Raw genomic sequence first — 52,538 nt, forward strand, 5'->3', positions numbered from 1 at the left:
GGTCGCCGCGCCGCGCCCGGCACCTGCCGCGCCCGCCCCGCGCGCGGGTGGCGGCAATCCATTTGACGCACTCAAGTAATTGTCCGATTTTTGAATTGGTTTTTAAACCAATGTATTAACGAATGGGCGTGCGATCTGGAAATGGGTCGTACAACTTTTTAATTCGTTTCTCAGTCCTATTGCGAAGGTATTGAAGCTTATGGCGACCAAAAGACAGAGCGTGCAGAAGCGTCTCCAAAAAGTGCGCCCGCCGCGCGTGCAACTCACGTACGACGTGGAACTCGGTGACGCCATCGAGAAAAAGGAATTGCCTTTCGTCGTCGGCGTGATCGCCGACCTGGCGGGCCAGTCCGAGGTCGAGCAGCCCAAGCTCAAGGACCGCAAGTTCGTCAACATCGACCGCGACAACATGGACGACGTCATGAAGGGCGTGGCCCCGCGTGCCGCCTTCCAGGTGCCGAACAAGCTGGACGGACGCGGCGGCAGCTTCGGTGTCGACCTCACCTTCAACTCGATGGACGCCTTCTCGCCCGAAGCCGTCGTCGAGCAGATCGAGCCGCTCAAGCGCCTGCTCGACGCGCGCACCAAGCTGGCCGACCTGCGCAACAAGATGGCCGGCAACAGCAAGCTCGAAGACCTGCTGGCCGACGTGCTGAACAACACCGAGCAACTCCAGCGCCTGGGACAAGGCGTTGGCAAGAAGGACGAAAGCTGAACATGACTGCGCAAGCACTATCGGCATCGAGCGGTGCCGCTTCGTCCGAGGCCTCGGTCGACCTGCTCGACCAGATCGTCGAGAAGAGCAAGGTCGCCAAGTCCGACGTGGAGCACACGCGCACCAAGGACCTCATCGGCGAACTCGTCAGCCAGGTCCTCGAAGGCTCGGTGATCGTCTCCGACAACGTGTCGGCCATGATCGACGCGCGCGTGGCCGACCTGGACGCGCTCATCTCCGCCCAGCTCAGCGCCGTGATGCACGCGCCCGAGTTCCAGAAGCTGGAGAGCACCTGGCGCGGCCTGGAGTACCTGGTCAAGGAAACGCCGACCGGCACGATGCTCAAGATCAAGGTCATCAACGCCACCAAGCGCGACCTGATCCGCGACTTCAAGGCCGCCGTCGAGTTCGACCAGAGCGCGATGTTCAAGAAGGTCTACGAAGAAGAGTTCGGCACCTTCGGCGGTGCGCCGTTCGGCGCGCTGGTGGGCGACTTCGACGTCACGCGCCAGCCCGAAGACATGTACTTCCTGGACCAGATGGCGCACGTGGCGGCCGCCGCGCACGCGCCCTTCATCGGCGCGGCCTCGCCCGAACTGCTGGGCCTGGAGAGCTTTGCCGACCTGGGCAAGCCGCGCGACATGGCCAAGGTGTTCGACACCGTCGAGTACGCCAAGTGGAAGTCGTTCCGCGATTCGGAAGACTCGCGCTACGTCGGCCTCACGTTGCCGCGCTTCCTCGGGCGCCTGCCCTACCACCCGCGCGAAGGCACGGTGGTCGACAGTTTCAACTTCGTCGAAGACGTCGACGGCACCGACCACGCCAAGTACCTCTGGTGCAACGCCGCCTGGGCCTTCGCCACGCGCCTGACGGCCGCGTTCGACGACTTCGGCTGGTGCGCGGCCATCCGCGGCGTGGAAGGTGGTGGCCTGGTCGAAGACCTGCCCACGCACACCTTCAAGACCGACGAAGGCGAGATCGCCCTGAAGTGCCCGACCGAGATCGCCATCACCGACCGGCGCGAAAAAGAGCTCAGCGACCTGGGCTTCATTCCGCTCGTGCACTGCAAGAACTCCGACTACGCGGCGTTCTTCGGCGCGCAGTCGCTGCAGAAGGCCAAGAAGTACAACACCGACAGCGCCAACGCCAACGCGGTGCTCTCGGCGCAGCTGCAGTACATCTTCTCGGTGTCCCGCATCGCGCACTACCTCAAGGCCATGATGCGCGACAAGATCGGCAGCTTTGCCTCGGCGCACAACGTCGAACAGTTCCTGAACCGCTGGATCGCGCAGTACGTGCTGCTCGACGACAACGCGACGCAGGAACAGAAAGCCCAGTTCCCGCTGCGCGAAGCCGCCATCCAGGTCGGCGAAGTGCCCGGGCGGCCCGGCGTGTACCGCGCGGTCGCGTTCCTGCGCCCGCACTTCCAGCTGGATGAACTGTCTATTTCACTGCGCTTGGTCGCCGATCTGCCGAAGTCAGTGAATAAGTAAGGAGGCAGATCGGGTGCGCGGCCGAGGGGCCGTGCTGCAACACGTTAACTGTCAGTAATCAATCAATCAAGAAGGGGAAGAAACATGAAAGATATCTACGTCAAGTTCGGCAGCCCGGCCATCAACGGCGAGTCGCAGGACAAGGACCACAAGGACTGGATCGAAGTCAGCTCGTGGCAGCACAGCATCGTGCAACCGCGCTCGGCCACCGCGTCGACCGCCGGCGGCCACACCGCCGAGCGCTGCGAGCACGGCGAGATGATCTTCACGAAGGACATGGACGTCGTCAGCCCGCTGCTGTACCAGCACGCGTCGGGCGGCACCACCTTCGACGAAGTCACGGTGCAGTTCTACCGTGCCGACGGCGAAGGCAAGCGTGTGCAGTACATGGAGATCAAGCTCAAGTACGTGCTGATCGCCAGCGTGAACCCGAAGGTCGTGAGCACCGACGTGGCCAGCGTGCCGAGCGAGACCTTCTCGCTGAAGTACGCCGCCGTGCAGTGGAAGTACACGCAGCAGAAGATCGGCGGCAACCAGGGCGGCAACTCGCAAGGCGCCTGGAGCCTCACGAAGAACGACAAGACCTACTCGGTCTGACGCCAGTCGGGCAATGACGACCGCGGCGCAGGCCGCGGTTTCTTTTTGGCGCCGCGCCCCTCGCGCGGCGCCCTGCCCGTTGTCCGACGCGAGAGACAGGGAGTGACCCATGACAGGATTCGAACCGGGCCTGCTCGACAAGCTGTTCGATGACGACTGGCGCGGGCCGGCCTCGCCGGTGCTGCGGCACTTGTCGCTTGACGAGGTCAAGAACGTGGTCGCACGCGACCTCGAATCCCTGCTCAACACGCGCATGGTCTTCGACGACGCCAAGCTCCAGGCCTACCCCGAGTGCCGGCGTTCCGTCATGACCTACGGCCTGAGCGATTTCTCGGGCCTGAGCCTGGCCAGCCACTACGACCGTTCGTTCATCTGCCGCTCGCTGGAGCAGGCCATCGCCCGCCACGAGTCGCGCCTGCGCGATGTCTCGGTGTCGCTCGAGGTCGACGGCCAGGCCAGCACCCACATGCTCTATTTCGGAATCACCGCGCTGCTCGTGCTGCCAGAGCTGGCCGAGCCGGTGAACTTCGACGCCATGCTGCAGCCCACGACGCTGCAGTACTCCATCACCCGCGGCACCGGCAAGAGCCGGTACGCCTAGCGCCACGCCGGAACCCGACGCCCACCATGGACGAGTTGCTGCCCTTCTACGAACGCGAGCTGGCCTTCCTGCGCGGCTACTCGCAGGAGTTCGCCAAGGGCTACCCGAAGATCGCCGCGCGCCTGGCCATCTCGGCCGACGCCAGCGAAGACCCGCACGTCGAACGCATGATCCAGTCGTTCGCGCTGCTCACGGCCCGCATCAGCAAGAAGCTCGACGACGACTACCCCGAGCTCACCGAAGCGCTGCTCGAGGTGATGTACCCGCACTACCTGCGGCCCTTTCCGTCGTGCTCCATCGCGCAGTTCGACGCCGGCGGCGCGGCGCTCGCCAAGCTCAGCAAGCCCGTCACCATCGCGCGCGGCACCGAGCTCACCTCTCAGCCGGTGCGCGGCGGCGCCTGCCGCTTTCGCAGCGTGTACGACGTCACGCTGGCGGCGGTGCAGGTGTCGAACGTGGTCTACCACTCGGTGGTCAACGCGCCTGCGCAGGCCTCGCTGCCGCGCAACGCCACGGGCTGCCTGTCGGTCACGCTCGAGGCTGCCGGCGAGCAGAAGTCGCTCGGCACCCTGGCGCTCACGCTGGCGCGCCTGCGCACCTTCATCGACGCCGAGCCTTCGCTGGCCACGGCGCTGGCCGATGCCATCTTTTTGAAGACGGCCGCCGTCTTCGTGGAGCCCGAGCGCAGCGGCAAGTGGACGCTGGTGCAGGGCGAGGCGCTGCACCCCGTCGGCTTCGACGAGGCCGATGCGCTCATCGAACTGCCGGCGCGCTCGCACCCGGCCTACCGCCTCTTGAGCGAGTACTTCGCATTCCCCGAGAAGTTCAACTTCGTCGACATCGACCTGGCGAACGCGCTGCGCCACATCGGCTCGTGCCGCTCGATCACGCTGCACCTGGTGATGACCGGCGTGCGCGCCGATTCGCCCACGGCGCGGCTGCTCGAGGGCGTGTCCAGCCGCAACCTGCGCCTGGGCTGCACGCCCGTCATCAACCTCTTCAAGCAGCGCAGCGACCCGATCCGGGTCACGCATGCCGCCGCCGCCTACCCGGTGGTGGCCGACGCGCGTCGCGCCTTCGGCTTCGAGGTCTACAGCATCGACTCGGTCAAGCTCGTGAAGCAGACCGCCGAGGGCGACGCCTACATCGAGTTCCGGCCCTTCTACTCGCTGCACCACGGCGAGCATCCGAAGGAGGCCGAGCACTACTGGTTTGCGCGGCGCAACGAACTCGTGGCGCAGCGCAGCCCGGGCTACGAGACCGAGCTTTCGATCGTCGACATCGACTTCCAGCCCTCGCTGCCGCAGACCGAAACGCTGAGCATCGACCTCACCTGCACCAACCGCGACCTGCCGCATTCGCTGGCCTTCGGCCTGCCCGGCGGCGACCTGTTCATCGAGGGCAACTCGGTGGCGCGCTCGATCCGCATGCTGCGCCGCCCGACGCAGACGCTGCGCATGCCGCGCGGCAAGGGTGTGCAGTGGCGGCTGGTGTCGCACCTGTCGCTCAACCACCTGTCGCTGGCCACCAGCGGGCTGCCGGCGTTGAAGGAAATGCTGCGGCTGTACGACCTGGGCCGCTCGGCCGTGTCGGCGCGGCAGATCGAGGCCATCACCGCGATCGAGCAGCAGGCCACCACCCAGTGGCTGCCGGGCAAGCCCTTCGCGACCTTCGTGCGCGGCATCGAGCTCAAGCTCACGGTCGACGAGACCGGCTTCGTGGGCAGCAGCCTGCAGGCCTTTGCCCGCGTGATGGACCATTTCTTCGGTCTCTATGTGCACCTGAACAGCTTCACCCAGCTGGTGATCGTTTCGGCGCGCGACAAGGAGGAGCTGGTGCGATGCAAGCCCCGCAGCGGCGAATCGATCCTCCTGTAGCCGAAAGGCTGCTGCGCGAACCCTACCGCTTCGAGTTTTTCCAGGCGGTGCGGCTGATCGAGCTCATGCTGCTCAAACGGCAGGAGCGCGACGTGCACCAGCGCCTGGTGCCCGGCGAGCGCATGGTGCCGCGCTGGGTGCGCTTTCGCAGCTCCACGAGCCTGAACTTTCCGCCCAGCGAGATCGAGGCGCTGGCGGTGCGCGACGCCGTGGGCGAGCTGATGTCGGGCGCGCAGCTGTGCGAGCCGCCGCTGCCGCATGAGGACGAGCACGGCCTGGGCCGCATCGAACTCACGCCCGCGTCTTTCGGCATGCTGGGCGTGTCGGGCGCCTTGCCCATCGTCTACACCGAGATGCTGATGCGCCGCGAGCAGCATCTGCGCGACAGCTCGGCGCGCGCCTTTCTGGACGTGTTCAGCAACCGCGCCGCCGCGCTCTTCTATGCGGCCTGGCGCAAGTACCGCCTGCCGCTGCACTACGAGCACGAGCGCAGCCGCGCCTACCTGCCGGTGCTGCTGTCGATGGCCGGGCTGGAGCACACGGCGCAGCGCGATCCGCTGACCGACGGCACGGGCACCGTGTTCGACGAGACCGTGGCCGGCTACGCCGCCGCGGTGCGCCACCGGCCGATGTCGGCGGCGTACCTGCAGCGCGTGCTGTCCGACTACTTCCGCAGCCACATCCGCATCGAGCAGTTCCTGGGCAAGTGGTACGACATGCCCGTGCAGCAGCGCTCCAGGCTGGGCGAGGGCAACGTGAGCCTGGGCCAGAACGCGATGGCGGGCGAGCGCATCTGGCAGCGCGACCTGCGCATTCGTCTGTGGATCGGCCCGCTCAAGCGCAGCGCGCTGCGCGAGTTCTTTCCGGGCCGCGCGCATGCGAAGGCGCTCGAAAAGATGCTGGCGCTGCTGGCCGGCGTGACCTGCGAATACGAAGTGCGCCTGATCCTGGCGCGCGAAGAAGTGGCCGCCGTGCAGCTCAGCGACAGCGGCGGCAGCCACCTCGGCTGGGACAGCTTCATCACCACCCGCGAGGCCGAGGGCGACCGCAGCGACACGCAGTACGAGCTTCAGCCCCTGCAATGACCCTTTCAACGAACACGACCGACAGAAGAACACCACCGCTCATGAGCACCTCGCTGAAGACACTGATCACCAAGCTCAACGCCAGCGCCCGCATGGCCACGCAGCGCGCCGCCAACCTGTGCCTGGCCCACGGCCACTACGAGGTCGACCTGGAGCACCTGTTCCTGGCGCTGCTGGAGCAGACCGACAACGACCTCGCCCGCGTGCTGCGCGCCAACCGCATCAGCGCCACCGCGATCCAGTCGGACCTGGAGCGCGAGATCCAGACCTTCAAGAACGGCAACACGCGCACGCCGGTGTTCTCGCAGCACCTGCAGCAGCTGTTCCAGCAGGCATGGCTGCTCGCCTCGCTCGATGCGCACGCGGCGCAGATCCGCTCGGGCCACCTGCTGCTTGCGCTGCTGACCCAGCCCGACCTCGCGCAGCTGGCGCAGCGCGGCTCGCCGTTGTTCGCGAAGATCCGCCTCGAAGACCTGAAGCACGACTTCGACAAGCTCACCGACGGGTCGAGCGAAGCGGCCGAGGCCGGCGCCTCGGGCGCGGCCACCGAAGGCGACGCGCAGCAAGCGCCGGCCGACCCGCTGGCCGCGGGCGTGCCCGGCAAGACACCCGCGCTCGACCAGTTCACCACCAACCTCACGCAGCGCGCGAAGGACGGCGCGCTCGACCCGGTCATCGGCCGCGACACCGAGATCCGCCAGGTCATCGACATCCTGATGCGCCGGCGCCAGAACAACCCCATCCTCACGGGCGAAGCCGGCGTCGGCAAGACGGCCGTGGTCGAAGGGCTGGCACTGCGCATCGCCGCGCAGGACGTGCCCGAATCGCTGCGCGCCGTGGCGCTGCACACGCTGGACATGGGCCTGCTGCAGGCCGGCGCGAGCGTGAAAGGCGAGTTCGAGAATCGCCTGAAGAACGTGATCGCCGAAGTCAAGAAGAGCCCGCACCCGATCGTGCTCTTCATCGACGAGGCCCACACCATGATCGGCGCGGGCGGCCAGGCCGGGCAGAGCGATGCGGCCAACCTGCTCAAGCCGGCGCTCGCGCGCGGCGAGCTGCGCACCATCGCCGCCACCACCTGGGGTGAGTACAAGAAATACTTCGAGAAGGACGCGGCGCTCGCGCGGCGCTTCCAGGTCGTGAAGGTCGAGGAGCCCAGCGAGACGCTGGCCGCCGCCATGCTGCGCGGCATGGTGCCGCTGATGGAGAAGCACTTCAACATCCGCGTGCTCGACGAAGCCATCACCGAGGCCGTGCGCCTGTCGCACCGCTACATCAGCGGACGCCAGCTGCCCGACAAGGCGGTGAGCGTGCTCGACACGGCCTGCGCGAAAGTGGCGCTGGGTCAAAGCGCGACGCCGGCGCTGATCGAAGAGGCGAACCGCGGCCTCGAACGCATCGAGGCCGAGAGCGCAGCGCTGGTGCGCGACACCGCGGCCGGCGGACGCCATGAAGCGCGCCTGGCCGAATTGGCGGAAAAGAAGAGCGCACTGCAGGCCGAGCTGGCCGCGAGCCAGCAGCGCCTGGCCGAAGAGAACGCGCTGGTCGAACGCATCCGCGCGCTGCGTGCGCAACGCGACGAGTCGGCCGCGCAGCCTGAGGCCGCACCCGCCGTGGCGGAGAAAGCACCGGCCCGCGCCGCCAGCCGCAAGAAGACGGCTGCCGCCGCAGACCCCGCGCGCGACGAACTCGACGCCCTGCTCGCCGAACTGCGCGCACTGCAAGGCACCACGCCGATGGTGCCGCTGCAGGTCGACGGCCACGTCGTCGCCGAGATCGTCTCCGCCTGGACCGGCGTGCCGCTGGGGCGCATGGTCAAGGACGAGATCAAGACCGTGCGCAGCCTCGACACCCTGCTGGCCGAGCGCGTCATCGGCCAGGACCACGCACTCGCCGCCGTGGCCCAGCGCGTGCGCACCGCGAGCGCGCGCCTGGAAGACCCCAACAAGCCGCGCGGTGTGTTCATGTTCGTCGGCCCTTCGGGCGTCGGCAAGACCGAGACCGCGCTGGCGCTGGCCGACATCCTGTACGGCGGCGAGAAGAAGCTCATCATCATCAACATGAGCGAGTACCAGGAGGCGCACAGCGTCTCGGGCCTGAAGGGTTCGCCGCCCGGCTACGTGGGCTATGGCGAAGGCGGCGTGCTCACCGAGGCCGTGCGCCGCCAGCCCTACAGCGTGGTGCTGCTCGACGAGGTCGAGAAGGCCCACCCCGACGTGCTCGAGATGTTCTTCCAGGTGTTCGACAAGGGCATGATGGACGACGCCGAGGGCCGCGAGATCGACTTCCGCAACACGCTGATCATCCTCACGTCGAACATCGGTTCGTCGCAGATCATGCAGGCCTGCCTCAACAAGGCCGATGAAGAACGCCCCGCGCCCGACGCCCTGGCCGACGCGCTGCGCCCCGTGCTCATGAAGGCCTTCAAGCCGGCCTTTCTCGGTCGCATGAAGGTGGCGCCGTTCTATCCGATCACCGATGCGGTGCTGGAGCAGATCATTGCGCTCAAGCTCGGGCGCATCCGCGACCGCATCGCGACCAACCACAAGGCCGTGTTCGAGTGGGACGACGCGCTGGTCGAGGCCGTGCTGGCGCGCTGCACCGAGGTCGACTCGGGCGCGCGCAACGTCGACCACATCCTCAACGGCACCTTGCTGCCCGAGATCGCCGAGGCCGTGCTCACGCGCATGGCCGACGAGACGCCGCTGGCCAAGATCAAGGCCAGCTGCGGAAAGGGCGGCGAGTTCCGCTACCGGATCACCTAGGCACAGCAGCCGCGCGTGCCCACGGGAGAACAAAAACAATGACGACGACCTTCACATCGGCCTCGCTCGGCGGGCTCATGCGCGCGGGCACCACGCAGCGCGATCGCCTGCTGGTGCTGCACACGCCGCTGGGCGAGGACAAGCTGCTGGCCGAGCGCCTGGACGGCGTGGAGTGCATCGACGGCGGCGGCTTTCGCTTCGAACTCACCGCGCTGAGCGACGACGCGCACATCGAACTCAAGACCCTCATCGGCCAGGGCGTGCGGCTCGATCTGCAGACTGCGCAAAGCCGCACCGAGCTGCGCCCCTTCCATGGCCATGTGAGCGAGGCCGAGTGCGTGTCGAGCAATGGCGGCATGGCGCGTTACCGGCTCGTCATCGAACCGTGGATAGCCTTCCTGCGGTATCGCCAGGACAGCTGCCTGTTCCAGCACCAGAACGTGTTCGACATCGTCGACGCCGTGTTCGGTCGCTACCAGAGCCAGGGCCAGCTCGCGCCCCAGTGGCGCTGGGAGATCGCCCAGCGCGACATCTATCCTGTGCGCGGCATCACCACCCAGTACCAGGAAAGCGACTTCGACTTCGTCGCGCGCCTGCTGGCTGAAGAGGGCCTGTGCTACTGGTTCGAACACGCCACGGGCAAGGACGGTGCGCTGGGCAATCACACGCTCGTCATCGCCGACCACAACGGCGCCTTCCGCGCCAATGCCCAGCCCACCATTCGTTTCCACCGCGCCGATGCGAGCGAGCGTGAGGACACCATCCAGCAGTGGCGCGGCCATCGCCAGCTGCAGACCAACAGCCTCGCGCAGCAAAGCTGGGACTACAAGAGCGTGAACGCACGCCCCGTGCAACAGCAAAGCCGCGCCGCGGGCCAGCGCACCCTGCACTGGAGCGACGACCCCGGCGCCTACGGCTGGGAGACCTCCGCGCAGGGCGAGCGCCTGCTCGCCAACGCCCTGCAGGCGCTGGAGCTGCGCAACAAGCGCTTCGAAGGCCGCAGCGCCGTGCGCACCCTCGCGCCCGCCACCACCTTCACCCTGAGCGGGCACGAGCAGCACGACAAGGACAGCGAGCAGGACCGCCGCTTCGCCGTGCTCGCCGTGCGCCACATCGCGCGCAACAACTTCGACGAAGACCTGAAGACCGGCATCGGCGAGCGGCTGGGCCTGCCCGACATCGCCACCGTGTTCGACAGCGGCAACGGCGACACGACCGCAGACGCCGTCACCCACTACCGCAACGAGTTCACCACCGTGCGTGCGGCCATTCCCTACCGGCCGCTGAGCCTGGACGGCCACGGCCAGCGCATCCACCCCAAGCCCAGCGTGCACGGCAGCCAGAGCGCCATCGTCATCGGCGTGGGCGGTGGTGATGCGCCGGTGCATACCGACCGCGACCACCGCATCAAGGTGCAGTTCCACTGGCAGCGCGGCAGCGCGTCGAGCGCGCGCCAGTCGCGCACTGACGGCCAGGACAACGCACCTGCCGCCGATCGCCTGGGCGCCTGGGTGCGCGTGGCCGCCAGCGCCGCCGGCGACAACTGGGGCCAGATGAGTTTGCCGCGCGTGGGGCAGGAAGTGCTGGTGGAGTTCCACCATGGCGACATCGACCGCCCCGTGGTCGTCGCCGCGCTGTACAACGGCGCCGGCCAGGTCGACGCGCAGCACAACCAGAAACCCGCGGGCGCCGCCCAGTCCACCGGCAACGCGCCGGCGTGGTTCGCCGGCGAAGGCAAGGGCGCCAAGGAGCACGCGCACAACGCCGTCTTCAGCGGCATCAAGACCCAGGAACTGAGCGCCAGCCAGAGCGGCGACGGGGGCTACAACCAGCTCGTCTTCGACGACACCCCCGGCCAGGGCAGCACCAGCCTGGCCACCACCCAGGCCAGCAGCCGCCTGCACCTGGGCCACCACAAGCAGCAGGACGACAACGCGCGCGGCAAGGGCCGCGGCCACGGCGCCGAACTGGCCACCACCGCGCAAGGCGCCATCCGCGCCGGCGCGGGCCTGCTCGTGAGCGCCTATGCCCAGCCGAACGCCAAAGGCGCGTTCATGGCCAGCCGCGAAGCACAGCAGCAGACGAAACAGGCCGAAGAACTTGCAACGTCACTCGCCCAGAGTGCGCAGACGCAGAAGGCGCAGATCAAGGGTGAAGGCGCTCCGGGCGAGCTGCCGGCGATTGCCGCGCTGAAGCATGTGGCTGAAGTGCTGGAGGCGAAGCAGGAGGGCGGCGCTGCGGCATCAAGCAACGGATCGGGCGGCGGCGACATCAAGGCCACAGAAGGCGGCCACGGCAGCGTCACCGCGTACAGCGAGCCGCACCTGCAGTTCAGCGCGCCCATGGGCATCGGCTTCGTCACGCCGAAGGAGGTGATCGCCGTGAGCGGGCAGCACACCGCGATCGTCGCGAGCCAGGATGTCGACCTGCCCGCGCAGGGGCAGATCGCCCTGAGCGTGGCCAAGGGGGTGAGCCTGTACACGGTGGGCGCGAAGGCCGGAGAAGGCGGCGAGCCGAACCAGGAGCGCGGCATCGCGCTGCATGCGGCCAGCGGCAAGGTGAGCCTGCAGAGCCAGACCGGCGCTACGAAGATCGCGGCGGACAAGAAGGTGACGATCGCCAGCACGGCGAAGGACGTGGCCGTGGAGGCGCCGAAACACGTGCTGCTGACCAGCGCGGGGGCGTACATCAGGCTGGAAGGATCGAGCATCAAGATCCATGCGCCGGGGAAGGTGACGTTCAGGGGGATGCACAACTTCGTGGGGCCGCAAGGGGACAGCAGCAGCAACTCGCTCTCCGGCAGTGACCTGCAACCCTGTCCCAAACAAGACGACGCCGCGGCCAGCGGCGCCGTCGCCTTGTGAGGCAGCCACCCATGTTTGAACGCCTTGCCAGGCAACTGGGTGAATCATTGCAGGAGGACGAGACGCTCTCGGCCTACGTGCTGATCGACCCGATGCTGCGCGAGCCCTTTCCCGCCGAGTGGCTGGAAGCGGAGTCGCGCCAGACATGGCCTGTCCCCGTTCACCATCCGCTGCTCAAGGACAGGCAACTTCCCCGCCTGATCCATCTGCATCCGCATGACACGCGGCTGCTCGAAGCCAGCTTGGCACAGGCAGCAGATGAACAGGCCGATCCAGACTCCGAGCGCATGCAGGGGTTCGCGATCGGCGGATGGCTGCTGACTGCCGCGCCAGTGGACGCGCTGGTTCGCCACCTTGCACGCGTCATGCAAGGTGGGTTCTGGGGGCAACGCAGTTCGCAGCTCATCCGCTGGGCCGATCGCAGGGTCATGCAGTGGATGTGGCCTGTGCTCACGCCGCCGCAGCAGGCGAGCCTTCTCGGCCCGGTGCAACGCTGGTACAGCCTCGACAGGTGCACGCAGCTGGTGCTTTTCCAGTCCGATGCCAGTCCAGACCCGGCGTCGGCCCGGTTCAGCACGGCGCAATGGAACCATGCGCTCAAGAGCGAAACGGTGCACGACCTCCTGCGGGGCTGGCAGCGCTTTGCCGGCGTGCTGCCGGCCGACCACCTGCAGCAGGCGTCGCGGGCCGCAGATGCGGTCATTGCCACAGGCGTGGTCAATCGACAGGACCGGGTCCTGCTGGGCGCCTACGTCCTGCAGATCCACCCCGAGCTGACGACGCACCCGATCGTGCGCACGGCCATCGCGCGTGCCATCGGAGGCGATGCATCGCTCGCCGAGGCGCTCGACGACATCCCTGACCCTCAAGGCTGGGACGCCATCCGGGCCGAGCTCGACCCGGCGTTCGCTCGGGCCTCCATCCAACAGACTGCACAGGGAGAACACCTTGGCTAGCACCATGGCCCTCAATTCCTACTCGGCGGCGGCGAACAAGGCGGCCGCCAACACGCCCGCCTGCGCGACAGGAGGTTGCCCGGCCTGCGAGAAAGCCGGCCTCCCGGTGCTTCTGGTGCGTCCTGGTGTGGCCGACAAGGCGTATGCCGAGAACGCGGCGCGCAGCGGAACGACCCGGGTGCTGATGGATTCCAAGATCCCGGTGCCGCAACTGCCAACGTCGGGGCATGTCGCCAGAACGCTGCGCCCCGGTTATGTCATTGCCTACTACGAGAAGTCGCACACCCCGACCCTGAAGAGCCAACGCGGCTGGGAAGCCTTCAAGGTGCATGAAGGTGGCTACCTCACCCCGCACCCTCTCGAAGGCTCGGCCTCGGGCAAGGACGAAGAGGCCTTTTCCTGCAGTCGCACCGCCGCGTACGCCAGCGCGATGCTGTTCGTGATCCAGGACGCCAAGAACGCCGGCAAGGTCTGGGTGGCCTACAGCGACCATCTCTGGAGCCCGGAGGTTCGGCATCTGTACGGGAACGACAAGACGCTGCGTCGCAAGCGAATGACCAAGATCGATGCGCCCGACGCATCGTGCAGTCAATCCCTGCCGTTGACCGACAAGCTGGTGCAGACTGCGGTGGCCGACTACGACCCCAGCCGCCCTGCGTCGGCGCTTCGCGGCAACCCGTTTGCACCGCTGCCCGGTTCCGGAAAGCCGGGCGTGGCCCACACGCGCCCGGAAACGGCCGGCACCCTGCATACGGAGGCCCAGCGAATCCTGGCCGCCGGCAACCAGGCCAGCAAGAAGAAGCCCTACTCGCCCAACGACGTCATGATCGTCGGCCTGATCGACCCGATCGGCGCGACCGCGGAAACCGCCCAGCGTCGCATCACCCTGTGCAACGATGCCGCCGAATGGGTCATCACGCAGACGTCCGGCTACCAGAAGCTGCAAACGGCGCTGACCATCGAAGGGCTTCTCAAGCGGGCCGACGAGCAGGCGCAGGCGCGCAAGGCGCCATTGACCGATCCGCAGTACGCCGGCCTGAATGGCAAGGAGGTCGGCGAAAAGGAGTTCAAGGACATGAAGGCGGCAGGAAAGCTCCCGCCCGAAGCCACCCTGGAGCCCAAGTACGAATACAACCCCTACGACATCAATGGCGATGGCCGCACCCGCGTGTATGGGCGCGGCATCATCAGCTTCCCCAGCGCCTCGCAGATCGACCGGCAGGCCACCAGCCTGAAAGAAGACATTCTGGACGGGGTCACGGGGGGCAAGCGCAAACCCGCCCACCGCACCTTCCTGGGCAGCTACCAGACCAAGATCAAGGAAGACCGCCAACGCCTCGAACGTCTGGAGCTGGACTACCAGGTCTGGCTGCAGTCCGAGCAACGCAAGCTGATCACCGGCTTCGACTTCGACGAGGCGACACCCAGTGACGGCATCTTCTACGCCGCCGCGGTGGGCATGTGCACCCATGGCGGGCCGATCACCGACAAGGGCACCGAGTGGTTCAAGGACTTCCTGCTCAAGGACCCCAACGACAAGGAGGCATTGCTGGTGCGGTCGTTGCTGGGCAACCAGAAGTCGGCTTTCGAGAGTTTCCAGGAGGCCTTCAAACCCACCAAGGTCCACAAGGAAATCAAGAACCTCTTCAAGCTGATCGAGGAAATCGAGAAAGCGGTCGCCGCCGGCACGCCCTTGCCGGCCGGCGACAAGGCGTTGCTGCGTGCCGTGCCCGAGATACGCTGGCTCGCCCAGCAATTGCCGCTGCTGAAGAACCTGGCGTCCACCTATGGCCATCTGACCCTGACCGTCGTGGGCGCCACCTCCATGGCGCTGGACAAGCTCCAGCAACTGCCGGCGCCGCTGCGCGACAAGTTGCAGGCACTGACCGAATCGATCACCAACACGCTGGGCAAGGCCGCGGGCGTGACCGTGCACAAATTCAGCATCTCGCTGGACAAGGCGGCCGCCTACTGGCGCCAGCAGATGGGGCTGGTGCGGGGCCTGGCGCAGCGCGCTGCCGATGCGGCAGACAGCAAGCAGGTCAAGAGCCTGGTCCTGGGCGGCGCCATGTGGTTCAACGTCGGCGGCAGGCCGGGCACGGCCAACGCGCTGATCGACGTCTACGTCGCCGTGCGCCAGGGTGCCGCCGCCGCGCCGGGGGCGGTGGATGCGGCCACTGCGGCCGGGGCCAAGGCCGGCTCGGACGCGCGGGCAGCGGCCGGTGCGTCGGCCGACGCCGTGGCCGATTTCGCTCGCCGGGTCGGCAAGACGGGCTCGGACGTCATGCGCGAGAGCATGGCCGTATTCAAGCAGGGCAGTGCGACGTTTTCCGCGGCCGGCGCGCTGCTGCAGGTGCTGTCCATCAGCAAGACCTGGCACACGCTCGAGACGGGTACGCAGGAAGAGCGCACCTACGCCAGCATCACCTTGCTGACGACGGGGCTGGGCGTGACCGGCGCGCTGCTGGAAATCAGCGAGGCGTACGCGAAGCAACTCGGCAAGACGGCGTCGGCGCTGGGATTGAAATTGGTGGCGGGGAGCGCGTCGGCGATATCGCTTCTATTCGACGCTGTGAGTGCCTTCTTGCGGCACAGAAATGAAAAAGAAAAAGGAGATTCCGATGCATCGGCCCTGTACCTTGCCCAAAGCCTGTTCTTTGTCGGTGCAGCCATCGCCGGTGGAATGTACGTGGCCGGAACTGCAGGCTGGATCACGGGAACCGTGGCGGCCGGTTGGGGCTTGTCCTGGACGGGGTGGGGATTGCTGCTTCTCGGGCTGGGCTTGATTGCGGGTTTCATCGCCATGTTGCTGAACGATGCGCCCACTGTCGAATGGGTGAAGCGAAGCATCTGGGGCGAAGCCAGTGACAAGTGGGGAAATCTGCAGAGGGAACAGAATGAACTCAACAAGGTCTTGCTGGGTGTTCGCGTCGATTTCTATGCGGGAATCAAGACGACTTTGCAAGGACGCTCGGTTGGCATGGCCCCGATCCTGGTGAACGTTCCCACGGACACATACGAAGCATGGACGCGCCTGTTCATCCCGGTTCAGTTGCGTGAGCTGGTGAAATACGAACTCGGGTTTGAAGTGACTGGCACGCCGGATCAGCGCAAGCAGTGGAAATTGAACGCGCAGGACAAGATCGTCGAAGGGCCGAAGACCAAGATATTTCCGCTGGAAATCAACGATGAATCGATCACTCGACGGGTGGAAATGAGCCGCGACGCGATGAGCGGCATCAAGGGCAATGTGAGGATCTGGGATGCACCTGAAGGAGGCGAGCTCATTGTCGATGAGTCACTCGCCAAGTGACAGATCATGAGCCGTGAAAACAATCCGGACTACGACATTCGGCTGCCGCAATGGAATGCGCCCGACCCGCAGTTTGAGTTCGTCGAGAAAGTCCAGAAGAAGAGCCTGCTGGGAGGAAAGTCTCCCTGGCGCATCGCCTCGCGTGAAAAGCGCGAGCCCGTGCATGGGAAGGCGAGTTCGTGCGATTCCTTGTTGGGCATTCATCCGAACGCCATCGTTGTGGGCGCACCGGCAGGAACGACCGAAATCACATTCATGATGGGGCTGTACGCAGTCCTCGTCGGATTCGCTGCCTGCATGTTCGGATGGGGCGCGTTCGAATCCATCATGGATCTGGATTCAAGCAGGTCGGACTACGTTCTGAACTTGTTGATGTCCATGGTTTCGACGATGGCCGCGCTCTTCTTTCTGGTCGCGGCCATCTTTTTCTTCAGAGTCGGATTCCTTACGCCCCGCGATTTGCCGGTTCTCTTCAATCGCAAGACCAGGGAGGTTTCGTTCTTCACCGTCGTTCCGATGAAGTTCTGGAAGGTCTGGCAGCGCGCAGGCGTTGGCGAAGTCAAGACCTGCCGCTGGGACGACGCCTATGCGCGGAGCTACCAACTCACCGAGATCACGGGCGAAGCGGCGCGCTCTTCCTATCTGCTGGCGCTGCTGTGGGGCGACCCCAGGCAACCCAGGCAATGCCAGGAGATCGTGACCATTGGCTACAAGGGCTGGTGGGAGGATGAATTGCTCTGGCGCCTGTATGAGCACATTCGACGCTACATGGAAGAAGGCGGCCCGCCGATCCAGGCGGGCGAGAGCCTGCGGCGCTCGGGGACGGGCAAGTTGCCGCAATTCCCGCCAGAGGTCATCGCCGCCGCTGGCGGGTTGGCCTTGAGCGAAGAAGAGGTGCGTCGTTTGGCAGGCATTCGCGAATGACGGACGCCTGCCATTCGAGACAGTCCTTTCATGTCCCAGATCAGTGGAGGCAACGACAGCCATGACATCCGCCGACCGTATTCCCGCGCCATGCGGCGCCCGCGACCTGTGACGAGATTTGCGCTGCTTGCTGCGGGTGCCGTGGCACTCCTCGTCGCATCGGCGGTGGCCTATCGCGGCTATAGGGTGAACACGAGCACCTCAGATACATCCACCGCGGTATCGAGCGATGAGAGCCGCGCCCAGGGACGGCTGTTGGCGAAGCTTCGTTTCGATGCGCCGTCTTTTGGCGATTGCTCGGTCCATGACGCGTGGCTGGAAAAGTCCTCCACGTTCGTGACGCGCAGCTGGTTCGGAATCCGTCTTGGAAATGAAACCATTCCGACAGCCGCCATCCATGTGGTCCTCAACATTCCCACGGATCCATTCCGGTCTGCGGAAAGCTTGAGCTTCGACGAGACGAATCCGACCGCCTCCGACTTGGGGCTGACAGGCTCGTTCACTCAGACCGTCACGATCAATGCAAGGCGCTACCGGCTGTTCGGATCGAACACCGTGTTTCCGCCGCCTGCGGTCATGACATTCAGCTGTGGCACAGCAAACGCACATGCAACGTTGGCGAACTAGGATTTTTCCGGTCCACGCGATGGCGATCGGCCAGCCCCTGAACCGACAGGGCGGGAAGATCGCGCGCGGCCATGCATCGAACGAAGACCGGCACGACCGGCACTGACACCAGGGAGGTGGATATCCATGTCATCAGACACATCAAGCAGCTTCATGCCGACGCCATGGAGGCTCGAAGGCCTGAACGTCGCGCGGCTGTCGGAGCAGGCGCGGCTCATCAAGCTGCAGCTGCCCGCGTCGGCACCGCAGAACGCCGTCGTCGTCGAGCGCTTCACCGGCACCGAAGGCCTCAACGAGCTCTTCGACTTCACCATTGACACCCTCGCCACCTCGAGCGAGTTCGACCCGTTCGCGCTGATCGGCGAAGAGCTGAGCCTGCGCCTGCTGTTGGCCAACGGCAGCTTTCGCACCTGGCACGGCTACCTCACGGCCGTCGATGCGCTGGGCGGTGACGGCGGCCTGGCGCGCTACCGGCTGCACCTGCAGCCCTGGCTCGCCGCGCTCGGTCTGCGCCGCGACAGCTTCGTGTACGCCGCCAAGCACGTGCAGGACATCGTCAGCGAAGTGTTCGCGGATCACACGACCGCAAGTTTCAGCTTCGAAGTCACGCAGGAGATGCCCGTGCGGCCCACCTGCGTGCAGTACCGCGAGTCGGACCTGGCCTTCGTGCTGCGCCTGCTGGCGGAAGAAGGGCTGAGCTTTCGCTTCGAGCATGAGCAGCAGTCGACCGGTGGCGGGAGTGGCAACACCACGCCTTCGCATCACCGCCTGGTGATCTTCGATCGCGCGGCAACCCCGCCCGACTGCGCCCTTTCTCAGGTCCGCTTCCACCGCGTCGACGCCACCGAAGCGACCGACGCCATCACCGCCTGGAGCAGCCGGCGCCAGGTCGCCACCAACGCCGTCATGCGCAACGCCTGGGATGCCAGCGTGCTGCAGGCCCCCACCGGCGCGGTGCAGAGCGCGCTGGCCATGGGCGAGGTGCCCGTGCTGGAGCACTACGACGGCGCCGGCGCACAGCGCTATGCCGACAGCGCCACCGCCGCCCGCCGCGCCGAGCAACAGCTGGTGGCCTTCGAATCGCGCGTCAAGCGCTACGGCGCCGCAGGCAGCGTGCGACAGCTCGGTGCCGGCGAGCGCTTCACGCTCACGCAGCACGACCGCTACGACGGCCGCAAATTCCTCGCACTGCGCGTGCGCCACGAAGCGGCCAACAACCTCGGCGCACAGGCAGCGCAGGTGCTCGAGGCCGGCGAACTCGAGAAGGGCAGCTACCGCAACAGCTTCGAGGCCCAGCCGGCCGAGGCACAGGTCGTGCCGCTGTGGCGCCCCAAGCCCACAGCCCCCGAGGCCATGGTCGCGCTGGTGGTCGGCGGCGATGACGACGAGGCGCCGACCGCCGTCCACACGCAGCGCGACCATCGTGTGCAGGTGCGCTTCCATTGGCAGACCCAGCGTGCGGGCCAGCAGCAATCGACGGGCAGCGGACAAGGCAGCCTCGTCGCCGCCGGTCGCCACGCGAGCAATCGCCAGTCCGTCTGGCTGCGCGTGGCTGCACCCGTTGCAGGCCCGAACTGGGGCGCCCACCACCTGCCGCGCGTGGGTTCCGAAGTGCTCGTGTCCTTCATCGAAGGCGACATCGACCGACCGGTGGTCGCTCAGCAGCTCTACAACGGACAGGACCTGCCGCCTTGGTCAGCCGGAACCGACTCGTCAGCCAACCATGCCGGTGTGCTCTCGGGCTGGCACAGCCGCGCGCTCGATGGCAGCGGCTACAACCAGTGGATCGCCGACGACGCGCCCGGCCAGGTGCGCACCCGCCTGGCCAGCTCGCACGCCGCGAGCCAGCTGAACCTGGGTCACCTCAACGCCCAGTCGCCCGACGAGAGCAGCCGCGGCGCCTGGCGCGGCAGCGGCGCCGAGCTGCGCTCCGACGCCTGGGTCGCCACGCGCGCCGGCGAGGGCTTGCTGATCTCCACGCTGGCCCAGGAACGGGCAACGGGCAGTGTGCAGGACACCAACAGCGTGCGCGGCCAGCTCGCGGGCGCGCTGCGCGAGGCGCAGAAGCTGTCCGATGCGGCTGGCGGCGCGAAGGCGCTGGCGTTGAGCGCCACGGCGCTGCTGCAGCCGCTGATTGACGACATCGATCCGCAGAAGAACGGGCACTATCCCGGCAGCGTCAACGGGCAGGATGCGCGCGAGCCGAAAGGTGGAGAAGGCGCAGGTTCACGAGAAGGACAAGACCCCGTGCCCGCCTTCGCCCGGCCGCTCATGGTGCTCGATGCGGCCATGAGCCTGAACATGGCCACGCCTGCGAGCGCGACTGTGTACGCGGGCGAGGCGATCCACTGGACTGCGCAGGCGCAGGCCCACATCGCGGCGGGCAAGACCGTGAGCTTTGCGGCCGCCAAGTCCGTGGGGCTGTACAGCCACGAAGGCGGTATCCAGGTCATCGCGCAAGACGGACCGGTGAGCGTGCAGGCGCACACCGACGAACTCGAATGGCTGGCCAAGGAAGGCTTCACGGTCACCAGCAGCAATGACGAGATCCACGTGCTGGCGCAGCAGAAGGTCACGCTCAAGGGTGGGCAGACGAGCATCGAGCTGGATGGGGCGAACATCACCTTGAAGATGCCGGGGCTGCTGGACATCAAGGGGACGAGCAAGAGCTTTGTGGGGCCGGGGCGGGGTTCGGTGGAGTTGCCGCAACTACCGTCCGACGCGATGGACCTCAAGAACTGGATTGCACTCACCTATCACTATGCCGATCTGGACCCCGTCGCAGGCGCCAAGTACACCGCGACCTTCTCCGATGGTTCTGTTCGCAGCGGCAACTTGGACGCACAGGGGCATACCCGGATGGAGAACGTGCCACCGGGTCCGGTCAAGGTGAAATACGAGGAGGTGAAGACGATCGACCCCTCCGTGCATTCCAAAGACAAGGCACAAGCGGACGTCTCGGCATGGCGCAGCGCGCTCACGGCGGCGTTCGCGGATCAAGTTGAACAGGGAGTCAAAAAATGAGCGGCGACAGAGGTGAGTTGGTCAGTCTCGAAGACGCGCATGCGCACACCTACCTGAGCGACGCGTTCGATTGGGTGCGGGACCTGGCGGCCAAGGGCGCGCGCAGCGCTGCGGACACCGTGGACGACTGGACGATCGAACTCGACAAGCTGAACTTCAATGGCTCCGACGCGTTGAAAAGCTACCTGCGCGAGCAAGGCAACTGGGTCTCCGACCTGTTCGCTGAAATACTCAGCCTTGTCGAACTGATCAATCCGCTGACCATCGGCAAGCAGATCGCCATCTGGATTCTGGAGGACTTCCGCGACGTGTTGCGCGCCCTGGCGTTGCTGGTCGACTCCAAGGACGACACGGCAGAGGAAACCAAGGGTGCCCTGGTGGAGCTGGGCATGGCCGCTGCCGCCTTGTGCATCCCCTACGTGGGACGGGCCGGCAAGGTGATCTACCGGATGCTGCCGAAGTTCGCCAACATGCGTTTTGCCGTTGCCGCGCTGGAGACGGGTGAAGGCGCGGCGATGCTGCGGTTCCTGGGTACCGGCGACACCCTGGGATACCTCAAGGGACTGAACTTTCCGTCCTACGCGGGCAAGATCAATTCGCTGCTGCGCCAGATATTCGACAAGATCGGGGCTGCGGTGGGGCGCTATCTGCCCAAGATGTCCAAGGTGATCAGCGAGTGGTACGCCAAGATCAGTGGTTGGGTGACGAGCGCTCTCAAGCAGGTCCAAATCTGGGTGGCTGCAGCCGTTGCCAAGCTCCAGCATGTGGTCTACAACGCCGCGACCAACATCACGAACCCCAAGGTGCTGGACAAGATTCCCGACAAGTTGCTCGACTGGATGTACGCGCAGATCAACGGCAACTTGTGCGAGAGCTGCGTGGACAATTACTTCATCAACTTCATGGGCTACTCGCGTCTTTTCCCAGCGCCAAACACATCCAAGCGCGACACCAGCGCGTTCTTCGGCTCGGATCAGGGTATCGATGGCCTCTTCGAAAAAGAGCCCAGTGTGGTGACCGGTGGAACCTTGCTGCCACCGCACTACAACGGCATCCCCAACAGCCTGGGCTGGATATTGGACGAACTCGATGTGGAGATACCTGGGGAGCAGATTGCGAAGGCGGCCGTCAGCCGCAGCATCAAGCCCTTCGGCGATATCGATTCAGATTTCAACCCGGTGACGGGCAAGCCTGCCACGTTCCCGCGCTTTGTGGTGATGGAGGCCAAGTTCGGCTATCACGTCAAGTCGGGCAACAAGCTTCAGGACATTGAATGGAAGAACAAGCTGGGGACGACGACGACGGGGGTGAAGCAGATGAGTCGAACGTGGATCGATCAACGTCTGCGAACTACCGTTTTTCCGCCGGATCCGACCACTGGGAGAGTGCCGCAAAAGCTCAGCGACATCCAGAAAATTGGCTACCTTCGCTGGCTTTATGGATGCCAACCCGCCAATGCCAAAAACAGCAAGAAGGCGAGAGCGCGCGGCGGAAGGCGGATGCAGGGATTGGCATTTTTTCCGCCTTATGCATTGCGTGGGTACGACATCGACAAAATGAAATGGAACGTCTAGAAAATGGCTGACTTCTATTCGAATCGGCGCGAGCGCTTCTTAAACGAGGAGCCTTATCTACTCCTTGTGAACGCAACCCGAGAAAACGTCGCCGAGCTTGAGGGCTATCTAAAAAATGATCTGGCCTCCGCGGATGAGAATGCATGGTCCCGTTGGCATAGCTTCATGGCAGGCGCCAAGTTTTCGTTGCTCATTGGTCAGTACTCGGCCGGACGCCCCGTCACGGAGGTCGCAACGGCGTACCCTCCCATGCTCCGAACCATCGAAGCTCAGTGTCTTCCGAATTCGACCTATCAGACTGAACCGCTCTATCTCGAGGAACTCGACGGCTACCACTACGCCATGACCTTGCTGTCGTTGGCCAAGCTGCTGCGCCACGACGACCTCGTTCCACGCGTGGCCGCACTGTTCGATGTGGCCCGGTCCGAAAATAGAGGAAAGGATGCTTTGTACGAAACGCTGCTTGGAAAGCTCGGCTTGCCGACAGTTCCTGCGAAGGGCATGTTGCGTTTTCTCAAAGCCCATCCACTTCTGTTGAAGGCCATTGAGGCGCCCCCCCAAAAACGCCCTCTATTCATCGCGGAGTTCCTAAGGAAGTGGTACTCCGCAATGAAGGGAACCTACTGGCATGGCCTGCACGACAAGGTACCGCAGAGCTTCTTCGGCTACTGGGCCTTCGAGGCCGGGCTGGTGACCTACCTCTGGGATATCGACGACAGCAGCTACCGAGACCTGCCGTTCTATCCCAAGGACCTGGTTGACTATGCACGCACGCATGGCGCGGTCGCATCGTCTGACACCAGCGCTTCCCTTTCAGCACAAGACGGCCCTCCGGTCTCCACACGAGGTGGAGAGCCTTGCCCACTGGCCGGCTGGTGGTTCACGCCAGCCAAGGCGGGCAGCCGACGCTACTTCAAGGCGGACGAGGTCATGCCCGTCATCGAGGGCAGCAGCTACGGCGCAACCTTCTGGCAATGGAGTGCGGATCAAACGGCGCCCAAGCTCTGAGACTCAAGTCAAATGCGCGGTTTGGACTGGTGAGCCATGAGTAGTTTCTCCTCGAAGCGTCGCGAAAAATTTCTGAATGAAGAGCCCAGTTCGGTCCGCCGGCTGGGTCTGCACGAAGACATTGCCGATGCTCAGCTGCTGCTCGACACAAGTCTCGGAAAAGAGGGCTTTCGCGAAGATGGCTGGTTTGCTTGGAATTGGGCCATCGCCAGCGCCAAGAGACGTCTCTTGGTTCACTCCTATTCGGACGGCAGCCCGATGGAGCACCTCGCTGCGGACTTTCCCGGCGTGCTTGCTGCGCAAGAGCCATCAAGCCTCCCTCATCCATTGCACGAAACCGAGCCGTTCTCCCTCGAGGAACTCGACGGCTACTACTACGCCATGACGTTCCTGTCCTTGGCCAAGCTGCTGTGTCGTGACGACTTGGTTCCACGCGTTGTTGCCTTGTTCGATGTTGCCTATACCGACAACCGCGGCAAAGACGCGCTCTACGAGGCGCTTCTCGGAAAGCTGGGGCTACCGACGGTGCCTGCGAAGGGCATGCTGCGCTTTCTCAAAGCCCACCCACTGTTGTTGAAGGCCATTGAGGCCGAGCCGAGAAAGCGCCCCTTGTTCGTGGCTGAATTCCTCGAGAAGTGGTACTCGGCGATGAAGGGAACTGCGTGGCACGGGTTGCACGACAAGATCCCGCAAAGCTTCGATGGCTACTGGGCCTTCGAGGCCGGGCTGGTGACTTACCTCTGGGACATCGACGACATCAGCTACCGAGACCTGCCGTTCTATCCCAAGGACCTCGTTGACTATGCGCGCACGCACGGCGCGGTCGCATCGCCTGACATGAACGCGACCCTTGCGGCACAAGACGGCCCTCCCGCCTCCACTCGAAGTGGAGAGGTTTGCCCGAAACAGGGTTGATGGTTCAACCTGTCCCATGTGGCTCTACCTGCATCACACCGCCTCCGACCTCATCGACCTGGACCCCACAACCGGCCGCTGGCGCCCAGTCGACGACGCCGAGAAACCCCCAGGCGCGTCGGTACTCGCCGACCTCCCCGTCAAAGGCGGCTACACGATCGAGAACGACAAGCGCTACTACAGCTACTGGACGTCCGACGAGAAGTTCGTCTTTCGCGCCGACGACGGTGCCGTGCTCGATATCTGCCAGAAGCGCGACGACGGCTCCGTGGTCATGCTCCCGCCCGTCTTGCGGAGCGAGATCGCGCCTTCGCGGTATGGCGATGGGGGTTTGCGGCAGGGCTTCAGCCAGTTCCGGTTGATCGAAGTTGCGACAGGCCAGGTCGTCTTCGAGCTGGACTACAACGCCGAGCGCTACCAGCGCCTGTACCAGGCCGACTTCACCGCCGCGGCGGCGGAGCAGGATCTGTCCGACTGGGATTTCTTCATCGCCTTGCAAGGCGCCATCGAGATTTTCGAAGAGCGTGCCGCGTCCGGCCGCGTCGCTTTCTTCGTGCAGGACGATGGCTCGGCGCAGGTCCAGGGGCACCGCATGCGCCGCGATGAGCTGCTGTTTGCGGACACGGGCCAGACCTGCCCCCGCTCGGGCATCTGGGCCTGCCTGACCGACCTGCGCGTGAGCGTGGCCGTCACGCAGGGCGAGCCGATGCCCTCGAACGGCGGGCAGCCGGTGCAATGGGTCTGGAGCCGCGCCGACTGAGCGCAGCCGCGGCTTTTAACCCCGCCCCAGCCGGGTCACAGACCCTTGCGCATAATTGACGCAAGCTATGACTCTCACCGAACTCAAATATATCGTCGCAGTCGCCCGCGAGCGGCACTTCGGCAAGGCGGCCGAGGCCTGTTATGTGTCCCAGCCGACGCTTTCGGTGGCCATCAAGAAACTCGAGGACGAACTCGAGGTCAAGCTCTTCGAGCGCAGCGCCGGTGAAGTGACCGTCACGCCGCTCGGCGAGCAGATCGTCCAGCAGGCGCAGAGCGTGCTCGACCAGGCCGCCAGCATCAAGGAGATCGCCAAGCGCGGCAAGGACCCGCTGGCTGGCCCGCTGAACCTGGGCGTGATCTACACGATCGGCCCGTACCTGCTGCCCGACCTGGTGCGCCAGGTGATCGCGCGCACGCCGCAGATGCCGCTGGTGCTGCAGGAGAACTTCACGGTCAAGCTGCTCGAGATGCTGCGCGCCGGCGAGATCGACTGCGCGATCATGGCCGAGCCTTTTCCCGACACGGGCCTGGCGATGGCGCCGCTGTACGACGAGCCCTTCATGGCGGCGCTGCCCGTGAAGCACAAGCTGGCCGACCGCGAGTCGATCACGTCGGAAGAGCTGCAGAGCGAGACGATGCTGCTGCTGGGCACGGGCCACTGCTTTCGCGACCACGTGCTCGAGGTGTGCCCCGAGTTCGCGCGTTTCTCGAGCAACGCCGAGGGCATCCGCAAGAGCTTCGAGGGCTCGTCGCTGGAGACCATCAAGCACATGGTGGCCTCGGGCATGGGCGTGACGCTGGTGCCGCGCCTGTCGGTGCCGGCCGAGGCGCTCAAGCCGAAGGTCAAGGGGCGCAAGGAGCCCGAGCAGATGGTGCGCTACCTGCCCGTGCGCGACGCGCAGGACCGCGACCCGCCGATGCGCCGCGTGGTGCTGGCCTGGCGCCGCACCTTTACGCGCTACGAGGCCATTGCGGCGCTGCGCAACGCGATCTACGCGTGCGAGCTGCCGGGTGTCAAACGACTCTCCTAGCGATTCGGGGCCTTTGCCTACGCGCGGGCTGTTTGGGATCGCTGATCGCTGGGATAGAGTGAAGCTGTTGCGAAGCCGCCTGCCGGCTTTCAGAATTTCGGTGTTGTCACCCAACTTCAAGAAAGACCCCTCCGCCATGGCCAAACCCTCGAAGAAAACCAAGTCCCCGTCGCCCGCAGCTTCTGCCGGCAAGGTGCCCAAGAAGGGCGGCGCCGTCGTCGCGCAGGAGTCGGGCAGCCGCAATGCGCCGATCATCAACATCGGCATCGAACGCCAGGACCGCGCGGCCATCGCCGAAGGCCTGAGCCGCGTGCTGGCCGACACCTACACGCTGTACCTCACGACGCACAACTTCCACTGGAACGTGACGGGGCCGCACTTCAACTCGCTGCATGCGATGTTCATGACGCAGTACACCGAGCTGTGGGGCTCGACGGACGTGCTCGCCGAGCGCATCCGCGCGCTGGGCCACTACGCGCCGGGCTCGTACGCCGAGTTCAGCAAGATCGCCACCGTGCCCGACGTGCCGCAGAACCCGCCCAAGGCGATGGAGATGGTGCGCATCCTCGTGAAGGGCCACGAAACGGTGTCGCGCATCGCACGCGAGTTCATCCCGGTGGCCGAAGAGGCCGGCGACGATCCGACCGCCGACATGCTGACCGCGCGCTGCACGGTGCACGACCAGACGGCCTGGATGCTGCGCTCGCTGCTCGAGGACTGACGGCGGCCTCCTGATCTCCCGGTGCGCCGGGAGTCCCTGCAAGAGCGGCACAATGGCCGCTCTTTTTTCGTCTGCCCGTCCGCCGCATGCTTGCCCGCCGTTTTGCGCTCTACCTCGATCTGATCCGCTGGAACCGGCCGGCCGGCTGGCTGTTGTTGCTGTGGCCCACGCTGGGCGCACTCTGGTTCGCGGCCGACGGCTGGCCCGGCTGGCATCTGCTCGCGGTGTTCACGCTCGGCACCTTCCTGATGCGCAGTGCAGGCTGCTGCGTCAACGACGTGGCCGACCGCGATTTCGACCGCCACGTGAAGCGCACGGCCCAGCGGCCCGTGACGAGCGGCGCGATGTCGGTCAAGGAGGCGTTGGGGCTGGGCACGGTGCTGGCGCTGCTGTCCTTCGGGCTGGTGCTCACCACCAACCGCACGACGGTGCTGTGGTCGTTCGCGGCCCTGGCGATCACGCTGATCTATCCGTTCGCCAAGCGCTTCGTGTCGATCCCGCAGGCGGTGCTGGGCATCGCCTTCAGCTTCGGCATCCCGATGGCCTTTGCCGCGGTGCAGTCGACGGTGCCGGCCTTTGCCTGGTGGCTGCTGGCGGGCAACCTGTTCTGGGTGCTGGCCTACGACACCGAGTACGCGATGGTGGACCGCGACGACGACCTGAAGATCGGCATGAAGACCTCGGCGATCACCTTTGGTCGCTTCGACGTGGCGGCGGTGATGGCCAGCTACGCGATCTTCCTGGCGGTCTGGATCTGGGCGGGTGCCAGCCGGTCGCTGGGGGTTCTCTTCTATGTAGGCATTGCCGCGGCGGTGGCGCAGGCGCTCTGGCACTGGCGCCTGATCCATGACCGCACGCGCGAGGGCTGCTTCAAGGCCTTCCGCGAAAACCACTGGCTGGGCTTCGCGGTGTTCGTGGGCATCGTGGCGGGCTACGCCCTCCGATAGCTCGCCTGTCGGCTCAGCCGCGCCCGAATTCCTCGCCCAGCTCGGCCGCGCGCTTCTGCGCCGCGCGGATGGCGGTCTTGAACTGTCCCTTCACATCGAAGGCTTCGAGCGCACTCAGGGCCGCGTAGGTCGTGCCGCCCTTGGAGGTCACGCGCTCGCGCAGCACCGACGGCGGCTCGGTCGCGCTGTGCGCCAGCGCCGAAGCGCCGGTGAAGGTGCCGATGGCCAGCCGCTGGGCCTGGTCGGGCGTGAGGCCCATCTCAACGCCGGCCTCGATCATCGCCTCGATGAAATAGAACACGTAGGCTGGGCCGGAGCCCGACAGGGCGGTCACCGCGTCGAGTGCAGGTTCGGCGTCGACCCAGATCAGCTCGCCCGTCGGTGCCAGCAGCTGGCCGACGCGTGCGCGGTCGGCGCTTTCGACGCCCGGCCGCGCGAAGAGGCCGGTCATGCCCTTGCCGACCAGGGCCGGCGTGTTGGGCATGGCGCGCACCACGCGCTCGGTGCCGAGCCAGCGGGCGATGCTGTCGGACGGAATGCCCGCCGCCACGCTCAGGTGCAGGGCGTCGGCCGCAAAGGCGCGCACCGGACGGGCGGCTTCGGCAAAGGTCTGGGGCTTGACTGCCCACACCACCACGGCGCAGCGCGAGAGGGCCTCGCTGGCCTCGGCCCTGGCGACGATGCCGTAGGTCTGGGCCAGCCTGGTGCGGGCTTCCTCGAAAGGCTCGACCACTTCGAAGTTGTCGGCCGCGACGCCTTGCTGGATCAGGCCGCCGATGATGGCGCTGGCCATGTTGCCGCCGCCGATGAAGGCGATGGGGGGCAGGGGGCCCGGCGCGGTGCGGGGCAGGAAGGTCACGGCGATGGTCATGGTCGGTCGGTGTAGGCGAAGGCGGCGAACTGCGTCACTTGCAGCGGGTTGAAATTGTCGTCGCTCACGACCACCAGCAGGCGGCGGCCGTCGGGCAGCGGTGGGCCCCAGCACATGCCCTCGGTGTTGTCGAGGCGCGAGAGGCCCAGGGTGGCGAAGTCGGCCACGAGCGTCTTGGCGGCCGGCCGGTGGTTGCCGGGGGCGAGGGCGTCGATGGCGAGCACGTCGTCGGCGGTTCGGGTGTCTATTTCATACAGGCGCAGCGAGTTGCCGGCGCCGGTGGCGTAGGCCCGCTCCAGCACCAGCATGCGGTAGGCGTCGAGCATCAGCACCTCGCTCACGCCGTTGTCGGCGTAGGTGCCCGGCACCAGCGGGCGCAGCGGGATGGCGTCGGGCACGTAGGCGATCTGGCGCATGGCGCGGCCGGTCGCGAGGTCGACCTGGGTGAAGCGGCAGGGGCCGCCGGGGGCGGTGGTGGTCGGGACGGGGCCGTCCTGGACCAGGGCGTTTTCCATCGCGAGCCAGGCCGACCGGTCGTCGGGCGTGAGGGCCAGGCCCTCGAGTGTCTGGTTGTCGCGCGGGCCGCGGCGCTGGGCCGGGTCCGGGGCAAACATCGCCGGCAGGGTGAATTCGCGCAGGAAGCGGCCATCGCGCGCCGATTCATACAGGGCAGGGCCGAAGCCGCGGGCCAGGTCGCCTTCGCTGGTCCAGAGCAGGGTGCCGGCCGAGGGGCGCAGGCGCAGGGCCTCGGGATCGGGAACGGGCAGGCCGTCGACCGCGTGGCGCCGACCGGGCCAGGGGCCGCCGCCGGGGCGTCGCAGCTGGACAACGCCGGTGGGCTCGGGGGCTGCGTCGGCCGGCTGGGGCCAATGTGCGGTGTAGCAGCGCACCGGGCTCAAATCTGACCGGTCATCGCTGAGAAGCAGGTACTCACCTTTGATGGGGTCGTAGTCGATGCCGGAGAGGCCGCCTGCCGTGGTGCTCTCTATAGAGCGTCGGTGCGCCCAGCGGGCTTCCCCCAGGCGCTGCAGCCGGCCGGTGTCCGGCGCCGGTGTTGCGCTGCGGCAACCCGCAAGCCCCAGCGATCCCAGCCCGAGCAGGCCCGCGCCGCCCGCCAGCAGGCGTCGGCGCAGCATGGAGGGCGGCGAAATGAGGGGGTAGTTGGGGGCGCGCACGCCACAAAGTCTAGCGGCTGTCGAAGTTCGCGTGATGAGGCAGTTGACATCGCCCGGCATGGGTGCCACAATCGCGGGCTTCGCTTTCAAAAGGCGAAGCTTTCAGCCCAAAGCGGAAGCGTCTCGAGTGGTTCGAGGCGTGGACGACGGGCCCAAGACTGACCGCGGTGTCTCCCTCCTGGAGGCTCATCGGTACAAGTTGGGAATATCAAGAAATGATCCAAACTGAATCCCGGCTCGAAGTGGCCGACAACACGGGCGCGAAATCCGTCCTGTGTATCAAGGTGCTCGGTGGCTCCAAGCGGCGTTACGCCAGCGTGGGCGACGTCATCAAGGTCAGCATCAAGGAAGCCGCTCCGCGTGGTCGCGTCAAGAAGGGCGAGATCTACAGCGCAGTGGTGGTCCGCACCGCCAAGGGCATCCGTCGTGCTGACGGTTCGCTCGTCAAGTTCGACGGCAATGCCGCCGTGCTGCTCAACGCCAAGCTGGAGCCCATCGGCACCCGCATCTTCGGACCGGTCACGCGCGAACTGCGCACCGAGAAGTTCATGAAGATCGTGTCGCTGGCACCCGAAGTTCTCTAAGGACACAACGCCATGAACAAGATTCGCAAAGGCGACCAGGTCATCGTGTTGGCCGGTCGTGACAAGGGCAAGCGCGGCGTCGTGTCGCTGCGCGCAGACGATTCGCATGTGATCGTCGACGGCATCAACCTCGTCAAGAAGCACACCAAGCCGAACCCCCTCAAGGGTACGACCGGTGGCATCGTCGAGAAGACCATGCCGATTCACCAATCCAACGTGGCGATCTTCAATGCTGCGACCGGCAAGGCCGATCGCGTGGGCATCAAGGTCACCCAAGGTGCCGACGGCAAGCGCGTGGCTGTTCGCGTCTTCAAGTCGAGCGGCGACGAAATCAAGTTCGCCTAAGAGGTACTCACATGGCACGTCTCCAACAACACTATCGCGAAAAGATCGCGAAAGACCTGACGGAAAAGTTCGGCTACAAGTCGCCGATGCAAGTTCCGCGTCTCACCAAGATCACCCTGAACATGGGTGTGGGTGAAGCAGTCGCCGACAAAAAGGTCCTCGACAACGCCGTCGCCGACCTGACCAAGATCGCTGGCCAGAAGCCCGTGGTTACCAAGTCGAAGAAGGCCATTGCCGGCTTCAAGATCCGCGAAAACCAGCCGATCGGCTGCATGGTCACGCTGCGTGGCGTGCACATGTACGAGTTCCTGGACCGTTTCGTCACCGTGGCCCTGCCCCGCGTGCGTGACTTCCGCGGTATCTCGGGTCGCGCATTCGACGGCCGTGGCAACTACAACATCGGTGTCAAAGAGCAGATCATTTTCCCTGAGATCGAGTACGACAAGGTCGACGCCCTGCGCGGTCTCAATATCAGCATCACGACGACGGCCAAGACCGACGAAGAAGCCAAGGCGCTTCTCGCTGGCTTCCGTTTCCCGTTCAAGAACTGAGGTGATCTGTGGCTAAAGCATCTTTGATCCAGCGCGAACTCAAGCGCGACAAGCTGGTTGCCAAGTTCGCTGCGAAGCACGCAGAACTGAAGGCAACTTCCAACGACGCGAAGAAGAGCGACGAAGAGCGCGCAGCGGCCCGCCTGGCCCTGCAGAAGCTCCCGCGCAACGCGAACCCCACGCGCCAGCGCAACCGTTGCGAAATCACCGGTCGCCCCCGTGGCACCTTCCGTCAATTCGGTCTGGCCCGCGCCAAGATCCGCGAACTGGCTTTCAACGGCGACATCCCCGGTGTCACCAAGGCCAGCTGGTAAGCCAGGCAGGAGCAAACAACATGAGCATGAGTGATCCCATTGCCGACCTGCTGACGCGTATCCGTAACGCGCAGATGGTGGCGAAGCCCACCGTGTCGGTCCCGTCTTCCAAGGTGAAGATCGCGATCGCACAAGTCCTGAAGGACGAGGGCTACATCGACGGCTTCCAGGTCAAGACCGAAGCCGGCAAGAGCGAACTTGAAATCTCGCTGAAGTACTACGCTGGCCGTCCGGTCATCGAGCGCATTGAGCGCGTGAGCCGCCCCGGCCTGCGCGTCTACAAGGCCAGCACTTCCATTCCGCAAGTCCAGAACGGCCTCGGCGTTGCGATCGTCACGACCCCCAAGGGCGTGATGACCGACCGCAAGGCGCGCGCCACCGGTGTCGGCGGCGAAGTTCTGTGCTACGTCGCCTAACCGAGACATCGAGGAGTTACTGAAATGTCCCGAGTAGGAAAAATGCCGGTCGCCATCCCCGCAGGCGTGGATGTGTCGATCAAGGAAGACCAGATCAGCGTCAAGGGCACGGGCGGCACGCTCAGCCTGGCTCGCAATGCGCTGGTGAATGTCGTCAACAAGGACGGCAAGCTGAGCTTCGAGCCCGCCAACGATTCGCGTGAAGCGAATGCGATGAGCGGCACGATTCGCCAGCTGGTGAACAACATGGTGGTTGGCGTGACCAAGGGCTTCGAAAAGAAGCTGAACCTGGTCGGCGTCGGCTACAAGGCTGCAGCGTCCGGCGCCAAGCTGAACCTGCAAGTCGGTTACTCGCACCCGGTCAACATCGACATGCCGCAAGGCATCACGGTGACCACCGCGACCCCGACCGAAGTGGTGATCAAGGGCGCTGACCGTCAACGCGTCGGCCAGATCGCCGCTGAGATCCGCGCTGTTCGTCCGCCAGAGCCCTACAAGGGCAAGGGCATCCGCTATGCGGACGAGAAGATCGTGATCAAAGAGACCAAGAAGAAGTAAGGGGCAGCAAAATGATGTTGACCAAAAAAGCACAGCGTCTTCGCCGCTCGCGCCAGACCCGCATCCGCATTGCGACGCAGGGCGTGGCTCGCCTCACGGTGAACCGCACCAACCTGCACATCTATGCCACCGTCATCTCCGACGACGGCACCAAGGTGATCGCAACCGCATCGACCGCCGAAGCCGAAGTGCGCGCAGCACTCGGCGCCTCGGGCAAGGGTGGCAATGCCGCCGCTGCCACCGCCATCGGCAAGCGCATCGCTGAAAAGGCGAAGGCTGCCGGCGTCGAGAAGGTCGCTTTCGATCGCGCAGGTTTCGCCTACCACGGCCGCGTCAAGGCGCTGGCCGAGGCAGCCCGCGAAGCCGGTCTGCAGTTCTAATCGGACACGAGATTCAAAATGGCAAAGATTCAAGCAAGAACGCAGAACGAAGGTCCTGAGGACGGTCTGCGCGAGAAGATGATCGCGATCAACCGCGTCACCAAGGTGGTGAAGGGTGGTCGTATCCTCGGTTTCGCAGCGCTGACCGTGGTCGGTGATGGCGATGGCCGCGTCGGCATGGGCAAGGGCAAGTCCAAGGAAGTGCCTGCTGCCGTGCAGAAGGCAATGGAAGAAGCCCGCCGCAACCTGTTCAAGGCTCCGATCAAGAACGGTACGCTGCACCACCAGGTGCAAGGTCACCACGGTGCTGCCACCGTCGTGATGTACCCGGCTCCCAAGGGTACCGGCATCATCGCCGGCGGCCCGATGCGCGCCGTGTTCGAAGTCATGGGCATCACCGACATCGTGGCCAAGAGCCATGGTTCGTCGAACCCCTACAACATGGTTCGCGCCACGCTCGACGGGTTGAAGAACTCGACGACGGCCGGCCAAGTGGCTGCCAAGCGCGGTCTCACCGTCGAAGAAATCTTCGCCTGAGCGCAAGCTCTCGCAAGGCTGAAGGAAGCATTCAAATGACGCAACAACAAACCCTCAAGGTGCAGCTGGTGAAGAGCCCGATCGGCACCAAGGAATCGCATCGCGCGACCGTGCGTGGCCTCGGCCTGCGCAAGCTCAACAGCGTGAGCGAGCTGCAAGACACGCCCGCAGTGCGCGGCATGATCAACAAGATCAGTTATCTGGTCAAAGTTCTGTAAGAGAGACTGATATGGAACTCAATGGCATCAAGCCGGCAGCTGGCGCCAAGCACGCCAAGCGTCGCGTCGGCCGCGGTATCGGCTCCGGCATCGGCAAGACCGCAGGTCGCGGTCACAAGGGCCAGAAGTCGCGCGCAGGCGGTTTCCACAAGGTCGGCTTCGAAGGCGGTCAAATGCCGCTGCAGCGTCGCCTGCCCAAGCGCGGCTTCAAGTCGCACCTGCTGAAGTACAACGCCGAAGTCACGCTGACTGCTCTCGAGCAGCTCGGCCTGGCCGAAGTCGATGTCCTGGCACTGAAGCAAGCCGGCCTCGTGGGCCAGCTCGCCAAGGTCGTCAAGATCATCAAGACCGGCGAACTCACCAAGGCCGTCAAGCTGACGGGCGTGGGTGCGACCGCTGGTGCCAAAGCTGCGATCGAAGCAGCCGGCGGCAGCCTCGCCTGATCACCTTCGGACTGAAAGAAGTTCTTCGTGGCAACTAACGCGGCAACGATCGCAAAAACAGGCAAGTTCGGCGACCTCCGTCGTCGGCTCGTCTTTTTGCTGCTCGCGCTCGTGGTCTACCGGATTGGCGCGCACATTCCTGTGCCGGGTATCAACCCGGACCAGCTGGCAGCGTTGTTCCAGGGCCAGCAGGGCGGCATTCTGAGCCTGTTCAACATGTTCTCGGGCGGGGCGCTGTCGCGTTTCACCGTGTTCGCGTTGGGGATCATGCCGTACATCTCGGCGTCGATCATCATGCAGCTGATGACCTACGTGCTTCCGACCTTCGAGCAATTGAAGAAGGAAGGCGAGGCCGGTCGCCGCAAGATCACGCAGTACACGCGCTATGGCGCGCTCGGCCTGGCTCTGTTCCAGTCGTTCAGCATCGCAGTGGCCCTCGAATCGTCGGCCGGTCTGGTGATCGCCCCCGGTTTCGGCTTCCGCCTGACCGCCATGGTGAGCCTGACGGCAGGTTCGATGTTCCTGATGTGGCTCGGCGAGCAGATCACCGAACGCGGCCTGGGCAACGGCATCTCGATCCTGATCTTTGCAGGTATCGCGGCCGGTCTGCCCGGTGCGATCGGCGGCCTGGCTTCGCTGGTGACGACCGGTGCGATGAACCCCATCGTTGCGCTCTTCATCATCGCGGTCGTGGTGCTGGTCACCTACTTCGTGGTGTTCGTGGAACGTGGTCAGCGCAAGATCCTCGTGAACTATGCGCGGCGCCAGGTTGGCAATAAGGTCTACGGCGGTCAGTCGTCGCACCTGCCCCTGAAGCTGAACATGGCCGGTGTGATTCCTCCGATCTTCGCGTCGTCGATCATTCTGCTGCCGGCAACGGTGGTGGGCTGGTTCAGCGCTGGTGACGGTGGCTTCCGCTGGATCAAGGACATCGCCAGCGCACTGCGTCCGGGCGAGCCGATCTACGTGCTGCTGTACGCCGCTGCGATCGTTTTCTTCTGCTTCTTCTACACGGCACTCGTGTTCAACAGCAAGGAAACGGCCGACAACCTGAAGAAGAGTGGTGCGTTCATTCCTGGCATTCGCCCGGGTGACCAGACCGCTCGCTATATCGACAAGATTCTGGTTCGCCTGACGTTGGCTGGCGCGGTGTACATCACCTTCGTCTGCCTGCTGCCCGAGTTCCTGATCCTGAAGTACAACGTGCCGTTCTACTTCGGTGGTACCTCCCTGCTGATCATCGTGGTCGTCACGATGGACTTCATGGCCCAGGTGCAAAACTACATGATGTCCCAGCAGTACGAATCGCTGCTGAAGAAGGCGAACTTCAAGACATCGTAGGGCTGTGAGTTTCAGTATTGAGTCCGGGCGGTAGACCGCCACGTTAAACAGTTTTAGGAGAATGAAATGAGAGTTTCGGCTTCGGTCAAAACCATCTGCCGTAATTGCAAGGTCATCCGCCGTAAAGGTGTGGTGCGTGTGATTTGCACCGACCCGCGCCACAAGCAGCGCCAGGGTTGATTGAAGAGTATTAGAGGACGCACATGGCACGTATTGCTGGCATCAACATCCCGCCGCACAAGCACGCTGAAATCGGCCTGACCGCCATTTTCGGTATCGGTCGCACCCGCGCCCGTCAAATCTGCGAAGCGAGCGGCATCGAATATTCGAAGAAGATCAAGGATCTGACCGACGCCGATCTCGAAAAGATCCGCGACCAGATCGCTCTGTTCACGATCGAAGGCGATCTGCGTCGCGAGACGACGATGAACATCAAGCGTTTGATGGACATCGGCTGCTATCGCGGCTTCCGTCACCGTCGCGGCCTGCCGATGCGCGGCCAGCGCACGCGCACCAACGCCCGCACCCGCAAGGGTCCGCGCAAGGCTGCGCAGTCCCTGAAGAAATAAGGATAGACAAGCATGGCTAAAGCACCTGCAAACAACGCCGCACAGCGCGTTCGCAAGAAGGTTCGCAAGAACGTTGCGGACGGTATCGCCCACGTGCATGCCTCGTTCAACAACACCATCATCACGATCACCGATCGCCAGGGCAACGCCTTGTCGTGGGCTTCGTCGGGTGGCCAGGGCTTCAAGGGCTCGCGCAAGTCGACCCCGTTCGCTGCGCAGGTCGCTTCCGAAGTGGCCGGCCGTGCTGCTGTCGAACAAGGTATCAAGAACCTCGACGTCGAGATCAAGGGCCCCGGTCCTGGTCGCGAGTCGTCGGTGCGCGCACTGGCTGCGCTCGGCATCCGGATCAATTCCATTGCCGACGTGACGCCCGTTCCGCACAACGGCTGCCGTCCCCAGAAGCGTCGCCGCATCTGATCGTCAGTCCGCAAGGCGCAGCCAGCTTTCGAGCGGCTGCGCATTTGTTTTTTCACTAAGCCCACCGCCATCGGCACATCCGCCGACGGCTCCCGCAGGCAACTGCGGCAGATGACACCAAGGAAATACCGTGGCACGTTACCTCGGCCCCAAGGCCAAACTTTCCCGCCGTGAAGGCACCGACCTGTTCCTGAAGAGCGCCCGCCGTTCGATCCAGGACAAGGCCAAGTTCGACTCCAAGCCCGGCCAACATGGCCGCACCTCGGGTCAGCGCACCTCCGACTACGGTCTGCAGCTGCGTGAGAAGCAGAAGGTCAAGCGCATGTACGGCGTGCTCGAGAAGCAGTTCCGCCGCTACTTCGAAGAAGCCGATCGCCGCCGTGGCAACACCGGCGCCAACCTGCTGTTCATCCTCGAGTCGCGCCTGGACAACGTGGTCTACCGCATGGGCTTCGGCTCGACGCGCGCCGAAGCACGCCAACTCGTGTCGCACAAGGCGATCACCGTGAACGGCCAGTCGGTCAACATCCCGTCGTACCTGGTCAAGACCGGTGACGTGATCGCCGTGCGCGAAAAGTCGAAGAAGCAGAACCGCATTGTCGAAGCGCTGCAACTCGCCCAGCAAGTCGGCATGCCGGCTTGGGTCGATGTGAACGCCGACAAGGCCGAAGGCACCTTCAAGAAGGTCCCGGATCGCGACGAATTCGCAGCCGACATCAACGAATCGCTGATCGTCGAACTGTATTCGCGTTGATTTTCTCTACCCGCCTGCGCGTCTTTGCGCCGGCGGGAGATTGATATTGTTGTTCACGTTCCTGCTCCGCACTCTGTTGCGGATCAGGCGCTTCACCAGCCTTACCGGTGTAACGAGCCGGGGGTATTGAGAGGAAGTCTGCATGCAAACCACCCTGCTGAAACCCAAGACCATCCAGGTCGAGCAACTTGCCGCCAACAAGGCCAAGGTCACGCTCGAGCCTTTCGAGCGCGGCTACGGCCACACGCTCGGCAACGCGCTGCGTCGCGTTCTGCTGTCGTCCATGGTCGGCTACTCGGCCACCGAAGTCACGATCGCTGGCGTTCTGCATGAGTACTCGTCGATCGACGGCGTGCAGGAAGATGTCGTCAACATCCTGCTGAATCTCAAGGGCGTGGTGTTCAAGCTCCACAACCGCGACGAAGTCACGCTGAGCCTGCGCAAGGACGGCGAAGGCCCGGTCCTCGCATCGGACATCCAGACCCCGCACGACGTCGAGATCATCAATCCCGACCACGTGATCGCGCACCTGTCGCAAGGCGGCAAGCTCGACATGCAGATCAAGGTCGAAAAGGGTCGCGGCTATGTGCCCGGCACGATGCGTCGCTACGCCGACGAGCCGACCAAGTCGATCGGCCGCATCGTCCTCGACGCGTCGTTCTCGCCCGTCAAGCGCGTGAGCTACACCGTCGAAAGCGCCCGCGTCGAACAGCGTACCGACCTGGACAAGCTGCTGGTCGAGATCGAGACCAACGGTGCGATCAGCGCCGAAGATGCCGTTCGCGCATCGGCTAAAATCCTAGTTGAACAGCTCGCCGTGTTCGCGCAGCTCGAAGGCGGCGAACTCGCTGCATTCGATGCACCCGCACCGCGCAGCGCCCAGCAGTTCGATCCGATCCTGCTGCGCCCTGTCGACGAACTCGAACTGACGGTGCGTTCGGCCAACTGCCTGAAGGCCGAAAACATCTACTACATCGGTGACCTGATCCAGCGCACCGAAAACGAGCTGCTCAAGACCCCGAACCTGGGTCGCAAGTCGCTCAACGAAATCAAGGAAGTCCTCGCTTCGCGCGGTCTCACCCTTGGCATGAAGCTCGAAAGCTGGCCGCCGGCTGGTCTCGACAAGCGTTGATTTGAATTTTTGAGAAATCGGCCCCCTGAAAAGGGCCAGTGCACCGGACAGTACCTGACACGGCTGTCTGTTTTTATAAAGTAAAGGAAAGCACCATGCGTCACGGACACGGACTCCGCAAACTCAACCGCACCAGCTCGCACCGCCTCGCGATGCTGCAGAACATGATGAATTCGCTCATCGAGCACGAAGTCATCAAGACCACGGTCCCCAAGGCCAAGGAACTGCGCCGCGTCATCGAGCCGATGATCACCCTGGCCAAGAAGCCCACGCTCGCCAACAAGCGCCTGGCCTTCGACCGCCTGCGCAGCCGCGACAGCGTCGTCAAGCTCTTCGGCGAACTCGGCCCGCGTTTCGCCGCGCGTCCGGGCGGCTACACCCGCATCCTGAAGATGGGTTTCCGCGTGGGCGACAACGCGCCGATGGCGCTCGTCGAACTGGTCGACCGTGCTGAAATTAAAGATGCTGGCGCTGAGCAAAACGCCGCTGAATAAGCTATAATTTATACTTGCCGCGCGATGGAGCAGCCTGGTAGCTCGTTGGGCTCATAACCCAAAGGTCGCAAGTTCAAATCTTGCTCGCGCAACCAATTTAAAAGGCCCTTTGAGAAATCAAAGGGCCTTTTTCTTTGGCCGAATTCTTTTGGAAATTCCTGGTCGAAATTCGACACAAAAAAAGCCCTCGCGAAGAGGGCTTTTCTGTTTCTGGACCGACCCCACAAAGAGGCCGGTCTCGAGAACGTGCGCCGCAGCGGCGATCGAAGACTGCGCTCAAGCGCAGCCCAAGATCAGGGTCAGTCCGGAATGACCGCCGTCACCTCGATCTCCACCTTCGCGCGATGCTCCACCAGCGCCGCCACCTGCACGCAGGTCATGGCCGGGAAGTTGCGGCCCAGCGCGTCGCGGTAGACCGGGCCGAGCTCGGACAGGCGGCGGCTGTACTCGTCGCGGTCCGTCACGTACCAGGTCATGCGCACCATGTGCTCGGGGCCGGCCCCGGCTTCGCGCAGCACCTCGGCGATGTTGCGCAGCGCCTGGCCGCACTGGTCGATGAAGTCGTCGGATTCGAACTGCTGCTGGGCATTCCAGCCGATCTGGCCGCCGACGAACACCTGGGTGCCGCGCGCCGCGATGCCGTTTGCATAGCCCTTCGGGGGCAGCCAGCCCGGAGGCTGAATGAGTTTGTTCGTCATGATGGTGTGTTGCTGTTGAGTTGTCTCAATTTGAAGCGCTGGAGTTTGCCGGTTTCGGTGCGCGGCAGCGCCGTCACGAACTCGATCTCCCGCGGGTACTTGAAGGGGGCGATGGTGGCTTTCACGTGGTCCTGGAGGGCCTTCACCATCGCTGCGTCGCCGGTGTTGCCGGGCTTGAGCACGCAGAAGGCCTTCACGATCATGCCGCGGTCGGTGTCGGGCTTGCCGATCACGCCGCACTCGGCCACCGCCAGGTGCTTGAGCAGCGCATCTTCCACCTCCGGGCCGCCGACGTTGTAGCCGGCCGTGATGATCATGTCGTCCGCACGCGCCTGATAGAAGAAGTAGCCGTCGTCATCCTGCACGAAGGAGTCGCCGGGGTAGTTCCAGCCGTTCTTCACGTAGTCGGCCTGGCGCGGATCGTCGAGGTAGCGGCAGCCGACCGGGCCTTGCAGCGCCAGCTTGCCGACCGTGCCGCGCGGCACTTCGTTGCCCTGGTCGTCGACCACCTTGGCCGTGAAACCCGGCACCGCCTTGCCGACGGCGCCGCGGCGCACCTCGTCGCCGGCGGCCGAGATGTAGATGTGGAACACCTCGGTGCCGCCGATGCCGTCGAGCATCTCGATGCCGGTGGTCTCTTTCCAGAGCTGGCGCGTGGCGTCGGGAAGCGCCTCGCCTGCGCTCACGCAGATGCGCAGGCTCGGCGCCCCGTGCTGCCGGACAAAGGGCGCCATCTGGCGATAGAAGGTGGGCGCGGTGTAGCAGATGGTCGCGCCGACCTCGTTGATGAGCTTCACGAGCGCTTCGGGCGAGAAAGCGCCCTCGGGAAAGTACACCGAAGCCCCGGCCCACATCGGGAAGACCAGCAGCCCGCCGAGCCCGAAGGTGAAGGCCAGCGGCGGCGTGCCGACCACGATGTCGTCGCTGCGCGCGCGCAGCACGTGGCGCGGCCAGGTCTGGCACATGGCGACCACGTCGCGGTGCGTGGTGACGGGCGCCTTGGGCTTGCCCGTGGTGCCCGAGGTGAAGGCGAGCAGCGCGATGTCGTCGGCCGCCGTGGGGCAGGCGGGGAACACGCCGCTCTTGCCGGCCGCGCGTGCCGACAGCGAATCGGGTGCGTCCGGCTGGTTGAAGGCAATCACCGTCACGAGCACCGGGTGCACCTGCTGCGCGGCCACCAGCTCCTCGAGCAGGCGGCCCTCGCACAGCGCGGCCACGGGCTGCGCCTTCTCGATGATCTCGCCCAGCTCCTTGGCGCGCAGCAGCGGCATGGTCGCCACAGCGATCAGCCCGGCCTTGACCACGGCGAGCCACGAGAGCGCCATCCACACCGAGTTGCCGCCGCGCAGCAGCACGCGGTTGCCGGGCACGAGCCCGAGATCCTCGACCAGCACCTGGGCGATGCGGTTCACCTCGACGCCCGCCTGGGCGTAGGTGAGCACGCCGGCGGGCGAACGCAGCATCGGCCGGTCGCCGAAGCCCTTGGCGACCGCCTTGTCCAGCAGCTCCTCGACCAGGTTCAGCTGGTCGGGGAACTGCAGCTCGGGCAGGTCGTAGCGAAAGACCGGCAACTGCGCGGCAGGCGGCAGGCGGTCATGAACGAAGCGATCGACTTGGGCAGACACGATTTCACCCCCGCAAAACGGATTTGCCGATGATCAGTTGCTGGACTTCCGTCGCGCCTTCGTAAATGCGCAGCGAGCGGATGTCCCGGTACAGGCTTTCGATCTTGGTGCCGACCTTCACGCCGAGGCCGCCATGCATCTGCAGCGCCATGTCGATCACGCGGCTCGCGTTCTCGGTGGCGCACATCTTGGCCATGGCCGCAGCCGCCGACACGTCGCCGACCGCCGGCGCACCACGGCGCTCGGCGTCGTCGCGCATCCACGCGGCGCGATAGGTCAGCAGCGCGGCGCTGTCGATCAGCGCGGCCATCTCGCCGAGCTTGGCCTGCGTGAGCTGGAAGTCGGCCAGCGTCTGGCCGAACATGCGGCGGCCCTTGGCGTGCGCGATGGCTTCGGCGAGTGCGCGGCGACCCATGCCGAGCGCGGCGGCAGCCACCGACGCGCGGAAGATGTCGAGCGTGCGCATCGCGAGCTTGAAGCCGCCGTTCAGCGTGCCCAGCTGCGCCGTGCGCGGCACGATGCAGTTGTCGAAGCGCAGGGTGGCCAGCGGGTGCGGCGCCATCACGTCGATGTGGGCCGAGGTGTCGAGCCCCGGCGTCGTCGCGTCGACGATGAACACCGTGATGCCGCGCGTGCCGGCCGTGGGATCGGTCTTGGCGAACACGCAGTAGAAGTCGGCGATGCCGCCGTTGCTGATCCAGGTCTTCTCGCCGTTCAGGCGCCAGCCGTCGGCGGTGGGCTCGGCGCGCATCGCCATCGCTGCGACGTCGGAGCCGGCCTCGGGTTCGCTGAGTGCGAAGGCCGCGATCTTCGCGCCCTTGCCGACCGCCGTGAGGTACTGCGACTGCTGCTCGAGCGTGCCGTCCAGCGTGATCGCGCCGCTGCCCAGGCCCTGCATCGCGAACGCGAAGTCGGCCAGTGGCGAGTGGTAGCCGAGCGTTTCGCGCAGCAGCACGAGCGCGCGCGAATCGAGGCGCTCGAGCGCGCCGCCGGCACTGCCCGGCACCGCATAGCGCAGCCAGCCGGCGTCGCCGAGACGGCGCACCCATTCGCGGCAGGCTGCGCGGTCGTCGCGCTCATCGATCTCCTGGGCGGCGCACCAGGGCAGCAGGTCGTTGGCGAGCGCGCGGTGCGCGTCGTCGAAGAAAGGCAGCGCGAGGTGCGCGGTCGACGGTGGGGCGGGGATCTTGGTCATCATGCGCATCAGTCTCCGCCGAACACCGGCTTGCGCTTGGCCGCGAAGGCCTCGTAGGCGCGCTTGAAGTCTTCGGTCTGCATGCAGATCGCCTGCGCCTGCGCTTCGGCCTCGATGGCCTGGTCGATGGTCATCGACCACTCTTGCGCGAGCATCGTCTTGGTCATGCCGTGCGCGAAGCTCGGGCCCTCGGCCAGGTCGCGCGCCACCTTGGTGGCTGCGTCGAGCAGCGAGGCGCTGTCGTGCAGTGCGTTGAAGAAGCCCCAGGCCTGACCTTCGTCGGCGGTCATGGCGCGGCCGGTGAACAGCAGCTCCGAGGCGCGGCCCTGGCCGATCACGCGCGGCAGCAGCGCGCAGGCGCCCATGTCGGCCCCGGCCAGACCCACGCGGGTGAAGAGGAAGGCGGTGCGCGTGGCGGGCGTGCCGTAGCGCAGGTCGCAGGCCAGCGCGATCATCGCGCCGGCGCCGGCGCACACGCCGTCGATCGCGCCGACGATCGGCTGCGGGCAGTTGCGGATGGCCTTCACGAGGTCGCCCGTCATGCGCGTGAACTCGAGCAGCTCGGGCATGCGCATGCCGGTCAGCGGGCCGATGATTTCATGCACGTCGCCGCCCGAGCAGAAGTTGCCGCCGGCGCCGGTGACGACGATCACCTTCACGTCGGTTGCGTAGGTCAGCGCGCGGAACAGGTCGCGCAGCTCGGCGTACGAGTCGAAGGTCAGCGGGTTCTTGCGCTCGGGGCGGTTCAGCGTGATGGTGCCCACGCCGGCTTCGTAGCGCCAGGCAAAGTGCTCGGCCTTGTAGTCGGCCTTGGGTTCGAATTGCGCGCGCATGGGATTGCTTGCGCCGATGTAGTGCTTCATGCGGTCTCCGCCAATTGGCTGCTGTGGGAATGTTGCTTGACCTTGCCGAGCAGCTTGTGAAGCTGCGCGATCTCCTTGGGGTTGAGGCTCGAAAAAGCCTCGACGATCCAGTCTTCGTGCTGCTGCGCCATCTCGTTGAAGAGCTTGCGTCCGCGCGGCGTGAGGCGCACGCGCCAGGCGCGGCGGTCGCCCTCGACGTTGATGCGCTCCACCAGCCCTTCGGTCACGAGCTGGTCGGTGATGCCGGTGACGTTGCCGCCCGTGACCATCATGCGGCGCGAGAGCTCGTTCATCTTCAGGCCGTCGGGCGAGCGCTCGAGTTGCGACATGAGATCGAAGCGCGGCAGCGTGGTGGCGAACTGCGCGCGCAGGCCGTTGCGCACCTGCTTTTCCACCAGCTGCGTGCAGGTGAGCAGGCGCAGCCAGAGGCGCAGCGCCTCGGGGTGCTCGCTGTGGGCGCGTGCTTCGAGGTCCATGTCAGTGCGTCTCTTCGGCGTCGGCCGCACGGCCGGCGGCAGCGGTGGCCGCGGCGATCTGCTGCTGCTTGGCGATCTCGCGGTACATCTGGTCGCGGCCGCTCAGGTACTGCTTGGGCCAGTCGACGTCGCGGCTTTGCAGCTTGGCGGCTTCGTGCAGCGTCCAGGCCGGGTCGGCCAGGTGCGGGCGCGCCACAGCGCACAGGTCGGCGCGGCCGGCCGCGATGATGCTGTTGGCCTGGTCGGCGTCGGTGATGGCGCCCACCGCGATGGTCGAGATGCCGACCTCGTTGCGGATGCGGTCGGCGAACGGCGTCTGGTACATGCGGCCGTACACGGGCTTGGCGGCACGCGTGGTCTGGCCCGAGGACACGTCGATGAAGTCGGCGCCGGCCTCCTTGAAGAGGCGCGCGACCACCACGGCGTCGGCGTCGGTGTTGCCGCCGGGCGCCCAGTCGTGCGCCGAGATGCGCACGCTCATCGGCTTGTCGGCGGGCCACACGGCGCGCATCGCGCGGAACACTTCAAGCGGGTAGCGGCAGCGCGCCGCGATGTCGCCGCCGTACTCGTCGGTGCGCAGGTTGGTGAGCGGGCTGATGAAGGCCGACAGCAGGTAGCCGTGCGCGCAGTGCAGCTCGAGCCAGTCGAAGCCGCACTCGACCGCGCGGCGCGTGGAATCGACGAACTGGTCGCGCAGCGTGTCCATTTCGGCGCGCGTGATCGCGGCCGGCAGCTGGTTCTGTTCGCCGTAGGGCAGGGCGCTCGCGCCGAGCACGGGCCAGTTGCCGCTTTCGAGCGGCTCGTCGGTGCCTTCCCAGCCCACGCGGGTCGAGCCCTTGGGGCCGCTGTGGCCGAGCTGGATCGCGATCTTGGCGCTCGACTGCGTGTGCACGAAGTCGACGATGCGCTTGAACGCGGCCTGCTGCGTGTCGTTGTACAGACCCGTGCAGGCCGGCGTGATGCGGCCTTCGGGCGTCGGGCTCGTCATCTCGACGCACACCATCGCGGCGCCGCCGAGCGCGCGTGCGCCCAGGTGCACCAGCAGGAAATCTTGCGGCACGCCGTCGACCGCGCTGTAGGTCGCCATCGGCGAGACCACGATGCGGTTCTTGAGCTCGAGGCCGCGCACCTTCAGCGGCATCAGCATCGGCGCCACGGCCTTGCCGCCCGCCAGCCACTGCTCGTAGCCGCCGAGCCATTGCGTGTCGCGCACGCGCAGGTTCTCGTGGCTGATGCGCTGCGAGCGCGTGAGCAGCGAGTAGGCGAACTGCTCGATCTCCATGCCCGTGTAGCGCGGCACGTTCTCGAACCATTCGGTGGAGTTGCGCGCGGCGTTCTGGATCTTCAGCACCTCGACGCTGCGACGCGCTTCATAGCCTTCGAGCACATGGTCGACGGTGCCGCCCTGCGCGAATTCGTTGGCCAGGTCGATCGCGTCTTCGAGCGCGAGCTTGGTGCCCGAGCCGATCGAGAAGTGCGCCGTGTGCGCGGCGTCGCCCATGAGCACGACGGGCACCGAGCGGCCGTCGACGTCGATGCGGTGCGTCCAGCGCTCGCACACCACGCGCGGAAAGCGGATCCAGTTGGCCGAGCCGCGCAGGTGCGTGGCGTTGCTGATGAGCGCGTGGCCGCCCAGGTACTTGGCGAACAGCTTCTCGCAGAAGGCGATGGCCTCGGGCTGCTCCATCTGGTCGAGGCCGTGGGCCTTCCACACGGCCTCGGGCGTCTCGACGATGAAGGTCGAGGTCTTGTCGTCGAACTGGTAGGCATGCGCCTGGAACCAGCCGTGCTCGGTCTGTTCGAAGGCGAAGGTGAAGGCGTCGAAGGTCTGGTGCGTGCCCAGCCACACGAAGCGGCAGTTGCGCAGGTCGATGTCGGGCTTGAACACGTCGGCATAGCGCTGGCGGATGCGGCTGTTGAGGCCGTCGCTGGCAATGACGAGGTCGGCCTTGTACTGCGCGGCAATGGCCTGGTCGTCGGTGGCGTCGGTCTCGAACACCAGCTCCACGCCGAGTTCGAGGCAGCGTTCCTGCAGGATGTTCAACAGGCGCTTGCGGCCGATGCCGCAGAAGCCGTGGCCGCCCGAGCGCACCTGGCGGTCCTTGAAGAAGACCTGGATGTCGTCCCAGTGGTGGAACTCGTTGCCGATGAGCGCGGCCGTGGGGCCGTCGGCTTCGCGCAGGTTACCCAGCGTCTGGTCGCTGAGCACCACGCCCCAGCCGAAGGTGTCGAAGGGGCGGTTGCGTTCGACCACGGTGATCTGCAGCGCCGGGTTGCGGGCCTTCATCAGCAGGGCGAAATACAGGCCGGCTGGACCCCCACCGATGCACAGGATGCGCTGGAGGTCCGAGGCGGGCGCGAGGCGGGGGGAGGTCAAGCTGTTCATGGTTGAATAGTTTAGGCATAAACAATCTGTTGTCAACGAGGGCTTCTCTGCAGAGGCTCCCGGCCCGCGCGGCTGCGCGATGTCATGCAAATCCTTGGAAAAATCAATACCATGGACGCATGCAACACTTGATACCCAAGATCGAGTCGCAGCTGGCCTCGCTGCCCGTGCCCATCGCACTGGAGCTGCCCGACGGGCGCCGGGTCGCCCAGGCGGGTTCACGCGTGACGCTGGCTTTCAAGGAGTGGTCGGTGCTGGCCAAGCTGGCCGGCCGGCAGGTCGGGGCCATCGGCGAGGCCTACGTCGAGGGCAAGGTGCAGATCGAGGGCGCCATGCGCGACCTGATCGACGCCACCGTCGGCCTGTTGCCCGGCAACCCCGCCGAGACCGACACCACCTGGTGGAGCCGCCTGCAGCGCCGCGCCAAGTCGCGCGGCTCGCACTCGCTGCGCAAGGACGCCGCGCAGATCGAGTTCCACTACGACGTTTCCGACGATTTCTACGCGCTGTGGCTGGACCCGCGCCGCGTCTATTCATGTGCCTACTTCCGCACGCCCGAGCTCACGCTGGCGCAGGCGCAGGAGGCCAAGCTCGACCACATCTGCCGCAAGCTCATGCTGCAGCCCGGCGAGCGCTACCTGGACATCGGTTCCGGCTGGGGCGCGCTGCTGCTGTGGGCGGCCGAGCACTACGGCGTGGACGCCACGGGCATCACGCTGTCGAAGAACCAGCATGCGCATGTGCAGCGGCTCATCGAGGAGAAAGGGCTGCAGGGCCGCGTGCGCGTGGAGCTGCGCGACTACCGCGAGCTGCCCGACGACCAGCCCTTCGACAAGATCTCGTCGGTGGGCATGTTCGAGCACGTGGGCGCGGCCAACATGCCGACCTACTTCCACAAGATCCACACGCTGCTCAAGCCGGGCGGACTGGTGCTCAACCACGGCATCACCTCGGGCGAACTGAACTACCGCCAGCTCGGCGCGGGCATGGGCGACTTCATCGAGAAATACATCTTCCCCGGCGGCGAGCTGCTGCACGTGACGCACGTGCTGCGCGAGACCGCGGCGGCCGGGCTGGAGATGGTCGACACCGAGAGCCTGCGCCCGCACTACGCGCGCACGCTGTGGGCCTGGTCGGATGCACTCGAGGCGCAGCTCGATGCCGCGCGCGAAGTGCTGGGCCGCAGTGGCGGGCGCCAGGGCGAGAACGCCGAGCGCATTCTTCGCGCCTACCGCCTGTACCTCGCGGGCTCGGCGATGAGCTTCGAACAGGGCTGGATCTCGCTGCACCAGATGCTGTCGACCAAGCCCGACGGCAAGGTCGAACACGGTGCCTTGCGCGGTGCGCAATCGGTGTACCCTTTTGCCCGTGACTACATCTACAAATAAGTGAGGACACCACCACCATGCTCTACCGCTTCAAATCCCGGGCCGCCCCAGACTTCGTGATGCTCGAGGTGCACGCGCGCCAGCTGCTCGACATCGTCGGCAAGCCGGCCGCGCCGCAGGGCATCATCACGGTCGAGCAGATCCCCAGCGCCATCGCTGCCCTCGAAGCCGCACTGGCACTCGAAAGCAGCAAGCCCGCGCCGCACAACCACGACGAACACGTCGTCGAAGGCCACGACGCCGATGCCGAGAAGCAGCATGTCGGCCTGCACCAGCGCGCCGCACCGCTGCTGCACATGCTCAAGGACTCACAGGCCGAGAGCAAGGATGTGACCTGGGGGACCTGAGCCCCGACCTCAGCAAGTCACCCTGTCTTTTCGAGGAACACCGCGGAACCGGCTTTGCCGGGCCGCTGGTGTTGCCCCCTGCAAGGGGGTTGGCGTAGCGACACGAAGTGCGCGAAGACTGGGGGTTAGTCCACCTTCGCGCCCGAATCTTTCACGACCTTCGCCCACTTCACATGCTCACTCGCAATGAGCTTCGTGAAGTCCGCCGGCGAATTGCCGCTCGGGATCGCGCCCTGGGCCAGCATCTTTTCCTTGATCGCCGGCGTGCCCAGCGACTTGGCCACTTCCTGCTGGATGCGGTTCACGATCTCCGGCGACGTGCCCGCCGGCGCCAGCAGCCCGAACCATGAGCTCGCCTCGTAGCCCTTGAGCGCGGGGCCGCCGGCTTCTGCCACCGTCGGCACATCGGGCAGCGCGGGCGAGCGCTGGGCGCTGGTCACGGCCAGCGGCGTGAGCTTGCCGCCCTTGATCTGCGCCATCGACGAAGGCAGGTTGTCGAACATCAGGTCGGCGCTGCCGCCCACCAGGTCGAGCAGCGCCGGGCCCGAGCCCCGGTACGGGATGTGCGTCATGAAGGTGCCCGTCATGCTCTTGAACAGCTCGCCCGCCAGGTGGATCGACGTGCCGCTGCCGCTCGAGGCCATGTTGAGCTTGCCCGGGTTGGCCTTGGCGTACTTGAGGAAGTCCTGCACGTTGCGGATGTTCAGCGACTTGGCTTTCTCGGCGTTCATCTCCATCACGTTCGGCACGGCGGCCACCAGGGTGATCGGCACGAAGTCCTTGATCGGGTCGAAGGGCAGCTTGGGGTACAGCGCGCGGTTGATGCCGTGCGTGCCCACCGTGCCCATCAGCAGCGTGTAGCCGTCGTTGGGCGAGCGCGCGACGATCTCGGCACCCACGTTGCCGCCGGCGCCCGCGCGGTTGTCCACGATGAACTGCTGGCCGAAGGCCTTCGAGAGTTCGGGCGCTACCGCGCGCGCCAGGATGTCGGTGGTGCCGCCGGCCGCGAAGGGCACGACGATGCGCACCGGCTTGGTCGGCCAGGTGGCCTGCGCGTGTGCGGCGCCGCCCAGCAGCGCGAGGGTGGCCGCCGCCGTGGCGACGAGCGCGAAGCGGCGGGTGGATGAAGTGACGGAAGAAGAGCGGGAGATGGAAGTCATGCGCGCCTTTGTACAGGGGGGCGCCAAAGGCGTCGCGAGTAAAAACCCCGGCCTTCGATGGACATCGCCGCTCAGCCCACCTGCATCCGCTGCGCGAAGCGCGCCTCGCGAAAACGCGCCAGCACGAAGTCGACGAACACCCGCGTCTTGGGCGGCAGCAGCTTCTTGCTCGGGTAGTAGATCCACACGGCGCCCGAATCCTGGTACCACCCGGGCAGCAGCCGCACCAGTGCCCCGCTGCGCAGGCCGCGCTCCACGAAGGGCATCGGCAGCATCGCCACGCCGAGCCCCAGCAGCGCCGCCTGCGCGATCGCCTCGGGGTCGTTGAAGATCGCGCGCGGGCGCGCCGGCAACTCGACCATGGTTTCCTCGCCGCTCGCATGCCGCAGCGTCCAGGGCCGCAGCCGGCCCGTGGGCGAGGAGCGGCGCAGCAGCACGTCGAAGCGCGCCAGCTCGGACGGGTGCGCGGGCAGCGCGCGCCCTGCTAGGTAGGCCGGCGCGGCCACCGCGACCACGTGGATGCGCGCCAGCTCGCGCGCCACCACACCGGGCGACAGCGCGATGCCGCCACCGATGGCCGCGTCGAAGCCCTCGCCGACCAGGTCCACCTGCTGGTTGTCGAAATGCCAGTCGGGCACGATGCCCGGGTAGCGCGCCAGGAAGTCGCCCATGAACGGCAGCACATGCTCGCGCCCGAAGGCCTGCCCCATGCTCACCTTGAGCGTGCCCGAGGGCTGGCCGTCGTCCTGCGCGAGGCCGGCCACCGCGTCCTGCAGCGTGGCCAGCGCGCCGCCGACCTGCGCCAGGAAGCGCTCGCCGGCCTCGGTCAGCGTGAGCCGGCGCGTGCTGCGCTGGAACAGCCGCACGCCCAGCCGCGCCTCGAGCCGCGCCACGTTCTTGCTGACCGCCGCGGGCGTCAGCCCCAGGCGCCGCGCGGCCGCCGAGAAGCTGCCGCCCTCGGCGCTCTGCACGAAGGATTCGAGGTGATTGAGTGGTTCCATGCCGCCATTCTGGCGTCCATCTTCAACTTTGGGTTGAATCTGATCGGGCCGATTGATGGCTACCGCAAAGGGAATGGAATTCCGACACTGAAGGCCTTCCTCCTCCAACTGATCGGAAAAATCATGGCTTCCACCTCTGTGTCCTCTTCCCCCGTCCTGGCCGGCAAGGTCGCCTTCGTCACCGGCGGCTCGCGCGGCATCGGCGCCGCCATCGTGCGCCGGCTGGCGCGCGACGGCGCGGCCGTGGCCTTCACCTACGTCAGCGCGCAGGCCGAGGCTGACAAGCTCGCCGGCGAGATCCAGGCCGCCGGCGGCCGCGCGCTGGCCATCCGTGCCGACGCCGGCGACGCCGCTGCGCTGACGGCCGCCATTGCCCAGGGCGCACGCGCCTTCGAGCGCCTCGACATCCTGGTGAACAACGCTGGCGTGTACCTCGGCGGCGAGCTCGACACCTTCTCGCTCGAAGACTTCGACCGCACCATCGACGTCAACGTGCGCGCGACCTTCGTGGCCGTCCAGGCCGCCGCGCGCCACATGGGCGACGGCACGGGCCGCATCGTCAACATCGGCAGCATCAACGCCGAGCGCGTGCTGGACGCGGGCGCCAGCGTCTACGCGATGAGCAAGGCGGCCATCGTCGGCCTCACGCGCGGCCTGGCGCGCGACCTCGGCGCGCGCGGCATCACGGTGAACAACGTGCAGCCCGGCCCGATCGACACCGCCATGAACCCCGCCACCGGCCCGCGCGCCGCCTCGATGCACGACGTGATGGTGCTGCCGCGCCACGGCCGCGCCGAAGAAATCGCCGGCATGGTTGCCTACCTCGTGGGCCCGGACGGCGGCTTCGTCACCGGCGCCAACCTGAGCGTGGACGGCGGCTACACGGTCTGACCGGCAGTGCCTGAGTCGGGCGCGCGCTCCACCGCGCGGATCAGCGTGTCGAGCGTGTCGCTCAGGCGGGCCAGCTCGCCGGCGTCGACGCCCGCGAACAGCTCGGCCTCGCGCTGCCGTCCCAGCGCGCCGACGGTGGCGTGCAGCGCCTTGCCGGCGGCCGTGAGGTACAGGCGGCTGCAGCGCTGGTCGGTCGGGTCGCTGCGGCGCTGCACGCGCTGGTGGCGCTTCAGGCCCGCCAGCGCGCGGCTCACGGCCATCTTGTCCAGGCCGGTGAGGTCGGCGACCTGCGTGGCGCTGAGCCCCGGCTGCGCGGCCAGCACGGCCATCGCGCGCCACTCGTTCAGCGTGAGCTGGTGCTCGCGCCCCACGCGCTCATGGAACGGCCGCGCCGTGAGGTTGACGACCCGCACCAGCTTGAAGAAGAGCGGGTCCATGGCCGTTCGTGCTTTTGTGGTTCAGCCGGCCAGCTTCTTCGCCGCCGCCACGATCGCGTCCACGCCGACGCGCGACTGCGCCTCCAGCACCGGCGCGTAGCCGACCGGAATGCGCGGCGCGCCCAGCCGCGCGACGCGGCAGCCCGTGGCCTCGGCCGCGCTCGCGGCGATCTCGGCGCCGAAGCCCGCCGCCTGCACCGCCTCGTGCACCACCAGCAGCCGCCCCGTGCGCGCGCACGACGACAGCACCGTCTCGCGGTCCCAGGGCCACAGCGTGCGCAGGTCAATCAGGTCCACCGCAATGCCCTCGGCCGCCAGCGCGTCGCAGGCGGCGGCGCAAGGCTGCATCTGCTTGCTCCAGCTCACGAGCGTGAGCGCGTTGCCCTCGCGCACGCGCGCTGCCTGGCCCAGCGGCACGACCAGCGTGTCGTCCACCTCGCCGCGCACGCCCCACAGCGTCTTGTGCTCGATGTAGACCACCGGGTCGCCGCATTGCAGCGCCGCGCGCAGCAGGCCGTGGTTGTCCTGGGGTGTCGACGGGCTCACCACCACCACGCCCGGCAGGTGCGCGAACCAGGCCTCGAGCGACTGCGAATGCTGCGCCGCCGACGCGTCCCAGATGCCGCCCGGCATGCGCGCCACCAGCGGCACGCGGCCCTGGCCGCCGAACATGAAGCGGTTCTTCGCGGCCTGGTTCACCAGCTCGTCCATGCCGCACAGCGCGAAGTCGACCACGCGCATCTCGACCACGGGGCGCAACCCCGCGAGCGCCATGCCCACGCCGGCGCCCATGATCGCGGCCTCGCTGATCGGCGTGTCGATCACGCGTGCGGCGCCGTACTGCTGCTGCAGCCCCTTGTACTGCCCGAAGATGCCGCCGCGGCCCACGTCCTCGCCGAGCACGACCACGCGCGGGTCGGCGTCCATCTCCTGCTGCAACGCGCGCACGGCGGCTTCGGAATAACTCAGCGTCGTCACAGCCATTGGCCTGCTCCCGTGGTCTGCACGTCGTTGAAGGCGGCGCTCGCCTCGGGCCAGGGCGCCGCGTCGGCCACGGCCAGGGCCGTGTCCACCTCGTCGCGCGCGGCGTTCTCGATGGCGTCCAGCGTCGCGGCGGCCACGCCGGTGTCCAGCAGGTGGCCGCGGGCGCGCGCGATCGGGTCGGTCTCCAGC

The 52,538-nt window shown here is 65.9% G+C and carries 52 protein-coding genes, 1 tRNA gene and 1 pseudogene; 41 read left to right on the top strand and 13 right to left on the bottom strand.

Annotation, left to right across the window (positions count from 1 at the left end):
* The first annotated feature begins 199 nt into the window (after positions 1–199).
* The 20 genes from tssB (at position 200) to ubiA (ending at position 27,799) form a co-directional block, all read left to right on the top strand.
* Complete coding sequence (tssB, locus tag VBO01S_RS13245; RefSeq protein WP_062474762.1) at positions 200–715, top strand: type VI secretion system contractile sheath small subunit; 516 nt, start codon at positions 200–202, stop codon at positions 713–715.
* 2 nt (positions 716–717) lie between these two features.
* On the top strand, positions 718–2,208 hold the full coding sequence (gene tssC, locus VBO01S_RS13250) for a type VI secretion system contractile sheath large subunit (RefSeq protein ID WP_062474765.1): 1,491 nt from the start codon (positions 718–720) through the stop codon (positions 2,206–2,208).
* A gap of 84 nt (positions 2,209–2,292) precedes the next feature.
* Entirely contained in the window at positions 2,293–2,805 is a 513-nt protein-coding gene (locus tag VBO01S_RS13255) for an Hcp family type VI secretion system effector (protein ID WP_062474768.1), read from the top strand.
* 109 nt (positions 2,806–2,914) lie between these two features.
* A complete protein-coding gene (tssE, locus tag VBO01S_RS13260; protein ID WP_062474770.1) occupies positions 2,915–3,406 on the top strand; it encodes a type VI secretion system baseplate subunit TssE in 492 nt (163 codons plus the stop codon).
* A 26-nt stretch (positions 3,407–3,432) separates the two neighbouring features.
* Entirely contained in the window at positions 3,433–5,283 is a 1,851-nt protein-coding gene (gene tssF, locus VBO01S_RS13265; protein ID WP_062474773.1) for a type VI secretion system baseplate subunit TssF, read from the top strand.
* Positions 5,247–6,368 (top strand): type VI secretion system baseplate subunit TssG, encoded by a 1,122-nt coding sequence (tssG, locus tag VBO01S_RS13270; RefSeq protein WP_062474776.1) that lies wholly within the window; start codon positions 5,247–5,249, stop codon positions 6,366–6,368. The genes tssF and tssG overlap by 37 nt, the downstream gene beginning before the upstream one ends.
* A gap of 41 nt (positions 6,369–6,409) precedes the next feature.
* Positions 6,410–9,133, top strand: coding sequence for a type VI secretion system ATPase TssH (gene tssH, locus VBO01S_RS13275; RefSeq protein ID WP_062474778.1), 2,724 nt, complete (start codon positions 6,410–6,412; stop codon positions 9,131–9,133).
* A 38-nt stretch (positions 9,134–9,171) separates the two neighbouring features.
* Positions 9,172–11,997: a type VI secretion system Vgr family protein gene (locus VBO01S_RS13280; RefSeq protein ID WP_062474782.1), complete on the top strand. Its 2,826-nt coding sequence runs from the start codon at positions 9,172–9,174 to the stop codon at positions 11,995–11,997.
* Between the two features lie 11 nt (positions 11,998–12,008).
* The gene (locus VBO01S_RS13285) at positions 12,009–12,953 is read left to right on the top strand and encodes a DUF4123 domain-containing protein (RefSeq protein WP_082818124.1); all 945 of its coding nucleotides are present in this window, start codon (positions 12,009–12,011) and stop codon (positions 12,951–12,953) included.
* A gap of 4 nt (positions 12,954–12,957) precedes the next feature.
* Positions 12,958–16,266: a T6SS effector BTH_I2691 family protein gene (locus tag VBO01S_RS13290; RefSeq protein WP_157627363.1), complete on the top strand. Its 3,309-nt coding sequence runs from the start codon at positions 12,958–12,960 to the stop codon at positions 16,264–16,266.
* Positions 16,267–16,272: 6 nt separating this feature from the next.
* On the top strand, positions 16,273–17,190 hold the full coding sequence (locus tag VBO01S_RS33225) for a DUF6708 domain-containing protein (RefSeq protein WP_255221115.1): 918 nt from the start codon (positions 16,273–16,275) through the stop codon (positions 17,188–17,190).
* Positions 17,191–17,220: 30 nt separating this feature from the next.
* Positions 17,221–17,817 (top strand): hypothetical protein, encoded by a 597-nt coding sequence (locus tag VBO01S_RS32405; protein WP_157627364.1) that lies wholly within the window; start codon positions 17,221–17,223, stop codon positions 17,815–17,817.
* A 153-nt stretch (positions 17,818–17,970) separates the two neighbouring features.
* Positions 17,971–20,841: a type VI secretion system Vgr family protein gene (locus VBO01S_RS13300; protein WP_062474788.1), complete on the top strand. Its 2,871-nt coding sequence runs from the start codon at positions 17,971–17,973 to the stop codon at positions 20,839–20,841.
* A complete protein-coding gene (locus VBO01S_RS13305) occupies positions 20,838–22,415 on the top strand; it encodes a hypothetical protein (RefSeq protein WP_062474792.1) in 1,578 nt (525 codons plus the stop codon). Before VBO01S_RS13300 ends, VBO01S_RS13305 begins: the two co-directional genes overlap by 4 nt.
* A 3-nt stretch (positions 22,416–22,418) precedes the next feature.
* Complete coding sequence (locus VBO01S_RS13310; protein ID WP_062474795.1) at positions 22,419–23,423, top strand: PoNe immunity protein domain-containing protein; 1,005 nt, start codon at positions 22,419–22,421, stop codon at positions 23,421–23,423.
* A 36-nt stretch (positions 23,424–23,459) separates the two neighbouring features.
* Positions 23,460–24,338, top strand: coding sequence for a PoNe immunity protein domain-containing protein (locus VBO01S_RS13315; protein WP_062474797.1), 879 nt, complete (start codon positions 23,460–23,462; stop codon positions 24,336–24,338).
* 16 nt (positions 24,339–24,354) lie between these two features.
* Positions 24,355–25,098, top strand: a complete 744-nt coding sequence (locus VBO01S_RS13320; RefSeq protein ID WP_062474800.1) for a hypothetical protein — start codon at positions 24,355–24,357, stop codon at positions 25,096–25,098.
* A 67-nt stretch (positions 25,099–25,165) separates the two neighbouring features.
* Positions 25,166–26,131 carry a LysR substrate-binding domain-containing protein gene (locus VBO01S_RS13325; protein WP_062474802.1) on the top strand — a complete coding sequence of 322 codons (966 nt, stop codon included), beginning with the start codon at positions 25,166–25,168 and terminating at the stop codon, positions 26,129–26,131.
* Between the two features lie 136 nt (positions 26,132–26,267).
* A complete protein-coding gene (locus VBO01S_RS13330) occupies positions 26,268–26,852 on the top strand; it encodes a Dps family protein (RefSeq protein WP_062474805.1) in 585 nt (194 codons plus the stop codon).
* Between the two features lie 86 nt (positions 26,853–26,938).
* Positions 26,939–27,799: a 4-hydroxybenzoate octaprenyltransferase gene (gene ubiA, locus VBO01S_RS13335; RefSeq protein WP_062474807.1), complete on the top strand. Its 861-nt coding sequence runs from the start codon at positions 26,939–26,941 to the stop codon at positions 27,797–27,799.
* 13 nt (positions 27,800–27,812) lie between these two features.
* Here the strand turns inward: ubiA and proC are convergent, their stop codons facing one another.
* Together proC and VBO01S_RS13345 are read right to left on the bottom strand one after the other, a co-directional pair.
* Positions 27,813–28,670 (bottom strand): pyrroline-5-carboxylate reductase, encoded by an 858-nt coding sequence (gene proC / locus VBO01S_RS13340; RefSeq protein WP_062474810.1) that lies wholly within the window; start codon positions 28,668–28,670, stop codon positions 27,813–27,815.
* Complete coding sequence (locus VBO01S_RS13345; RefSeq protein WP_062474859.1) at positions 28,667–29,806, bottom strand: esterase-like activity of phytase family protein; 1,140 nt, start codon at positions 29,804–29,806, stop codon at positions 28,667–28,669. The genes proC and VBO01S_RS13345 overlap by 4 nt, the downstream gene beginning before the upstream one ends.
* 254 nt (positions 29,807–30,060) lie before the next feature.
* On the opposite strand from VBO01S_RS13345, the gene rplN reads away from it, so the two are divergent.
* The 18 genes from rplN (at position 30,061) to VBO01S_RS13430 (ending at position 38,993) form a co-directional block, all read left to right on the top strand.
* Entirely contained in the window at positions 30,061–30,429 is a 369-nt protein-coding gene (gene rplN, locus VBO01S_RS13350; RefSeq protein ID WP_009124801.1) for a 50S ribosomal protein L14, read from the top strand.
* Between the two features lie 12 nt (positions 30,430–30,441).
* Entirely contained in the window at positions 30,442–30,774 is a 333-nt protein-coding gene (gene rplX / locus VBO01S_RS13355) for a 50S ribosomal protein L24 (protein ID WP_062474813.1), read from the top strand.
* Positions 30,775–30,785: 11 nt separating this feature from the next.
* A complete protein-coding gene (gene rplE, locus VBO01S_RS13360; protein ID WP_056576993.1) occupies positions 30,786–31,325 on the top strand; it encodes a 50S ribosomal protein L5 in 540 nt (179 codons plus the stop codon).
* Positions 31,326–31,333: 8 nt separating this feature from the next.
* Positions 31,334–31,639 carry a 30S ribosomal protein S14 gene (gene rpsN / locus VBO01S_RS13365; RefSeq protein ID WP_056576989.1) on the top strand — a complete coding sequence of 102 codons (306 nt, stop codon included), beginning with the start codon at positions 31,334–31,336 and terminating at the stop codon, positions 31,637–31,639.
* Positions 31,640–31,659: 20 nt separating this feature from the next.
* The gene (gene rpsH / locus VBO01S_RS13370; protein ID WP_062474816.1) at positions 31,660–32,055 is read left to right on the top strand and encodes a 30S ribosomal protein S8; all 396 of its coding nucleotides are present in this window, start codon (positions 31,660–31,662) and stop codon (positions 32,053–32,055) included.
* A 24-nt stretch (positions 32,056–32,079) separates the two neighbouring features.
* Positions 32,080–32,613 (top strand): 50S ribosomal protein L6, encoded by a 534-nt coding sequence (gene rplF / locus VBO01S_RS13375; protein WP_062474819.1) that lies wholly within the window; start codon positions 32,080–32,082, stop codon positions 32,611–32,613.
* A gap of 14 nt (positions 32,614–32,627) precedes the next feature.
* Entirely contained in the window at positions 32,628–32,993 is a 366-nt protein-coding gene (gene rplR / locus VBO01S_RS13380) for a 50S ribosomal protein L18 (RefSeq protein ID WP_056577252.1), read from the top strand.
* An 18-nt stretch (positions 32,994–33,011) separates the two neighbouring features.
* Complete coding sequence (rpsE, locus tag VBO01S_RS13385) at positions 33,012–33,530, top strand: 30S ribosomal protein S5 (protein ID WP_056576983.1); 519 nt, start codon at positions 33,012–33,014, stop codon at positions 33,528–33,530.
* Between the two features lie 35 nt (positions 33,531–33,565).
* The gene (gene rpmD, locus VBO01S_RS13390; protein WP_019653974.1) at positions 33,566–33,748 is read left to right on the top strand and encodes a 50S ribosomal protein L30; all 183 of its coding nucleotides are present in this window, start codon (positions 33,566–33,568) and stop codon (positions 33,746–33,748) included.
* A gap of 11 nt (positions 33,749–33,759) precedes the next feature.
* Positions 33,760–34,191, top strand: coding sequence for a 50S ribosomal protein L15 (gene rplO, locus VBO01S_RS13395; protein ID WP_056576982.1), 432 nt, complete (start codon positions 33,760–33,762; stop codon positions 34,189–34,191).
* A 27-nt stretch (positions 34,192–34,218) separates the two neighbouring features.
* Positions 34,219–35,532 carry a preprotein translocase subunit SecY gene (secY, locus tag VBO01S_RS13400; protein WP_056576979.1) on the top strand — a complete coding sequence of 438 codons (1,314 nt, stop codon included), beginning with the start codon at positions 34,219–34,221 and terminating at the stop codon, positions 35,530–35,532.
* Between the two features lie 66 nt (positions 35,533–35,598).
* Positions 35,599–35,712: a 50S ribosomal protein L36 gene (gene rpmJ, locus VBO01S_RS31815; protein ID WP_013544106.1), complete on the top strand. Its 114-nt coding sequence runs from the start codon at positions 35,599–35,601 to the stop codon at positions 35,710–35,712.
* Positions 35,713–35,735: 23 nt separating this feature from the next.
* Positions 35,736–36,101: a 30S ribosomal protein S13 gene (gene rpsM, locus VBO01S_RS13405; RefSeq protein ID WP_013544105.1), complete on the top strand. Its 366-nt coding sequence runs from the start codon at positions 35,736–35,738 to the stop codon at positions 36,099–36,101.
* A gap of 12 nt (positions 36,102–36,113) precedes the next feature.
* Positions 36,114–36,518, top strand: a complete 405-nt coding sequence (rpsK, locus tag VBO01S_RS13410; protein ID WP_009124825.1) for a 30S ribosomal protein S11 — start codon at positions 36,114–36,116, stop codon at positions 36,516–36,518.
* 130 nt (positions 36,519–36,648) lie between these two features.
* On the top strand, positions 36,649–37,272 hold the full coding sequence (gene rpsD / locus VBO01S_RS13415; protein WP_056576976.1) for a 30S ribosomal protein S4: 624 nt from the start codon (positions 36,649–36,651) through the stop codon (positions 37,270–37,272).
* A gap of 142 nt (positions 37,273–37,414) precedes the next feature.
* Positions 37,415–38,404, top strand: a complete 990-nt coding sequence (locus VBO01S_RS13420) for a DNA-directed RNA polymerase subunit alpha (RefSeq protein WP_056576973.1) — start codon at positions 37,415–37,417, stop codon at positions 38,402–38,404.
* Positions 38,405–38,499: 95 nt separating this feature from the next.
* Entirely contained in the window at positions 38,500–38,898 is a 399-nt protein-coding gene (gene rplQ / locus VBO01S_RS13425; protein ID WP_056576970.1) for a 50S ribosomal protein L17, read from the top strand.
* A gap of 18 nt (positions 38,899–38,916) precedes the next feature.
* A tRNA-Met gene (locus tag VBO01S_RS13430) sits at positions 38,917–38,993 on the top strand.
* Between the two features lie 204 nt (positions 38,994–39,197).
* Here VBO01S_RS13430 and VBO01S_RS13435 read toward each other — a convergent pair.
* Genes VBO01S_RS13435 through VBO01S_RS13460 form a run of 6 tightly spaced genes read right to left on the bottom strand, consistent with a single transcriptional unit; the run spans position 39,198 to position 46,141 of the window.
* The gene (locus VBO01S_RS13435) at positions 39,198–39,596 is read right to left on the bottom strand and encodes a RidA family protein (protein WP_056576966.1); all 399 of its coding nucleotides are present in this window, start codon (positions 39,594–39,596) and stop codon (positions 39,198–39,200) included.
* Positions 39,593–41,221, bottom strand: coding sequence for an AMP-binding protein (locus tag VBO01S_RS13440; protein WP_062474823.1), 1,629 nt, complete (start codon positions 41,219–41,221; stop codon positions 39,593–39,595). Before VBO01S_RS13440 ends, VBO01S_RS13435 begins: the two co-directional genes overlap by 4 nt.
* A gap of 4 nt (positions 41,222–41,225) precedes the next feature.
* Positions 41,226–42,419, bottom strand: a complete 1,194-nt coding sequence (locus VBO01S_RS13445; protein ID WP_062474861.1) for an acyl-CoA dehydrogenase family protein — start codon at positions 42,417–42,419, stop codon at positions 41,226–41,228.
* Positions 42,420–42,424: 5 nt separating this feature from the next.
* On the bottom strand, positions 42,425–43,279 hold the full coding sequence (locus VBO01S_RS13450) for an enoyl-CoA hydratase family protein (protein ID WP_062474826.1): 855 nt from the start codon (positions 43,277–43,279) through the stop codon (positions 42,425–42,427).
* The gene (locus VBO01S_RS13455; protein WP_056576953.1) at positions 43,276–43,755 is read right to left on the bottom strand and encodes a MarR family winged helix-turn-helix transcriptional regulator; all 480 of its coding nucleotides are present in this window, start codon (positions 43,753–43,755) and stop codon (positions 43,276–43,278) included. The genes VBO01S_RS13450 and VBO01S_RS13455 overlap by 4 nt, the downstream gene beginning before the upstream one ends.
* Position 43,756: 1 nt before the next feature.
* Positions 43,757–46,141, bottom strand: a complete 2,385-nt coding sequence (locus VBO01S_RS13460) for a bifunctional salicylyl-CoA 5-hydroxylase/oxidoreductase (protein ID WP_062474829.1) — start codon at positions 46,139–46,141, stop codon at positions 43,757–43,759.
* Between the two features lie 119 nt (positions 46,142–46,260).
* Here VBO01S_RS13460 and VBO01S_RS13465 point away from each other — a divergent pair, with 119 nt between their 5' ends.
* Positions 46,261–47,529, top strand: coding sequence for a class I SAM-dependent methyltransferase (locus VBO01S_RS13465; protein ID WP_062474832.1), 1,269 nt, complete (start codon positions 46,261–46,263; stop codon positions 47,527–47,529).
* 17 nt (positions 47,530–47,546) lie between these two features.
* The gene (locus tag VBO01S_RS13470; RefSeq protein ID WP_062474835.1) at positions 47,547–47,876 is read left to right on the top strand and encodes a DUF1840 domain-containing protein; all 330 of its coding nucleotides are present in this window, start codon (positions 47,547–47,549) and stop codon (positions 47,874–47,876) included.
* A gap of 125 nt (positions 47,877–48,001) precedes the next feature.
* Here the strand turns inward: VBO01S_RS13470 and VBO01S_RS13475 are convergent, their stop codons facing one another.
* Positions 48,002–49,036 carry a Bug family tripartite tricarboxylate transporter substrate binding protein gene (locus VBO01S_RS13475; RefSeq protein WP_062474838.1) on the bottom strand — a complete coding sequence of 345 codons (1,035 nt, stop codon included), beginning with the start codon at positions 49,034–49,036 and terminating at the stop codon, positions 48,002–48,004.
* A 71-nt stretch (positions 49,037–49,107) separates the two neighbouring features.
* Positions 49,108–50,037, bottom strand: coding sequence for a LysR family transcriptional regulator (locus tag VBO01S_RS13480; RefSeq protein ID WP_062474840.1), 930 nt, complete (start codon positions 50,035–50,037; stop codon positions 49,108–49,110).
* Positions 50,038–50,160: 123 nt separating this feature from the next.
* Here VBO01S_RS13480 and VBO01S_RS13485 point away from each other — a divergent pair, with 123 nt between their 5' ends.
* The gene (locus VBO01S_RS13485) at positions 50,161–50,928 is read left to right on the top strand and encodes an SDR family oxidoreductase (RefSeq protein ID WP_062474843.1); all 768 of its coding nucleotides are present in this window, start codon (positions 50,161–50,163) and stop codon (positions 50,926–50,928) included.
* On the opposite strand, the gene VBO01S_RS13490 is transcribed toward VBO01S_RS13485, so the two are convergent.
* The 3 genes and pseudogenes from VBO01S_RS13490 to VBO01S_RS13500 all read right to left on the bottom strand — a co-directional run.
* Complete coding sequence (locus VBO01S_RS13490) at positions 50,916–51,365, bottom strand: MarR family winged helix-turn-helix transcriptional regulator (RefSeq protein ID WP_062474846.1); 450 nt, start codon at positions 51,363–51,365, stop codon at positions 50,916–50,918. The genes VBO01S_RS13485 and VBO01S_RS13490 overlap by 13 nt on opposite strands.
* Positions 51,366–51,386: 21 nt before the next feature.
* Positions 51,387–52,349 (bottom strand): alpha-ketoacid dehydrogenase subunit beta, encoded by a 963-nt coding sequence (locus VBO01S_RS13495; protein ID WP_062474849.1) that lies wholly within the window; start codon positions 52,347–52,349, stop codon positions 51,387–51,389.
* Positions 52,340–52,538 (bottom strand): annotated as a pseudogene (locus VBO01S_RS13500) (thiamine pyrophosphate-dependent dehydrogenase E1 component subunit alpha); the annotation flags it as partial. The gene VBO01S_RS13495 and the pseudogene VBO01S_RS13500, both read right to left, overlap by 10 nt.

Source organism: Variovorax boronicumulans NBRC 103145 (genome assembly GCF_001591345.1).
In the GTDB taxonomy this organism is placed as follows: Bacteria; Pseudomonadota; Gammaproteobacteria; order Burkholderiales; family Burkholderiaceae_C; genus Variovorax; species Variovorax boronicumulans.

What these genes read in the sequence shown, in the direction of transcription:
- tssB (WP_062474762.1), top strand. Translation starts at nt 200, where the DNA reads ATGGCGACCAAAAGACAGAGCGTGCAGAAGCGTCTCCAAAAAGTGCGC.
- tssC (WP_062474765.1), top strand. Translation starts at nt 718, where the DNA reads ATGACTGCGCAAGCACTATCGGCATCGAGCGGTGCCGCTTCGTCCGAG.
- VBO01S_RS13255 (WP_062474768.1), top strand. Translation starts at nt 2,293, where the DNA reads ATGAAAGATATCTACGTCAAGTTCGGCAGCCCGGCCATCAACGGCGAG.
- tssE (WP_062474770.1), top strand. Translation starts at nt 2,915, where the DNA reads ATGACAGGATTCGAACCGGGCCTGCTCGACAAGCTGTTCGATGACGAC.
- tssF (WP_062474773.1), top strand. Translation starts at nt 3,433, where the DNA reads ATGGACGAGTTGCTGCCCTTCTACGAACGCGAGCTGGCCTTCCTGCGC.
- tssG (WP_062474776.1), top strand. Translation starts at nt 5,247, where the DNA reads ATGCAAGCCCCGCAGCGGCGAATCGATCCTCCTGTAGCCGAAAGGCTG.
- tssH (WP_062474778.1), top strand. Translation starts at nt 6,410, where the DNA reads ATGAGCACCTCGCTGAAGACACTGATCACCAAGCTCAACGCCAGCGCC.
- VBO01S_RS13280 (WP_062474782.1), top strand. Translation starts at nt 9,172, where the DNA reads ATGACGACGACCTTCACATCGGCCTCGCTCGGCGGGCTCATGCGCGCG.
- VBO01S_RS13285 (WP_082818124.1), top strand. Translation starts at nt 12,009, where the DNA reads ATGTTTGAACGCCTTGCCAGGCAACTGGGTGAATCATTGCAGGAGGAC.
- VBO01S_RS13290 (WP_157627363.1), top strand. Translation starts at nt 12,958, where the DNA reads ATGGCCCTCAATTCCTACTCGGCGGCGGCGAACAAGGCGGCCGCCAAC.
- VBO01S_RS33225 (WP_255221115.1), top strand. Translation starts at nt 16,273, where the DNA reads ATGAGCCGTGAAAACAATCCGGACTACGACATTCGGCTGCCGCAATGG.
- VBO01S_RS32405 (WP_157627364.1), top strand. Translation starts at nt 17,221, where the DNA reads ATGTCCCAGATCAGTGGAGGCAACGACAGCCATGACATCCGCCGACCG.
- VBO01S_RS13300 (WP_062474788.1), top strand. Translation starts at nt 17,971, where the DNA reads ATGCCGACGCCATGGAGGCTCGAAGGCCTGAACGTCGCGCGGCTGTCG.
- VBO01S_RS13305 (WP_062474792.1), top strand. Translation starts at nt 20,838, where the DNA reads ATGAGCGGCGACAGAGGTGAGTTGGTCAGTCTCGAAGACGCGCATGCG.
- VBO01S_RS13310 (WP_062474795.1), top strand. Translation starts at nt 22,419, where the DNA reads ATGGCTGACTTCTATTCGAATCGGCGCGAGCGCTTCTTAAACGAGGAG.
- VBO01S_RS13315 (WP_062474797.1), top strand. Translation starts at nt 23,460, where the DNA reads ATGAGTAGTTTCTCCTCGAAGCGTCGCGAAAAATTTCTGAATGAAGAG.
- VBO01S_RS13320 (WP_062474800.1), top strand. Translation starts at nt 24,355, where the DNA reads ATGTGGCTCTACCTGCATCACACCGCCTCCGACCTCATCGACCTGGAC.
- VBO01S_RS13325 (WP_062474802.1), top strand. Translation starts at nt 25,166, where the DNA reads ATGACTCTCACCGAACTCAAATATATCGTCGCAGTCGCCCGCGAGCGG.
- VBO01S_RS13330 (WP_062474805.1), top strand. Translation starts at nt 26,268, where the DNA reads ATGGCCAAACCCTCGAAGAAAACCAAGTCCCCGTCGCCCGCAGCTTCT.
- ubiA (WP_062474807.1), top strand. Translation starts at nt 26,939, where the DNA reads ATGCTTGCCCGCCGTTTTGCGCTCTACCTCGATCTGATCCGCTGGAAC.
- proC (WP_062474810.1), bottom strand. Translation starts at nt 28,670, where the DNA reads ATGACCATCGCCGTGACCTTCCTGCCCCGCACCGCGCCGGGCCCCCTG.
- VBO01S_RS13345 (WP_062474859.1), bottom strand. Translation starts at nt 29,806, where the DNA reads ATGCTGCGCCGACGCCTGCTGGCGGGCGGCGCGGGCCTGCTCGGGCTG.
- rplN (WP_009124801.1), top strand. Translation starts at nt 30,061, where the DNA reads ATGATCCAAACTGAATCCCGGCTCGAAGTGGCCGACAACACGGGCGCG.
- rplX (WP_062474813.1), top strand. Translation starts at nt 30,442, where the DNA reads ATGAACAAGATTCGCAAAGGCGACCAGGTCATCGTGTTGGCCGGTCGT.
- rplE (WP_056576993.1), top strand. Translation starts at nt 30,786, where the DNA reads ATGGCACGTCTCCAACAACACTATCGCGAAAAGATCGCGAAAGACCTG.
- rpsH (WP_062474816.1), top strand. Translation starts at nt 31,660, where the DNA reads ATGAGCATGAGTGATCCCATTGCCGACCTGCTGACGCGTATCCGTAAC.
- rplF (WP_062474819.1), top strand. Translation starts at nt 32,080, where the DNA reads ATGTCCCGAGTAGGAAAAATGCCGGTCGCCATCCCCGCAGGCGTGGAT.
- rplR (WP_056577252.1), top strand. Translation starts at nt 32,628, where the DNA reads ATGTTGACCAAAAAAGCACAGCGTCTTCGCCGCTCGCGCCAGACCCGC.
- rpsE (WP_056576983.1), top strand. Translation starts at nt 33,012, where the DNA reads ATGGCAAAGATTCAAGCAAGAACGCAGAACGAAGGTCCTGAGGACGGT.
- rpmD (WP_019653974.1), top strand. Translation starts at nt 33,566, where the DNA reads ATGACGCAACAACAAACCCTCAAGGTGCAGCTGGTGAAGAGCCCGATC.
- rplO (WP_056576982.1), top strand. Translation starts at nt 33,760, where the DNA reads ATGGAACTCAATGGCATCAAGCCGGCAGCTGGCGCCAAGCACGCCAAG.
- rpmJ (WP_013544106.1), top strand. Translation starts at nt 35,599, where the DNA reads ATGAGAGTTTCGGCTTCGGTCAAAACCATCTGCCGTAATTGCAAGGTC.
- rpsM (WP_013544105.1), top strand. Translation starts at nt 35,736, where the DNA reads ATGGCACGTATTGCTGGCATCAACATCCCGCCGCACAAGCACGCTGAA.
- rpsK (WP_009124825.1), top strand. Translation starts at nt 36,114, where the DNA reads ATGGCTAAAGCACCTGCAAACAACGCCGCACAGCGCGTTCGCAAGAAG.
- VBO01S_RS13420 (WP_056576973.1), top strand. Translation starts at nt 37,415, where the DNA reads ATGCAAACCACCCTGCTGAAACCCAAGACCATCCAGGTCGAGCAACTT.
- rplQ (WP_056576970.1), top strand. Translation starts at nt 38,500, where the DNA reads ATGCGTCACGGACACGGACTCCGCAAACTCAACCGCACCAGCTCGCAC.
- VBO01S_RS13435 (WP_056576966.1), bottom strand. Translation starts at nt 39,596, where the DNA reads ATGACGAACAAACTCATTCAGCCTCCGGGCTGGCTGCCCCCGAAGGGC.
- VBO01S_RS13445 (WP_062474861.1), bottom strand. Translation starts at nt 42,419, where the DNA reads ATGATGACCAAGATCCCCGCCCCACCGTCGACCGCGCACCTCGCGCTG.
- VBO01S_RS13450 (WP_062474826.1), bottom strand. Translation starts at nt 43,279, where the DNA reads ATGAAGCACTACATCGGCGCAAGCAATCCCATGCGCGCGCAATTCGAA.
- VBO01S_RS13455 (WP_056576953.1), bottom strand. Translation starts at nt 43,755, where the DNA reads ATGGACCTCGAAGCACGCGCCCACAGCGAGCACCCCGAGGCGCTGCGC.
- VBO01S_RS13460 (WP_062474829.1), bottom strand. Translation starts at nt 46,141, where the DNA reads ATGAACAGCTTGACCTCCCCCCGCCTCGCGCCCGCCTCGGACCTCCAG.
- VBO01S_RS13465 (WP_062474832.1), top strand. Translation starts at nt 46,261, where the DNA reads ATGCAACACTTGATACCCAAGATCGAGTCGCAGCTGGCCTCGCTGCCC.
- VBO01S_RS13470 (WP_062474835.1), top strand. Translation starts at nt 47,547, where the DNA reads ATGCTCTACCGCTTCAAATCCCGGGCCGCCCCAGACTTCGTGATGCTC.
- VBO01S_RS13475 (WP_062474838.1), bottom strand. Translation starts at nt 49,036, where the DNA reads ATGACTTCCATCTCCCGCTCTTCTTCCGTCACTTCATCCACCCGCCGC.
- VBO01S_RS13480 (WP_062474840.1), bottom strand. Translation starts at nt 50,037, where the DNA reads ATGGAACCACTCAATCACCTCGAATCCTTCGTGCAGAGCGCCGAGGGC.
- VBO01S_RS13485 (WP_062474843.1), top strand. Translation starts at nt 50,161, where the DNA reads ATGGCTTCCACCTCTGTGTCCTCTTCCCCCGTCCTGGCCGGCAAGGTC.
- VBO01S_RS13490 (WP_062474846.1), bottom strand. Translation starts at nt 51,365, where the DNA reads ATGGACCCGCTCTTCTTCAAGCTGGTGCGGGTCGTCAACCTCACGGCG.
- VBO01S_RS13495 (WP_062474849.1), bottom strand. Translation starts at nt 52,349, where the DNA reads ATGGCTGTGACGACGCTGAGTTATTCCGAAGCCGCCGTGCGCGCGTTG.